Source organism: Carboxylicivirga agarovorans (genome assembly GCF_050589845.1).
In the GTDB taxonomy this organism is placed as follows: Bacteria; Bacteroidota; Bacteroidia; order Bacteroidales; family Marinilabiliaceae; genus Carboxylicivirga; species Carboxylicivirga agarovorans.
This window is the reverse complement of the sequence record NZ_JBNGPA010000034.1, coordinates 1-57,671: the sequence shown is the minus strand read 5'-3', so window position 1 is coordinate 57,671 and position 57,671 is coordinate 1. Positions and strand designations below refer to the sequence as shown.

40 protein-coding genes are annotated in these 57,671 nt (G+C 39.6%); 25 read left to right on the top strand and 15 right to left on the bottom strand.

From position 1 onward, the window contains the following. Window positions 1-46 precede the first annotated feature (46 nt). The 6 genes from ACRD69_RS21330 to ACRD69_RS21305 form a co-directional block, all read right to left on the bottom strand. Window positions 47-679: a GNAT family N-acetyltransferase gene (locus ACRD69_RS21330; protein WP_430817174.1), complete on the bottom strand. Its 633-nt coding sequence runs from the start codon at window positions 677-679 to the stop codon at window positions 47-49. A 453-nt stretch (window positions 680-1,132) separates the two neighbouring features. Next, on the bottom strand, window positions 1,133-3,307 hold the full coding sequence (locus ACRD69_RS21325) for a hypothetical protein (protein ID WP_430817173.1): 2,175 nt from the start codon (window positions 3,305-3,307) through the stop codon (window positions 1,133-1,135). A 378-nt stretch (window positions 3,308-3,685) separates the two neighbouring features. Next, a complete protein-coding gene (locus ACRD69_RS21320) occupies window positions 3,686-4,858 on the bottom strand; it encodes an MFS transporter (RefSeq protein ID WP_430817172.1) in 1,173 nt (390 codons plus the stop codon). 93 nt (window positions 4,859-4,951) lie between these two features. Next, on the bottom strand, window positions 4,952-6,253 hold the full coding sequence (locus ACRD69_RS21315; RefSeq protein ID WP_430817171.1) for an MFS transporter: 1,302 nt from the start codon (window positions 6,251-6,253) through the stop codon (window positions 4,952-4,954). 300 nt (window positions 6,254-6,553) lie between these two features. After that, on the bottom strand, window positions 6,554-8,254 hold the full coding sequence (locus ACRD69_RS21310) for an alpha-amylase family protein (protein ID WP_430817170.1): 1,701 nt from the start codon (window positions 8,252-8,254) through the stop codon (window positions 6,554-6,556). A gap of 1 nt (window position 8,255) precedes the next feature. Further along, window positions 8,256-10,262 (bottom strand): alpha amylase C-terminal domain-containing protein, encoded by a 2,007-nt coding sequence (locus ACRD69_RS21305; RefSeq protein WP_430817169.1) that lies wholly within the window; start codon window positions 10,260-10,262, stop codon window positions 8,256-8,258. 182 nt (window positions 10,263-10,444) lie between these two features. Here ACRD69_RS21305 and ACRD69_RS21300 point away from each other — a divergent pair, with 182 nt between their 5' ends. Continuing rightward, window positions 10,445-16,330, top strand: a complete 5,886-nt coding sequence (locus ACRD69_RS21300; RefSeq protein ID WP_430817168.1) for a carboxypeptidase-like regulatory domain-containing protein — start codon at window positions 10,445-10,447, stop codon at window positions 16,328-16,330. A 238-nt stretch (window positions 16,331-16,568) separates the two neighbouring features. Here the strand turns inward: ACRD69_RS21300 and ACRD69_RS21295 are convergent, their stop codons facing one another. From ACRD69_RS21295 to arcC, 3 genes are all read right to left on the bottom strand, one after another. Next, on the bottom strand, window positions 16,569-19,424 hold the full coding sequence (locus ACRD69_RS21295) for a S9 family peptidase (protein ID WP_430817167.1): 2,856 nt from the start codon (window positions 19,422-19,424) through the stop codon (window positions 16,569-16,571). 148 nt (window positions 19,425-19,572) lie between these two features. Continuing rightward, window positions 19,573-20,574, bottom strand: coding sequence for an ornithine carbamoyltransferase (locus tag ACRD69_RS21290; RefSeq protein WP_430817166.1), 1,002 nt, complete (start codon window positions 20,572-20,574; stop codon window positions 19,573-19,575). Window positions 20,575-20,633: 59 nt separating this feature from the next. Further along, window positions 20,634-21,614, bottom strand: coding sequence for a carbamate kinase (gene arcC, locus ACRD69_RS21285; RefSeq protein WP_430817165.1), 981 nt, complete (start codon window positions 21,612-21,614; stop codon window positions 20,634-20,636). Window positions 21,615-21,932: 318 nt separating this feature from the next. Here arcC and ACRD69_RS21280 point away from each other — a divergent pair, with 318 nt between their 5' ends. The 12 genes from ACRD69_RS21280 to ACRD69_RS21225 all read left to right on the top strand — a co-directional run bounded on the left by ACRD69_RS21280 (window position 21,933) and on the right by ACRD69_RS21225 (window position 37,341). After that, window positions 21,933-22,613, top strand: coding sequence for a hypothetical protein (locus tag ACRD69_RS21280; protein ID WP_430817164.1), 681 nt, complete (start codon window positions 21,933-21,935; stop codon window positions 22,611-22,613). Between the two features lie 255 nt (window positions 22,614-22,868). Then, window positions 22,869-25,316 carry an FtsK/SpoIIIE family DNA translocase gene (locus tag ACRD69_RS21275; protein ID WP_430817163.1) on the top strand — a complete coding sequence of 816 codons (2,448 nt, stop codon included), beginning with the start codon at window positions 22,869-22,871 and terminating at the stop codon, window positions 25,314-25,316. Window positions 25,317-25,390: 74 nt separating this feature from the next. Beyond that, window positions 25,391-26,032 carry an outer membrane lipoprotein periplasmic chaperone LolA1 gene (gene lolA1 / locus ACRD69_RS21270; protein ID WP_430817162.1) on the top strand — a complete coding sequence of 214 codons (642 nt, stop codon included), beginning with the start codon at window positions 25,391-25,393 and terminating at the stop codon, window positions 26,030-26,032. Between the two features lie 505 nt (window positions 26,033-26,537). After that, window positions 26,538-28,136 carry a carboxyl transferase domain-containing protein gene (locus tag ACRD69_RS21265; protein ID WP_430817161.1) on the top strand — a complete coding sequence of 533 codons (1,599 nt, stop codon included), beginning with the start codon at window positions 26,538-26,540 and terminating at the stop codon, window positions 28,134-28,136. Then, entirely contained in the window at window positions 28,096-28,920 is an 825-nt protein-coding gene (locus ACRD69_RS21260) for an enoyl-CoA hydratase-related protein (protein ID WP_430817160.1), read from the top strand. The genes ACRD69_RS21265 and ACRD69_RS21260 overlap by 41 nt, the downstream gene beginning before the upstream one ends. 18 nt (window positions 28,921-28,938) lie before the next feature. Continuing rightward, a complete protein-coding gene (locus tag ACRD69_RS21255; protein ID WP_430817159.1) occupies window positions 28,939-30,876 on the top strand; it encodes an acetyl/propionyl/methylcrotonyl-CoA carboxylase subunit alpha in 1,938 nt (645 codons plus the stop codon). A 23-nt stretch (window positions 30,877-30,899) separates the two neighbouring features. Further along, on the top strand, window positions 30,900-32,048 hold the full coding sequence (locus tag ACRD69_RS21250) for an acyl-CoA dehydrogenase family protein (protein WP_430817158.1): 1,149 nt from the start codon (window positions 30,900-30,902) through the stop codon (window positions 32,046-32,048). Between the two features lie 40 nt (window positions 32,049-32,088). Further along, window positions 32,089-33,090, top strand: a complete 1,002-nt coding sequence (locus tag ACRD69_RS21245) for a beta/alpha barrel domain-containing protein (protein ID WP_430817157.1) — start codon at window positions 32,089-32,091, stop codon at window positions 33,088-33,090. Between the two features lies 1 nt (window position 33,091). Beyond that, window positions 33,092-34,396, top strand: coding sequence for a hydroxymethylglutaryl-CoA reductase (locus ACRD69_RS21240; RefSeq protein WP_430817156.1), 1,305 nt, complete (start codon window positions 33,092-33,094; stop codon window positions 34,394-34,396). Further along, window positions 34,393-35,319, top strand: a complete 927-nt coding sequence (locus ACRD69_RS21235) for a GYDIA family GHMP kinase (RefSeq protein ID WP_430817155.1) — start codon at window positions 34,393-34,395, stop codon at window positions 35,317-35,319. The genes ACRD69_RS21240 and ACRD69_RS21235 overlap by 4 nt, the downstream gene beginning before the upstream one ends. Beyond that, a complete protein-coding gene (locus ACRD69_RS21230; protein ID WP_430817154.1) occupies window positions 35,319-36,353 on the top strand; it encodes a diphosphomevalonate decarboxylase in 1,035 nt (344 codons plus the stop codon). Before ACRD69_RS21235 ends, ACRD69_RS21230 begins: the two co-directional genes overlap by 1 nt. Before the next feature lie 22 nt (window positions 36,354-36,375). Then, complete coding sequence (locus ACRD69_RS21225) at window positions 36,376-37,341, top strand: GHMP family kinase ATP-binding protein (protein ID WP_430817153.1); 966 nt, start codon at window positions 36,376-36,378, stop codon at window positions 37,339-37,341. A 47-nt stretch (window positions 37,342-37,388) separates the two neighbouring features. On the opposite strand, the gene ACRD69_RS21220 is transcribed toward ACRD69_RS21225, so the two are convergent. Both ACRD69_RS21220 and ACRD69_RS21215 read right to left on the bottom strand, forming a co-directional pair. Continuing rightward, complete coding sequence (locus ACRD69_RS21220) at window positions 37,389-38,480, bottom strand: nucleotidyltransferase family protein (RefSeq protein WP_430817152.1); 1,092 nt, start codon at window positions 38,478-38,480, stop codon at window positions 37,389-37,391. After that, window positions 38,477-39,931 (bottom strand): carbon starvation CstA family protein, encoded by a 1,455-nt coding sequence (locus ACRD69_RS21215; RefSeq protein WP_430817151.1) that lies wholly within the window; start codon window positions 39,929-39,931, stop codon window positions 38,477-38,479. The genes ACRD69_RS21220 and ACRD69_RS21215 overlap by 4 nt, the downstream gene beginning before the upstream one ends. A gap of 140 nt (window positions 39,932-40,071) precedes the next feature. On the opposite strand from ACRD69_RS21215, the gene ACRD69_RS21210 reads away from it, so the two are divergent. Continuing rightward, entirely contained in the window at window positions 40,072-41,985 is a 1,914-nt protein-coding gene (locus ACRD69_RS21210; protein ID WP_430817150.1) for a beta-N-acetylhexosaminidase, read from the top strand. 453 nt (window positions 41,986-42,438) lie between these two features. On the opposite strand, the gene ACRD69_RS21205 is transcribed toward ACRD69_RS21210, so the two are convergent. Both ACRD69_RS21205 and ACRD69_RS21200 read right to left on the bottom strand, forming a co-directional pair. Then, entirely contained in the window at window positions 42,439-44,151 is a 1,713-nt protein-coding gene (locus tag ACRD69_RS21205) for a PNGase F N-terminal domain-containing protein (RefSeq protein ID WP_430817149.1), read from the bottom strand. 101 nt (window positions 44,152-44,252) lie between these two features. Next, window positions 44,253-45,056, bottom strand: a complete 804-nt coding sequence (locus ACRD69_RS21200; RefSeq protein WP_430817148.1) for an HAD family hydrolase — start codon at window positions 45,054-45,056, stop codon at window positions 44,253-44,255. 214 nt (window positions 45,057-45,270) lie between these two features. Between ACRD69_RS21200 and ACRD69_RS21195 the strand changes: the two genes are divergently transcribed. The 7 genes from ACRD69_RS21195 to ACRD69_RS21165 all read left to right on the top strand — a co-directional run bounded on the left by ACRD69_RS21195 (window position 45,271) and on the right by ACRD69_RS21165 (window position 51,346). Next, on the top strand, window positions 45,271-45,435 hold the full coding sequence (locus tag ACRD69_RS21195) for a hypothetical protein (RefSeq protein WP_430817147.1): 165 nt from the start codon (window positions 45,271-45,273) through the stop codon (window positions 45,433-45,435). Between the two features lie 13 nt (window positions 45,436-45,448). Next, complete coding sequence (locus ACRD69_RS21190; protein ID WP_430817175.1) at window positions 45,449-47,140, top strand: helix-turn-helix domain-containing protein; 1,692 nt, start codon at window positions 45,449-45,451, stop codon at window positions 47,138-47,140. Window positions 47,141-47,325: 185 nt separating this feature from the next. Continuing rightward, the gene (locus ACRD69_RS21185) at window positions 47,326-48,132 is read left to right on the top strand and encodes an energy transducer TonB family protein (protein ID WP_430817146.1); all 807 of its coding nucleotides are present in this window, start codon (window positions 47,326-47,328) and stop codon (window positions 48,130-48,132) included. Between the two features lie 461 nt (window positions 48,133-48,593). Beyond that, window positions 48,594-49,241, top strand: coding sequence for a hypothetical protein (locus tag ACRD69_RS21180; protein WP_430817145.1), 648 nt, complete (start codon window positions 48,594-48,596; stop codon window positions 49,239-49,241). A gap of 128 nt (window positions 49,242-49,369) precedes the next feature. Beyond that, a complete protein-coding gene (locus ACRD69_RS21175) occupies window positions 49,370-50,029 on the top strand; it encodes a hypothetical protein (protein ID WP_430817144.1) in 660 nt (219 codons plus the stop codon). A 59-nt stretch (window positions 50,030-50,088) separates the two neighbouring features. Continuing rightward, entirely contained in the window at window positions 50,089-50,685 is a 597-nt protein-coding gene (locus ACRD69_RS21170) for an autotransporter domain-containing protein (protein ID WP_430817143.1), read from the top strand. A 73-nt stretch (window positions 50,686-50,758) separates the two neighbouring features. Further along, window positions 50,759-51,346, top strand: a complete 588-nt coding sequence (locus tag ACRD69_RS21165) for a hypothetical protein (RefSeq protein WP_430817142.1) — start codon at window positions 50,759-50,761, stop codon at window positions 51,344-51,346. 941 nt (window positions 51,347-52,287) lie between these two features. On the opposite strand, the gene ACRD69_RS21160 is transcribed toward ACRD69_RS21165, so the two are convergent. Next, a complete protein-coding gene (locus ACRD69_RS21160; RefSeq protein WP_430817141.1) occupies window positions 52,288-52,455 on the bottom strand; it encodes a hypothetical protein in 168 nt (55 codons plus the stop codon). A gap of 749 nt (window positions 52,456-53,204) precedes the next feature. Continuing rightward, window positions 53,205-53,663: a protein-disulfide reductase DsbD domain-containing protein gene (locus ACRD69_RS21155; protein ID WP_430817140.1), complete on the bottom strand. Its 459-nt coding sequence runs from the start codon at window positions 53,661-53,663 to the stop codon at window positions 53,205-53,207. Between the two features lie 412 nt (window positions 53,664-54,075). Here ACRD69_RS21155 and ACRD69_RS21150 point away from each other — a divergent pair, with 412 nt between their 5' ends. The 4 genes from ACRD69_RS21150 to ACRD69_RS21135 all read left to right on the top strand — a co-directional run bounded on the left by ACRD69_RS21150 (window position 54,076) and on the right by ACRD69_RS21135 (window position 57,151). After that, window positions 54,076-54,600, top strand: coding sequence for a hypothetical protein (locus tag ACRD69_RS21150; protein ID WP_430817139.1), 525 nt, complete (start codon window positions 54,076-54,078; stop codon window positions 54,598-54,600). Then, the gene (locus ACRD69_RS21145; RefSeq protein ID WP_430817138.1) at window positions 54,584-55,132 is read left to right on the top strand and encodes a PepSY-associated TM helix domain-containing protein; all 549 of its coding nucleotides are present in this window, start codon (window positions 54,584-54,586) and stop codon (window positions 55,130-55,132) included. The genes ACRD69_RS21150 and ACRD69_RS21145 overlap by 17 nt, the downstream gene beginning before the upstream one ends. Window positions 55,133-55,198: 66 nt before the next feature. Continuing rightward, window positions 55,199-55,786, top strand: a complete 588-nt coding sequence (locus ACRD69_RS21140; RefSeq protein WP_430817137.1) for a DJ-1/PfpI family protein — start codon at window positions 55,199-55,201, stop codon at window positions 55,784-55,786. A gap of 102 nt (window positions 55,787-55,888) precedes the next feature. Beyond that, window positions 55,889-57,151, top strand: coding sequence for an Lcl C-terminal domain-containing protein (locus ACRD69_RS21135; RefSeq protein ID WP_430817136.1), 1,263 nt, complete (start codon window positions 55,889-55,891; stop codon window positions 57,149-57,151). The last annotated feature ends 520 nt before the right edge of the window (window positions 57,152-57,671 follow it).

Below are 57,671 nucleotides of genomic sequence, written 5' to 3'. Positions count from 1 at the left end.
TATGACAGTTGAATAGTTGAGAACTTTAACATCCAAACATCCGAGACTAAATTTTCAACACAAAGGTCTCACCCGTCTGAACAAAACCAACTTTTTGCAAATATTTAATGTGCATATCGTTTTGCGACGTGGCATTGAGCTGTTTGATTCCCTTATCGATCATCATTCGTCTGAACTTTTTAAGCAGGTATTTACCCGTTTTGTAATCACGGTACTGGGGCGTGACATAGTCCAGTACGACATCGGCTGATCCATTACCACGGTCGGATAGTAACATCACTCCTGCAACATTCATGTCACGGACAGCTACAAGCATCTGAGATGTCTTTGCCTGTTCAGCACTGAATCCTGGAAAAAAGCGCTGTATATCCTTCATATGATAGTTTAAAAACAGTCGCAAATACTCATCCGGCTTATCGGACCATATCCCTTCAAAAACTTCTTTTTTAAACAGTAAAGAGCGTAAATAATACACATTGAAGAAGCAAATAACCAGGTTCATTATACCTACCGGCAAGGCATCAATATAAAAGCCATAAAAGGAGAATATGGCGGCGCCAATAAGGTTATAAATACGCAGTTTAACAATGGAAGAAAGACTTAATGATATCAGTACAATGGTTGATGCCAAATAACCTATCCATTCAATTAAAGGTAGCTCAAAATAGATTGTATCCATAAAAAGGGTATTGGTACACCATGTAATACATAGTGTTTTGTTAAAATGGGCAACGAAAATAATAAAATTATTTAGTTCTGAAAGCTAAGTCCCTAAGTGGTGTTTAAGGGAAACATACAGGATACCTTTTTACCCCTTAAGAGTGACTATGAACACAATACTGGTTCACAACAAGTAAAAAGCAGTTTGCTGATCAGGCAAAAAAAAGGCTACACCTTTAAAAGTACACCTTACTTTAAGGAAATAAATGAATACGTAAGCAATCCATGATGGTTTATGGATACCGGCCTTTAATTCTGAGGTATAGGAACACGCGTCTAAATGCCATGTAAAAGCTATACATAACAATAGAATACAATGAGTCAATAAACATTTCCACACCACTTTGGTAGCTGGACTGCTTGCTAACTTGAGCCTATTTACTTTTGGATACATCCGCTGGCTGACCAGGATCTATCCTTTACCATGCCGGACTTTGACATTTTTCAAATAGCTCTGACAATAAATTCCTCTGCTTCGATCAGGTATGTCAGGTGGACCTTCATACGCATTCTGCAAAATGCCCGCAAAGCTTGAGGACGATTTTTGGGATATCTCACCAAACAAGATCCAATCCTTGCGATCTTGTTTATTTAACTGTGCTAATGAACGATCTGACAATTTAATAAAGTCCCGATCGGGTGCAGGAATTCTATTTAACTTAACTGACCCGCGGTAACTTCTTCTATTGTTATCAAATATTTCATTGGCACTTCCTGATATGTCACTATCCTGCTGACTGAAAGCTACTCTATTATGATAAGTATGTTTCGAATCATTTAAATCTGAAGACACCCCTAATAACAGAGTCGAATATCTTTTATTAGAATATACAACACCATTATTGAAACTACAGATGTGAGCATATTCACTTAAGTTACCGGAGTAAAAAGTGTCATCACACCCTATATTGTAGTTAACATATTTAAATCGATTTGTATCGCATATTTTCACACCATCTGAACAATTACCGGAAACATGAAAACAACTCAATAACGCTTCAGACTTAAAAATACATTTCTCGCCAACCAAGCCAGACTGCTTAATATAGAAATTCTGACCAACGACCGCATTGTTCAGGTTTGTAATACGATCCTTTTTAGAAACAAGACCTGAATTTTGAGAAGCATAAAACTTATTTTGATTTTCTATACTTTTCAACTCTGATAAATAATTCAGGAATGATTTTTTAGGAATGAAGTTTTCATTCTCCATTTCCCGATTATTACTTGACAGTGATTGCTGCTCCTCTTTTACAAAAACTGAGTTTGAAAGGGAAGCAAGCTCAGAATATTCAACTAAATTCTGCTTAACATATTTAACTCCCTTAAAATACTTTGCTTTTTTAAAACCAGGGTGTATGTAAGATTTAGTTTCTTCTTCAGTTCTTAAAAAATAGTTTTCAAGAGATCCATTTCTTAAAACATGTTCGTACACAGATACTTTATCGGCATAGCTACCAAATATCGACTGAGTGTTTAAAGAAACTGTTGCGGCTTGTTCTGATGTTATTAAGCCATCAGCTAGTATATTGGAAAATTGATTAGTTGAGAGACACTTGAGAAAATTAGATTCTGATGCAGCAGTTTTAAAATTATTACCGGCATAATAATCAGAAGGTTCTGCACTTTCATTCAGACTTGCAGTGATTGTAAGTTCTGCCGGATCAGTATTTTTCACAACAACACTTCTGTTTACACGGCTTATGTCAACAGGTTTATGACATTTAGCTACAAGCATTTTCAGCTCAATCACTTTTGTTTCTTCGGTGACTAACTCTATTTTATTGCCACCCGACAGCAGGCGGGCCGGTTGCCACACTCGTATTTGTTCAACAGATACTGCCTTGGCTTTACCGACATGTAATGTTGAATTGCTGATTGAAAAGTTATCTGCGATATAGATGTGATCTAATTCTGTTTCTTCCAAAGCAAGACTTACAATCTCATCTTTATACTTTTTATAGTTTTTTCTGCCTAAGGTTTTTCTGAGTGTTTTTCTAAAAACAGACAAATTATTAAACTCCTTATTGGTTAATGAACTTAACTGCATTAACTCATCCGAATCACTATTTGCATTGAACAGTTTGGCGAACTTATTATCCCCGATGCGATAAACAGAATTGATCGGTTTTTTACCATTTACTTTAATTCCCAAATATCCATCATTGCAATAGGCACTCACAAAAATTTGCTGGCCTTTATCTAACACATTGGTGGCAACGGAGCGATGAGTGAAGCCACTCACATTCATCTCAAACACAATGTTTCGACCATCCTGAAGTAAACGATACCCGTTTATACCATCGGTTTGTTCTGCAATAACACATTGCTTTTTAATGGAGCGCGGCTTAATAATAAGATCTAAGGACATATTACGTCCATCGATTGCTTGTATTTCTTCGAACGCGGTTTTACCAGATCCGTTACTACAGTACACCGCCTTTTTAAAGCTTTCCTGTAAGGTGAGTTTGTTATCAGAAGTGACATTGGCAAACAAAGATGCATTACAAGCAGCCAACAATACAAGCATAAGCAATAAATTGCATACACGCCTTTGAGTTGTATATATTGTCGACTTTACTGACATCTTTTATTTTTCTTTCCCTGCCCTTTATTAAAATAATTATCAACCTTATTTAATTCTTAATCGCCTGGTAATTAATGCGCAATATCATGACCCCATAACATATCTTATGCATTGACCATTGCAAATCAACAACTTAACGAAACGCAGTATTATAAAGGGATACAACACTGCAAACACAAATGTTGCAAAAAAACATAATCATTCCAATATCTCAACAAAAAAACATTGGACTCTTCAAACCATGGTCTATATTACACATTGAAAAACATGCTTTTAGGAAGATGAAAAAGTTATCAACAACCCGACTAATATTTATGAAAGTCACTACTGCAAAGCAATGCCGGCTGTTAGCTCTCTTTCACATTTGGGTATGAAATGCTAATTATTCTTCTCCAGCGAACGCAGGAATAAAAAGATACTGGAGCCGGTTAGTACCATAAATATGATACCGATGATAATAAATGCCTGGGCAAGTGACAGACGGTCGGTCATATAACCAAACAAAGGCGCTAATATGGAGAAATTGGCGCGTATGATCAGACTGCGCAAAGAAAGAACAGTAGCCCTGATATCAGAAGATGTTATACGGTTGATGTAATCTTTGAGAACAGGTGTGGCGATCCCCCTTGAAAAATAGAAGAAAATCAGCACCGGTAATACATATAAGGAATGAAATAATCCGGCGGCAATAAAGGCCCCGGTAATAACGAGGGTTGTTCCCCATACCGTTGACTTTGGCCGTAGCTTTTGTTCTATCTTATAGGCAAACAATGTGGTCATGCCAACCACCAGGTTCAGTACCGTACTGGCCGAACCGATCTGAATCTCACGAAAGCCGATCTCTTTAAGGTATAGTGGATACACCCAGGCCATCGTTAGCGTAGCCGATCCAATAATAGATGAGTAGATTATATTATAACGCAGACTCTTGTTTTGAATCATTGCATATTTTACCACATTCCAGATATCTTTCCAGGTGGCTTTTTGTGTACGGGTGTACAGTTGCGGCTCAACCAGCATAAAAGCGGCCGGTACAGCAATAAAGGCGATGCCTGTTTGGAAAAAGAATGGTGTGCGCAAGCTTATTTCAGCCAGTGCCCCTCCTGCAAAACCAGCGATGGCCTCACTAAAGTTACCAACTGAGAAATTACGTCCTTCATATTTCAGGTAGTCATTTTCACGTCCGTCGGCCTTTAAACTATCGTACAACATGGCTGAATCAGCACCACTTATAAAGCTTTGCCCTACCCCAAGAATTAACTCCGCTGCTAAAAAAGCATAGAATCCGGAAGTAAAAGAATAAATAGCAAATCCAAGGGTCCCCAAAATACTTCCAATGATCAAAGTGCGCCTGCGTCCCAACACATCAGCCGCATAACCTGAGGGTATTTCAAATACAACAATGGCAATACTGTAAATAGCCTTCAGCTGAAATGACTCTTCAACTGTAAAGCCCAGATCCTGGAAGAACAACATCAGGATAGGCATGGTCAGCATAAACCATTTGGCTATTTTAATCAGATAAAGCTTTGTAATATTGCCAGCGTACATCCTTAATAATTTTAGCCCGCGAAATTAAGAAATAAAGTTTACAGAACGAAGAAGTTTAATCAGCATTCAAGCCTTCAAACCGAATATGCGCGCTTATTCCTGATTGTTATGTTCCGCCACAACTTTGATCTTTTTCTCAGAATAGATCATCAGAAATATTGCTATAGCAAGTAATACAATGCCAACGGCATAGGTAATACTGAAGCCATACCATTCATATAGTTTAATACCGATAATTGGGGCGAACAAAGCCCTGAATCCGGTCAAAAACAAGTGGACTGACTGATAATCGGCAGCCTCATGCGATTTACAAAAATAGCTACTCCCGATACCCCATAATATTGGCATACTTCCCATAAAAACACCGTTAAAGAACAGTGCCACCAAAAACAGGTAGTAGATCTTATAATTCCACACCTCAAAGTAATAGGGAAAATACTCTGTTAAAGCAGTAAATAAGATAAAGAGCATTAACGAGCCGAAGGTTAATATGCCAAAGCGACGCGGATCGCGACTACCGATCAGCTTGCCAAATAAGGGCAACAGCCCTATGGCCACCAGGTTAAACAGTATATTGTAGAACGCCACCGTGGGATAGTTGACATCCAGGGCTTCTTTATAAAAGATAGTCACCACAGCATGTGTACTCATCCAGGCAAAGCCATAGAGCATAAAGCCTATCTCTAAATGGCGAAACGCCTTGTTATTCCTGAGGATTTCAAGAATACGCTGAAAAGAATCACCAACTGCGTGCCATATGGGCTTAGTAATGGTTTCTGCCTTTTGAATAAAATCAATCTTGGTGAGTTGATAAACTGAGATGACCCCTAACACACCAACTACCGGATAAAACACCTTGTATGAATTGGGGTTAAAATGCAGCAATTCACCCACTAAAAAGGTGGATAACAGCACGCACACTTTATTGATGGTAGTAGCATAACCAAAGAGTTTACCAAACAACTCGTGCCGGTAATTACCTTTTAAATATTGATTGATGGAAGGCACCACCGCTATTTTAGAGGTATGGAACAGCAAAAAGACGGTTAAGAATATTAAATGATAAACGGGTTCTAAGCCGGTTTCTCCGGTCACATTGGGAAATAAGGCAAAACCCACTAATGGAAGACGGGTTATGATGCCTGTTATACGCAAAAAGCGCTTGCGGTTTGAAAAGCGTCGCATGACCTCATTGGCCAGCATGGCAAACAGAAACACCACCATACTGAATTGAAACAAAAAGGCCAGCTGCACATTCGATCCCTTTAACGATTTAATAAAGATAAATTCATTAAGGATCAACGCCCCACTCGCAATACCATCAATACTACTATAGAATAAATGCAAACGCAAAGTGCGCGCTTCATTATCTGTGAGTCCCTTGAAAATATTCATCGCGCGCAAAGATACAACGGAATTTTGGCGATTGGCTTATTTGTTATTTGTTTATTCATTAATCTGTTGAGAAATTGATGAACTGTTGAACTGATGAACTGTCGAATTGTCGAACTGATGAACTGTCAAATTGTTTAAGGGTTTAAGAGTTTATAAGTTGAACGATTAAACTACTAAACTATTAAACTTCTCAACTATTAAACCACTAAACTTCTCAACCACTAAACGATATAACTGTAAATAGCTATCGAGGAGCTGATTTATTGAACTGTCGTCTTGTTAATTCACCTATGAGCCTAATCAATACTCCATCTCCAATACGACATAACCCAATGCCTCCACCACCAGGGGCAAACCTTCACTGATTAGTTCTTCACTACCGGCAGCAAAACCAAGCTTGGTATTTAAACCCTTGAAGTCGATTTTTATAGGTCGTGGAATATCCAGTGTTTCAAAAGCATGGGAAGGCAATTGCACCGATGCACTATGATCTGCCGTATCGAAATTGACCACAATCAACAACTTTTGTTTCTGACTATAACGCAAAAAAGCATATAGTTTATCTGAATTAAAAGCTTCGTTTTGAGAATTTTGCCACATGATATCATAAAACAATCCATCGCCAATGGCGACTTCTGCACACAACTTATTGATGGTGATATATGCATCTCTCAATAATCGCTGGCCGGCTGACAACAAAGCACCATCAAACAAACCATCATTCATCCACTTCTGATGCTCGGGCATATTCCAGTAGTCAAAAATCGTGGTTCTGCCATCATCACCACTAAAACCTGTAGGTCCTTCTCCTTTTTCCCCCACTTCCTGCCCATTGTATATCATCAATGGTCCTTGATGCATAAAGGCTGAGACCGCCATGGCCGGTATGGCTCGCCCGGGATCTCCCACAACAAATCGCGAAGCAAGTCGCTGCTCATCATGGTTCTCCATAAAGCGCAGCATGTTTTTATCTAATCCATCCAATTGCTGCCAGCATTCTGAAATATCCAATGCAGAACGATCACCTTTGATCACATCGATCAGAGTGTCGTATAAGCCTACTTTATCATACAGGTAATCGAATTTTCCTTGCCGGATGTAAGCACTATACAGTTTTGGATTATACACTTCTGCCACAAATATTAACCATGGAAAAGCTTGCTTAAGCTGTGGAATCACCCAATTCCAAAATTCAACAGGAACCATTTCCACCATATCACACCTGAACCCATCAACACCAAGGGCGGCCCAATAGTGCAAAACATGCTTCATCTTAGTCCAGGTATCAGGTATTGGCTCAAAGTGTTTCTTTCCTCCATTGGAATAATCAATCCCATAGTTGAGCTTAGTGGTCTCATACCAGTCGTTAATATCAGGCGTGGCAGTAAACTGGTCGTTACCGGTAGCTTTAGCCACCTCCTCTTCATATGTTCTATCAGGGAAGCGTTTTTTTATTGCGTCTGACAACATCAGCTTCTTACCCGGCAGGTAGTAAAAGTTATTATTGGCATCAAACGACTGTGATGTATCATCATCCACACCGAAGTCATGCAGCTCTTCGGGTTTTGAATCCGAACCATACTCTCTTGCCAGGTGATTAGGCACAAAATCGATCAATACCTTTAAACCTGATTTATGCGTTCTGTCAATAAGGCTTTCAAACTCCCCCATCCGCTGACTAACATCCTCTGCCAGATCGGGATTAACATCGTAATAATCCTTTATAGCATAGGGTGAACCTGCCTTACCTTTTATCACCAGCGGATTACCATCAGAAATATTATTATCGGGATATCCCTCAACAACAGCATGTTCAATAACACCGGTATACCAAACATGGGTAATACCCATTTTCTTCAGCTCCCTGAGGCATGTATTGTTAATATCGTTAAACTTACCGCTTCCATTCTCACTTCTGCTTCCATCAACCTTCATTTGGGTTGTTGTATTCCCAAACAATCGCGGAAAAAGTTGATATAGTATCACTTTTTGACTAACCATATTAAAATAATCTTTTGGGTGGTGTATGTTTTAAAACTAAGGCAGTACGATTGGGCAGGTACAAATGTACGCGATGCCTGCTCGACATCTGCGCTTCAGGTCTTGTATAATAATCAATACTTTCATCAACGCGGTTAAATCCTCCAAAGGCTGAATCATCGGAATTAAGAATAATATTGTATTTACCAGCGGCAGCCGGTATACCGTAAAAGGTAAATGATTCTGATGGATTCAGGTTAAACACAAACAGTAAGTCCTTTCGACGAATAGCCAGCACCTGATCTCCCTCATTAGCTTCAAGACAATCAATCTGAGCTTCATTGATAAAGTGCTCATTATTCTGTAAGGCAACCATGGCTTTGTCAAAGGCATCAAGCAATACAAAGCGTAATTCAGGATTATCAACCAAGCTCCATTGACGACGGGCATACTTGTAGGACCAGTCATTACCCTCACGTGGAAAGTCAATCCACTCAGGGTGGCCAAACTCATTGCCCATAAAATTCAGGTATCCATTACCGGCACAGCAAAAAGTTAACAAACGAATAATCTTATGCAGTGCTATACCACGGTCAATGGATAAACTAGTATCCTTTTTACTCATTGCCCAATACATATCAGCTCCTACCAAACGGAATATGATTGTTTGATCTCCCACCAAAGCCTGATCATGCGATTCGGCATAACTGATCGTTTTTTCCTCATCGCGCTTATTGGATAACTCATAGAATATATTACCTACATTCCATTCTTCATCTTTTTGTTCTTTGATCAGCTTGATCCAGAAATCGGGCGTCCCCATAGCCAGGCGGTAATCAAAACCTATACCTCCCTGTTCAATTGGAGAGGCCAGCCCCGGGTAACCGCTCATTTCCTCAGCAATACTGATACTATTAGCATTACACTGCTTCATCAGTTTATTGGCCAGCAGCAAATAGGTCAGTGCATCTTCATCCTGCCCTCCATCAAAGTACATATGGTAATCGGTAAAGCTACGTTCCAATCCGTGATCAAGAAACAACATACTGGTAACACCATCAAAACGATAACCGTCAAAATGAAACTCTTCGAGCCAGTATTTGACATTGGATAACAAGAGGTGCAAAACTTCATGTTTTGCATAGTTATAACAAAGGGAGTCCCATGCCTCATGCTCCCTTCTTTCATTATCATGAAAAAACTGGTACGGCGAGCCATCAAACAGTCCTATGCCTTCCAGCTCATTTTTAACAGCATGTGAATGGACAATATCCATTATCACAGCTATTCCCATGCCATGGGCAGTATCGATTAGTTCCTTCAGCTCATCGGGTGTGCCAAAGCGCGACGTTGGAGCGAATAAGCTGGACACATGATAACCGAAAGAACCATAATACGGATGCTCCTGAATAGCCATTAGCTGTATGGTATTATAACCGGCTGCCTTCACACGGGGTAATAGCTCTGTGGTAAACTCCCTGTATGTGCCAACCCCTTCTTTTTCGGTGGCCATACCAATATGAGCTTCATAAATTAATGGTACCTCAACCTTTGTTCGCTTATTATCGTTTTTCCATTGGTAGGCTTGATCAGGACTCCATAGTTGTGCCGAAAACAACTTGGTACTTTCATCCTGCACTAGGCGCATAGCCCATACAGGAATACGCTCTCCACTGCCTTCGGGCCAAACAACCTTTAACTTATATAATGATCGATGTGAGATAACATCACTCCCAACATACAACTCAAACACATCATTATCAATGCGCTTAAATAAATATGAGTCGTTCTCGACCCAATCGGAGAATTCACCAGTCAGGTAAATAGCCGTAGCATGAGGCGCCCATTCACGAATGACCCATCCGTCATCATGTTGGTGAAGTCCAAAATACTGGTAACCATTAGCAAAGTCGAACAGCGAGGTGTCTGTTAATTTTCTCTCTTTCTCCAGAGCGGCTCTTAACCGACTATCTATTGTTGCTTTATAGGGCTCTAAAAATGCATCAATTTTAGAAATATGATTTGGCATACGCATATTAATTCAAAGGATTTGAATTGCTGAAAGGGAATTATAAATATACGACTATTCTTTTTAGGGTTCTGTTAATTTGAGGTAAAGAATTTTCATAAAAAAAACATTCTCGTTTATGGAATCTGTGTTTGGCCTGCATCCCTAATACAAATCGTTGCATAACCTAAACACATAAATATATGCCAAGTCTTAAAAATTTTATCTTAACCCTTATCCTGTTGATCCCTGTTATTAGTTTAAAAGCTCAGCAATTGCCAGAAAGCAGGCGCAGCAGTTACTACAAGTTTATTTATGAGATAAAGCCCGAACAGGCGAGGAAAATTCACAAAAAAGGTCTCAGTGAAGTTGATGAATCATGGTTTACCAACCTTAGAGACAGCATCCCCAACGACTCCACTCTTTCAAAGAATTTACCACAGGGTGATTATCTTATCGTATCTGTTGAAGACAACCAACTTCAATACACCTACAGATCGTTTAGCGACATACAACTGGTTTTGCACAATAATTACTCTGACCTGGCCTTTACATTACACGATAAAGATGGAAATACTCTAACAGACGCCACTGCACGCATAAACAGCAGAAAACTGGTATTCAATAAGAAAACCAACAATTACCACTGGAACAACAAACATTATAAGGGTATGATCGAGGTCAGGCACAAAGGCTTCACATCTTATTTTTATATTGACAATCTGGTAAAAAAAGGAAGTGTAACACGCCAGATACTCTTCTCATTTCCTTTAAAATATATAAGCATACCTGTAAAACTAATAGTGTACCTGCCCTATGATATATACAGAAGCATTCGCTTTAACGGAACCTATGGATTGCCCTATTACATCATCAAACCGTTTAAAGATATTTATTACTCTATTCATCATGGGAATCCACATGGTTTTGTTTACAAATGGAGCAAATGCTTTAACAGGGAAGAAAAGTGGGATGACGCCTACAGCGTGTTCAGCAAGCCCAAATATAAACCTGGTGATACCGTAAAAGTCAAAACATACGTTTGCAAGGACAATGGTAAGCCCTACAATGGCGCAATAAACGTATACTACTATGACAATGGATATAAGCAACTTGGCATAGCCAAACACAGTCATAAGGGGAGTTATCATTTTAGCTTTGCCATTCACGACTCCTTGAACTTCAAGTTGGACAATTACATCTCTCTATATTTTGGTCCTAAAAAATGGACCCACCTGGCATCATGCTCATTTAAATATGAAGATTATGAGTTAAACGGTATTCGCTACACATTTAAAACAAACCAAAGCGACTATACCAGGGGTGATCGAGTAAAGATCACAGCTAAAGGTGAAGACATGAATGGTTATCAAATACCCGATGGCTCTGTTGAACTGTATTTACTCGATGATAAGTGGCATCAGGAATTTACCGATCGACTGGTACACATACCCGACACACTATGGCGTCATCAGCAAGCACTCGACAGCAATGCGGAAACCACTATCCTTATTCCTGACAGTACCTTTCCAAACATCAATGCGCGCTATAAGCTGATTGCCCATTTTACCAACGCTGACAACGAACTGATAACCAAGTATAAATCCTTTAGATACTGGCACCGGAAAGAAGAAATAGTAGCATCGAAAGAAGGTAATACCTTGCGCTTTGTTTACATGAAGGAGCAAGATACCATAAGGAAAAATGCGCGCCTTTTCACGCTTGACAATAACAAACTGCTTATCGAAGAAAAAAACATACAATTACCTGCCCAAATAGCAATAGACAACCATGTTGCCACCTATCGTGTAGTGGCTGATAAAGTGGAGCATAGCTATCATTTATCTGATCATCAGCCCGTGCTTGGTTTCTCGTTTACGCGCGACCATCAGCACATTGACATTCGCTCCAACAATACTGAGAACCTACCCTTTTACTACACCATTTACAAAAAGAATAAAGCGATAAGCAGAGGCTACTCGTCTGCTCTTGACACTACGCTAAGCGCCCGGAATACGCATAATTACTACCTGTCAGTTCAATACCAATGGGGTGGTGTTTCCCAATCGCAGGATTATACGATACCAATGAGGGAAAAGCAACTGCAACTAACAGTTGATAATCCTGAAAGCATTAATCCCGGACAATCAGAGGAGATAACTATCAGAGTAAGTGATTACAAAAACAGACCTGTATCAAATGTTGATGTGACAGCATTGGGACTGACTAAAAAGTTTAAATACAGTGCTCCGCCATTACCTTATTATGGAAAGCACAGGCCCGACAGAACCATGCGTAACAACTACACAAACAATGCCGATATACTTGATGGTAAAGCAGCCAGCTTCAATTTAGATTATGAGCTTTGGAATCTGCGCATGCAACTGGACTCCATCTCCTATTATCAGTTTATCTACCCTGAGGATGGCTATTATCAGACCCGCATTCCAACCAAAGAACACGAAACACAAGTGGCGCCTTTCGTGTTTATAGATGGCGAATTGCAACAGGCACACATCATCTGGATTAACAACCGCATTGTATACTCCTCGGTCGATAATACCAATCCTCCCTACAGCTTTTTATGTCAGAATGGCCTTACAGACATAAGCATTCGTACAGCTAAATTTGACATATCGATAAAAAATGTACTGATTACGCTTCACAAGAAGAACATCATTTCTATTGACCCTACCAAACACAAAGACGCAACAGTGCGCGAAAGAAAAGATTATTTTACCGCAAGTGAAAAAAGACAATTAAAACAATTATACGCCCCCTTTACTGTCAATGAATGGAACAGGCCGGTATTTGTCAGGCAGCTCGATAACATAAAACTGCTAAAATCGACCGGTCATAACCAATACCAGCGGCAGTTTGTCGCAGGCCCGTTCAACACCCAGGCCCTCATTAATTACTCGGGCTTATCAAGCATGAGTTTTATGCACGAACCAGGCTATAATTATGAGGTAAGTGGCGATAAGATAAAAATGAAATCCACTTATCACACCATGTTTTTTGTCAATAAAACCTTGACAAACGATCCTACGCTGCCTGGTTTAAAAGATATGGCATGGACCAGGAAACAGATGTATGAGTTGATGGAAAACACAAAGAACATTAGTATCTCCCATCGTCCGGTTTTTTATAATCCTACACAAACGGCACGCGGCAATACGCTTTTACACATTCGCTACACCAATGATAAAGAGAAAAACAATGCCCTTTTATACACCTTATTATTTAAGAATGATAATCCCAATTTCATCCGCATTAACAATGGTGCTGATAAAACATTTCATGATTTGGAGAAGGGCAATTACCGCTTGCTGTTCGTCCTTAACAACAAACGCTATTTTGAAGAGGACAGCCTGCAATTGCAAGGAGGAGGAACACATTACATTAATGTGACTGAAGCCGATTCTTTAAAATCTGATGATACCATAAAACAGGTTATAGCATTAATAGAAAGCAATAAGATCAGCAGTTCCACAACAAGGCAGGCTGCTGTTAAAAGCAGGATATTAGAAAGCTTTAACTGGGAAACAGCCGGAGATGGCCTATTGATCAGTGGTATTGTTAAGGACGACACAGGCGATCCAATCCCCGGGGCAACCATTATGGTTGAAAACACCAGGTTTGGTACTGTCACAAATATGGATGGAGAATATGAGTTAATGGTTCCGGACGCATCATCGAACGTCATTTGCAGCTTTATTGGCTTTAAGCAACAAACCATACCTGTCAACAGCGGGCAATTTGGTCATATCATTCTTGAGTCTGAAGAAATGGCGCTTGACGAAGTAGTGGTGGTAGCTTATGGCACAACAAGAAAAGAATCACTTACTGCAGCCGTGTCAACTGTCAACGCCCTGCAAGGCCGTGTAGCCGGTGTAAATATGATCCCGGGCAGTAGTGCGCAGGTTCGAATCAGAGGTATTGGCAGTACAACCAGCTCAACACCACTTATAATAATTGATGGTGTGCCATACGAAGGTAATTTGGCAGATATAAACAGCGACAACATAGAGAACATTGAAACCATTAAGGATGAAAGCTTAACAGCGATATATGGATCAAGAGCTGCCAATGGCGTAATCATGCTTACACTCAAAGGCAATACTGTAATTCCATTTGTAAAGGCCAATTTGAGTGAAACAGCCCACTTAACATTACCAACAAACAACAAAGGCTTAAGAAGTAATTTTAAAGACGAGGCATTTTGGCAACCAGCTTTGCAAACCGACAAAAATGGCGAGGTGACATTTAGCGTCACCTATCCGGATGACATCACCAACTGGCAGTCACACATTCTGGCCATTTCACCTAAGGGACATACCGGCTCATGGAGCGGACAAACAATGGCATTCCTTCCACTTTCAGCTAACCTTATTACTCCTCTCTTCCTGACCGAAGGAGATTCTGTTATGGTCAAAGGCAAAACACTTAACTACCTACCCGACAGCGCACTGGTAAAGCGAGCATTACGTGCTAATAACTCTGTAACAGAACATGCAAGTGTAATAGATAAGTTTGAGCTGGATAGCATGCTTGTTCATGCATCATCACGGGATACCATTTCAGTACAATACACCATTCAGAAAGACGATTATAAAGATGGTGAGAAGCGTAATATTCCCGTTCAGCCATTAGGCTCAATTGATAACATTGGTCAATTTATGGCCCTTGCCAATGATACCATTATAACCTGGAAGCTTAATAAAGATCATTATACACAGATATCACTACTTTCCAACCCAACAGACATATTGCTTAATGAAAGCATATACCTGCGCAACTATAGCTACCTGTGTAATGAACAAGCCGCTTCTAAACTGATTGGTTTACTCACTGAACAGAAAATAATACAAGCTAAAGGAGAAGTATTTGAGCACAAGCATGCTGTTAAAAAGCTGATCAAACGCTTGGAAAAATCAAGAAACACAGACGGTATGTGGGGATGGTGGTCCGGCAATCAAAGTAACGAATGGGTAAGCACACATGTGATGAAAGCATTGCTTCTAGCCCAAAATAATGGTTATGAAATCAGGATTAACACTGATTTTCTGGGCCGGCAAATTCTGTCAAATCTCCAGGCATGCAACAATGACCATCAAGGTCTGGACATCTTACACATGCTATCGGCCCTCAATTATAAAGCCGATTACAGATCGCTGTCTGAACTCATTAATCGAAAGAACTTCAGCTTCAGCGATACAGTGAAGTGGTATTTAGTCAGAAAACAGGCAGGGATAAATGAAAACATCAGTCACCTTGTTCAACAATGCGATTCCACTTTATACGGAAGTATCTATTGGGGTGAGAAGTCATTTCACATCAGTAACAATCAAATCAATACTACCCTGTTAATGTATCAGTTACTAAAAGATAAACCGGAGTACCAGCATCTCATTCCGGCGATCAGAAACTACTTTTTCGAAGAGCGGAAAAACGGTTACTGGCGAAATACATATTACTCTTCTTCCCTGCTTTATAGTCTTGTTGATGACTTTATTCAACTAACAGAGACAAACAGCGAAAGCTCCAATAGTATAACCATCAAATACAATAATGAAGAAACAGACATCAGTCAATTTCCTTATACTGAAACCATAAAGACGGATGCCATAAGCATAATCAAAACAGGCCACCAAACCGTTTTCGCCGGGATAGCGCAAGGTATTTTCAATCCTGCACCCCAAGCCAAAGATGACTTGTTTAAGATCACCAGTAACTGGAAAGACAACGGACTAGAAACAAGCATTCTTACTACAGGGAAAGCATATACCCTGAAAGTAGATATTGATGTTAAAAAAGATGCGGAATACATCATGCTTGAAATTCCAATTCCTGCCGGATGCTCTTATGCAGCGAAGCCTGGAGCTGGTTGGGGCGAAGCACATCGCGAATATTATAAAGAAAAGCTTAATATCTATTATCAGAATTTGAAGCCAGGACAACGAAGTATTGAAATTCAATTAGTACCACGATTTAGCGGATCATTTACCATAAACCCTGCTAAGATGGAATCAATGTACTTTCCTGTTTTATATGGCAGAAACAAGACAAAAAGAGTCTTAGTGAAATAAAACTGAATGTATTGGTCCATCACAATTTAAAGTCAGGAGTACCCAACTCGTTAAGGAAAGGGTATACGACCATATAATGACAACGTGTATGGCTCTGTAAAGGCACGCTAAATGCCTTGTAAGAACAGATGCCTTGCATGATAAGCCTAAAGGAATAGGTTCGTACTTGAAAGCCATAAAAAAGAGGGTGTCTCAATAGTGGACACCCTCTTTTTTATAATATCATCTGATTGATTAGTTATTCCACTAAATCATAGCCCAGGTCTTTTCCCTTTTTAACAGCAGGAACACCATCATGCATCCATACAGGCATTGGCTCACCTTTCAGGTAGTGGTTAAAGAACTGCATCATACGAATACTTAAATCCTTAGAATTGGCCCTGCGGGTAAGGTTATGTTCTTCATTGTTATAAACCAGCATCCATACGGGTTTTTCAAGGCGACGAAGTGCCATGTAGTACTCAATTCCCTGGTACCATGGTACAGCACCATCATTATCGTTATGCATCATTAACAATGGAGTTTCAACTTGCGGGGCAAAAAACACAGGCGAATTCTCAATGTATTTGCTTGTTTTATCCCATAAAGTTCCTCCTATACGACTTTGGGTTCTCTCATACTGGAACTGTCTACTCATACCTGATCCCCAGCGGATACCACCATAGGCACTGGTCATGTTGCTTACAGGTGCTCCTGCCATACCTGCTTTAAAAAGGTTGGTTCGCGTTACCAGATATGCCACCTGGTAGCCTCCCCAGCTTTGCCCCTGTATTCCCATATTCTCACGGTCGATAAACGAGTAGCGATCAGCCATTGCCAAACATCCGCTGACTATTGCCTCATAGGCACATAAACCAGGATCACCATCACGATAGAAAATATCCGGTACAAAAATCACGTATCCGTTAGAAGCATAAAAGTTCCAGTTAACGGTCGAGCGACTTGGAGCCGGAGAACGGTAGCCGTGTAAGTTATCAGAATAGCGTTCATAAAAATATGATACCATTGGATATTTTTTATTTGGATCAAGGTTTTCAGGTGTAATCAATAAACCCTGATGCTTTAATCCATCTGAAGCAATCCAGTCAACTAATTCAATATTACCCCATACATACTCCTTTTGCTGTGGATTTGTATTACTAATGATTTTAGAGTCATTTAAGTCACCATTACAAACCCTTAGTTCTGGATAATTCACATAATCACCTTTACGCCAGGCCATCACATTAGCATGTTTGGCTTTTTTAGGAGCATAAACACGATAGTCGCCCATCATAATTTCAGAAATGGCATTACCAGATAAGTATGAGAAACCAGCCTGTTTATTGACATCATTAAAAGTCTCAAGTAACAATTGTCCTTTCAGATCAATGTACTTTTCTTCATTATCTAATTTCACATAGCGATATTCGGTTGTGTTCTTACGCCCTTGTCCGTTTGTCAGGCAAACTGCATTTGTTTTACCTGTCAGATCAAGTTTCCAAAGGTCGTATCGGTCACGCACGATCACAAACTTACCATCAGCAGTAAAGCCCTCAATACCATAAGCCCTTGCTTCATTAGGCGTATCATTTAATTCATCTGCGAAAGAAACATTCGCTCCTTTTGAGATCAGGCGTTTTGTATTTGAGACAATATCAATAGAATAATATTCGTCATCAGATGGGTTATAGTAAACACCCCATTTGCCATTTTCCGACACCTTGGCATCGCCAGATTGATCTTTTAACAACAAGGTTCTTTCGCCACTTTCAACATCAACTTTATACACATCCGATGACCAGCGTCCTGAATATGTGCGTGCCCAACGGTATGGCTGACTGTCATAAGCAATGCCAATATTCGAGTTGCCTTTATCCAGCACATTAACGGACTTCAATTGTTCATCAGCCAACTGAACAACGTTTTGTTTCTTTACATGATATACGAAACCATATGTAGGGTCTTTTTCACGATTCAGATTCTTTTTCTGCATCGGCTGAATATCCATATCCTTCCAGTTCCAGATATCGACATGTGTCTTTTCATCAGACGTCAATGTATCTTCAGGCTCTTCGGCAGGACGCTTTCCTGCTTCGAAAAACAAACGTTCACCATTTCTGGAAAAGCTCAATCTTCCTTTTGTTCGTGCCGACCACTCCTTAGGCATTGCTGCATGCATGGTATCAATAACCATGGAAGGACTTTTCATTTTATATCCGAAAAGGTACAAGCGATACACTTTGGCATCGGCAGTATCAGGAGAAAAATAGAAAGCACATTGCTGACCATCGTAGGCACTTGTAATCTTCTGAATCTTACCTGTTTCTTTGAATAGGGTATCAACGGTAAAAGTCTCAGGATTAAACTTCAACACTTTTGACACTTCAGCTGTATCACCCACACTTTGCACCACATAGGCCGCAGAACCGTCTCCTGCCAATACGTAATGATTCACTTTCTCAAGGTACAGACTGTCTTTGGTCGAAGGACGGAAAAATACAAGAGGCTTACCTTTTGATTTAAATGACTTTTTCTTTTTGTCTTTTTTATCCTTTTCTTTCTTCTCTTCCTTCTTCTCTTTTTTGGCTTCTTCTACCTTTGAAGTGTCTTTTGGTTCTTCCTTCTTCTTAACTTCTTTCTCAAGCATATAAGCCAGCCAGTCACCACCGTCCTTAGGTGCGCTCCATTTATTTAAACCGGCAACTGTGGTCATTTCACCAGTGGCCAGGTTACGAATAAACAAGCTGTCTTTTGGCATTTTATCTTTTTTGGTCTTCTTCAGTTTTAAAGCCCTTACTGAATCGGCCTGGGCCGAAACATTGAACGCCAGAAACTGATTACTTTGAGAGAACAGTGGTGATTTTCCACGAGGCACTGAATCGAGCTCACCAGTCTTTACATTGTATAAATAAAGGTAGCTATCCCCTTTTTGAGGTTGGATAACATAGGAAACAAAGGCACCATCATTGGAGATTACATAGCCCCTGTTAATGGATTTCCATCCATCATAAACGGATGCATCCAGTTTCTTTTTTTCATCGGCAACCGACGGGCTTAGTATTAACCAGACCATCATCACCATTAAGGTTATTTTCACTAAAAAATTATGCATGATAAATAAGTTTAAAGCATTGAAGATAAAAAAAACATTGTACCTGATTGCTTGATATTCACTATAATTAAGTGCAAAAACACATAATTGTTCATTAAAAAAGGCACCTCAACAATGAGATGCCTTACTAATATTTTGCAGCGTTTAATTAAGCGCCCAAAGTTGCTACCATAACAGCTTTAATAGTGTGCATGCGGTTTTCAGCCTGATCAAAAACGATTGATGCAGGAGACTCAAACACATCTTCGGTTACTTCCATACCGTCTAAACCAAACTTCTGGAAAATTTCCTCTCCTACTTTTGTTTCACGGTTGTGGAATGCAGGAAGACAGTGTAAGAATTTACAAGCCGGGTTACCAGTCGCTTCCATTGTTTCTTTATTGATCTGGTATGGCTTCAATATGTCAATACGCTCTTTCCATACCTCATCAGCTTCACCCATTGATACCCAAACATCGGTATAAAGGAAGTCACATCCTGCAACACCTTCTTTGACATCATCAGTGATAGTGATAGTAGCACCTGATTTTTCAGCAATTTCCTGACACTGCTTAACCAGGTCAGCATCCGGTTGTAAAGAAGAAGGACCAACAATGCGAACATCCATTCCCATAATAGCACCACCAACTAACAATGAGTTAGCCATGTTGTTACGGGCATCACCAAGGTAAGCGTATGATACCTGGTTCAATGGTACACTTGTGTGCTCCATCATGGTCAGGAAGTCAGCTAAGATTTGTGTTGGATGGAACTCATCAGTTAAACCGTTCCAAACAGGTACGCCTGCATACTCTGCCAACTCTTCCACAATAGCCTGACCATAACCACGGTATTCAATACCATCGTACATACGACCTAATACACGAGCCGTATCTTTCATTGACTCTTTATGTCCAATCTGTGAACCTGAAGGTCCAAGGTAAGTAACATGAGCTCCCTGATCGTGAGCCGCTACTTCAAAAGCACATCTTGTACGTGTAGATGACTTTTCAAAAATCAGAGCAATGTTTTTACCTGTCATACGAGGCTGCTCAATACCAGCATATTTAGCTGCTTTTAAGTCCTGCGACAATTTCAATAAAAACTTAATCTCTTCCTGTGAAAAATCCAATAACTTCAGGAAGTTCCGATTTTTAAGATTGAATGCCATAATTCTTTATTTTATTTATTGTTACTAATTTGTTTCTACTAATTAACTTTCAATGCTGATTACTTATCGTACTTTTTCAAGTCAGCCTCATCGTAATCTGCTGTAATTTTAGTTCCGTAAGCCTTATCCTCCAGTTTGGTTGCTTCAGTAATAACACTCATATCACCACCACCTTCAACAAACTGAAGTGCCGCATTAATTTTAGGCGCCATACTTCCTTCTCCGAAAGTACCGGCTTCCATGTACTTTTTTGTATCCTCAACGTTTAAGAACTCCAGTACTTTTTGATCCGGTTCGCCAAAGTTAGTATAAACAAATGGTACATCCGTTAAAATATAGAAACGATCTGCATTAATTTGGCGTGCCAGTAATGAGTTGGCCAGATCTTTATCAATTACTGCCTCAATAGGACGAATATCACCTTTTTCATCGGTGTAAACAGGCACTCCACCTCCACCAACTGCAATAATAATGGTTCCCTGACGGGCATTTTTCTCAATTACCTCCCAGTTACCAACTGTTTTTGGTTGTGGTGATGGCACAACGCGGCGGTAACCACTCGTTGTTTTCTTCTCTTCTTTAAAAGTCCAGCCCTTTTCTGCAGCCAGTTTATCGGCCTCTTCTTTGCTAACAATTTTACCAATTCGTTTGGTCGGATTTTTAAATGCCTGATCGTTAGGATCTACTTCAACAGTTGTCATCAAGGTTAAAACATTACGATCAATACCATGCTTGCGCATGACATTTTTCAATGAACGCTCGATCATATATCCAATACCGCCTTGAGAATCGGCTACACAAACATCCAATGGCATTTGCGGGATATTATACATTTGCTCACCTGCGTCATTACGCATCACAATATTACCAACCTGTGGTCCGTTACCATGTGAGATAACAATATTGTATCCTTCCTTTAGAAGAAAAACAATATTCTCTAATGTATCGGTTGTATTTTGCTCCTGCTCTTCAATGGTTCCTACCTGGTTGTCACGCAACAAAGCATTTCCGCCAAGTGCAATAACTGCTAATTTGCCCATGGTTTTTTAGATTTTAGTTACTTGGTTTATAAATAATAGGTCTTCGTTTTGCGATATAACAAACTTTAATTGATTTAATACATGATTATTATCATTACCGCGGTATAACCTGTTATTAAGCATATTTCGAGACTTACAATTTGAAACCTGCTATCATTCAGTATGCCAATTTTATAATTGTATCATTTTTATCACAAAGAACAATTTTCATTTTTTTGACCAACCACCATTTTTAAGCAACCAACTGCTCTTGTCGCTCATCATTTAATTAGTACTTTTGAGACATTGCTTTCGGGGGCAAAAACAAACTAAATAATCATGCGATATTTAATTTTTAGCCTACTCTTTGTATCGGTAATGAGCGCCTGTCGTTTAGAGGATTCCTCCAAAAATGACGAAGGGGTCATTACTTATAAAATTGTATATCCTGAAGAAGTCACACAAAGGGGGTTTGCGGCTTTTTTACCTACAAAAATGATCAGCACTTTTAAAGGTAAGGACTATAAAATATCAATCAAGGGTGACCTAAGTTTGTACCAGCTTGATTATATCTCAAGATCAAATGGAGATAGTACCTCTACTCTTTTCCGAATATTCGATAAACGCATGTATCACCAACACGAAGAAGATGAATACTTGTTCTTATTTGAGCGTGTGGATGAAACAAGGCTGGAATTTATAGAAGACCAAACTAAAGTAATTGCGGGTATAGAATGTAAAAAAGCAATTGTCCATTTCAGTAATCCCGACCTAAGGAATATAACAGTTTATTATACTGAAGAAATTGCCATAGTGCGCCCCAAGGAAAACAGTCCGTTTGACAACATACCAGGAGCTTTGATGGAGTTCGACCTCAACTTCAAGGGGCTTGAATTAAAGTGTATTGCTGAAGAAGTGGACATGAAGAAGATCAATTCCAAATCATTTATAATACCCGAAAACTACACTCCGAGTGAACAAGGAGAGATTGACGAACTGGTTACGTCACTTTTACAGTAGTTGATAGTTGACAACAGCTTTGATTACATATCATCAGTTTATACCTGAGAAAGGTCTATGTTTTTTATCAACTGTTCCAAATGTTGATTGAAAAAGCTTTATTGCCACACAATCATCAACATTACCTTAAGGCATCTGCGAAACCAGTTCATCCGAATCAATACACAAAAACAAAAATTAAACGGTTTCTATCTTATTTGGCAGTGGTTTTATTATTTTTGTCAGTAAATAAGACCTCTGACAATCATACGTTCTATGGCTAAGAAAAAAACCAAAACCAAATCAAAAAAACCAACATTTACAGAGAAATACAACAACTGGATTGCTAACCTGAAAGACTTCAAATTCAGATTCATATCAGGGATCGCAACCATTGGTATTGCCTTTTACTTTCTACTGGCATTCTTTTCTTTTCTATTCACTGGTTTTGCCGATAAAAGCAAGTTTGACATTAGTTTTTGGGAACTTTTCAAAAACCCGGATATAACTGTTGAAAACTGGACTGGAAAACATGGTGCCTACCTGGCCGATCTGTTCATTAACCAGGGCATTGGAATTGCTGCTTTTGCCATTGTATTATTATTGTTTGTTATAGGTTTCCGCTTGTTAGGCGCCCGCATCGTTTCTTTACGCAAAGCTTTTGCTCACTGTATTATTATCAGCCTATGGCTTTCTGCTACCCTGGGCTTTTTATTTATCAGTTCGGTTGATGATCGCTATTTATTACTAGGCGGAGCACATGGCTTTTTTATAAGTAAATGGCTAACGGCATCCATTGGGGGTGTTGGCACGGTTATCTTACTTATAGTTAGTTTAGTCACCTACCTTTCTGTCACTTTTGAATCGTTTTACAGATTGGTTAGCAGCCCCCTCGACAGAAAGAATACTGAAGAAATTCAAACAACGGCAGAACCCCCTGCTGAAGGGCAGCCTGTTATCAGGGAACCTGAAACAGAAATGCCTGAAGAAGCAGAAAATGAAGAACAAACTTTCGACAAAGAAATTGAGCTGGAGACAGAGCAGATAGAACCAATAGAAGAACCTGTTTCAATACCTGAGGCTGAGAAAGGATCTACCCTTGAATTTTCACCTACAGTGGATGCTCCCGTAGATGATGAACCAGATCTGAGTTTAACCATTGAAAAGAGTGAGGAAGAAGAAATTCTTGATGCACTTGACAACGAACCGTTGGGCGATTATGACCCCACATTAGACCTTTCATCATACAAACTGCCGGATATTGAATTACTGGACGATCATAGCGCCAATAATGCGGAAGTGTCGATGGAAGAACTGGAGACCAACAAAAATCGCATTGTTAAGACGCTGGAGGATTATAAAATCCAGATTAAAAACATTAAGGCAACCGTTGGTCCAACAGTTACCTTGTACGAAATTGTACCTGCCCCAGGAGTGCGCATCTCCAAGATTAAAAACCTGGAAGATGACATTGCTTTGTCATTGGCAGCACTTGGTATTCGTATTATCGCTCCAATTCCTGGACGTGGTACCATTGGTATTGAGGTGCCAAACTCAGAACCTGAGGTGGTGGCAATGCGCTCTATCATCAATGCTAAGAAGTTCCAGAATTCAAAATATGAATTACCAATAGCATTAGGTAAAACCATTTCCAATGAAACATTTGTTCTTGACCTGGCAAAAGCGCCACACATGCTGGTAGCCGGGGCAACAGGACAAGGTAAATCTGTTGGTCTTAATGCCATTATTTCATCTTTGCTATACAAAAAGCACCCATCGCAATTAAAATTTGTAATGGTTGACCCCAAAAAGGTAGAGCTCAACATCTATTCGAAGATCGAGAAGCACTTCCTGGCCAAAATGCCGGATGAAGAAGATCCGATCATCACTGATGTACAAAAGGTAGTTAACACGCTTAACTCACTGGCCATAGAAATGGATAATCGTTACGAGTTACTGAAGACTGCGCATGCCCGTAATATTAAGGAGTACAACCATAAGTTTGTTAAACGTCAGCTTAATCCTGAAAAAGGTCACCGTTTCCTTCCTTATATTGTGGTTATCATTGATGAGTTTGCCGATTTGATCATGACAGCAGGTAAAGAGGTGGAGCTTCCTATTGCACGAATTGCACAGTTGGCCCGTGCTGTTGGTATTCATATGATCGTTGCAACCCAGCGACCATCTACCAATATTATTACAGGTGTGATAAAAGCAAACTTCCCTACTCGTGTGGCTTTTAAAGTGGCTTCGATGATTGACTCACGCACGATCCTGGATTCTCCGGGGGCTAACCAGCTAATTGGACGAGGTGATATGTTAATATCTCAGGGTAGTGACCTTGTGCGTGTGCAGTGTGCTTTTGTCGACACGCCTGAAGTGGAACGCATTAATGATTTTATTGGCTCGCAACGCGGATATACTTCCGCATTCCTGCTGCCTGAGTATGTTGGAGAAAGTAGTTCTGATCAGGCTGCCGGTGAAGTTGACCTGAGCAAACGTGATTCTATGTTCGAAGAAGCTGCCCGTGTGGTGGTGGCCAATCAGTCAGGTTCCACATCTTTGATCCAGCGACGCTTTTCAATAGGTTACAACCGTGCAGGACGAATTATTGACCAACTGGAAGCAGCTGGCATTGTAGGTCCGTTTGAAGGCAGTAAAGCACGCCAGGTTCTGATTCCGGACGAACTGGAATTAGAAAAGCATTTAAGTCAATTTAACTAGTTCTGCTTTTTTGGAACAGTTATTGAGTGATGATTAACATCTAACAAATTAAAAAAATGAAAAAAATACATTATATGAAATACGCACTAACATTGGTTTTGGCTTCTATCAGCCTGTTTAGCTTTGCTCAATCACAAGAGAAAGCCAAAGAAATATTAGATCAGGTATCTGCTAAAACAAAGGCCTACCCTTCCATTGTAGCTGACTTCTCGTTCTCATTGGAGAATCTGCAGGAAGACATTAAGGAAATTTACGAGGGTAACATTATCCTTAAAGGCAACAAATACAAAGTCAATTTAATGGATGTGGACAGCTATTTTGATGGAGAAGTTCTTTACATGCATAATATTGATGCAGGCGAAGTAAACATTACCATACCGGATCCAGAGGACGAAGAAACCTTGAATCCGGCTACTATATTTACCATTTATGAAGACGGTTATACTTATAATTATATAGCAGAGGGAACTATTAACGGTAAAGCTTGCCACGAAATAGATCTGTATCCGGTCAATCGTGACAAACCTTTTTCACGTATTAAACTGCTTGTTTTAAAAGATAACCTTCAGCTGTATTCTATTCGCCAGGTGGGCAAAGACGGGAATAACTACACCGTTATCGTTAAAAACATGACAACAAACAAACAAATTGATGATAAGACATTTGTTTTTGACAAAGCAGCCAATCCTGATGTGGATGTAATTGATATGCGATAATACATTATAACAATAATGAGAAAGCCCGGTTCATAGCCGGGCTTTTTATTGGCTTACCTCAATTGCAATTCAACGTTGGCGCAATTCATGGAAGATTCGTTACTCCACAATTTCTTTAAATCTATAACAGATAGCTTCCGGACTTTCCCGCTGCATTTTTCCTTATCCCTGGTATAGAGATTCTAAGATTTGATCAGGCCAGAAATAGAGCATAATAGTCCATCCTTCGATCTGGCATTTCCCATGTAGCTATTTTATCGAAGCTCTCTTACAGTTCATTAATTCTGGGAATAGAAAAAAATGACGGGATCGTTATTTCCTTAAATAGATAAATGCACCTTTAAGATCACAATCTGACAACAAACCAACTTCCTTAGCATCTTGAAGATAGCATGATCCTATAAAACCACAATCCAACAAAAGCTCAAATTCGTTCAAATCAGACATGTTTTTGCTGAACATTTGCTTTGCCAAAAGGTTATTATTTGCAAGTAGCGAATAAAAGATGTTTAAGTATTATAGCAATATTAGCAATGTTTCCGATGAATTTATCAGCAATCAAAAGTTAAACAAAACTTTGGCTGATAATTACTTTGAAAAACTCCGTGAAGTTTTAAGAGGTGGTGGTGAAAAAGCCGTTCACAAACATATTAAAAAGGGGAAGTTAACAGCTCGTCAACGAATAGACTACCTTATAGATAAAGATTCTTTTTTTCTGGAGCTTTCAGCATTGGCTGCCATTGGCCAATATGACGATGCATTCCCATCTGCAGGTATTATTACCGGGATAGGTCAGGTGCATGGACGACATGTGATGTTAATAGCTAATGATGCGACGGTAAAAGGCGGCACCTACGTATCCATAACCATTAAAAAGCATCTAAGAGCACAGGAAATTGCCCTTCAAAACAATCTGCCTTGCGTGTATTTGGTTGATAGTGGTGGCGTGTTTTTGCCACATCAATCCGAGGTATTTCCCGACAAAGATGATTTCGGACGAATATTTTTTAATCAGTCCCGCATGTCGGCTCAAGGCATTGCACAAATAGCCATTGTTATGGGTTCCTGTACTGCCGGAGGAGCTTACGTTCCGGCCATGAGCGACGAAACAATAATAGTAAAAGATCAGGGCACAATTTTTTTAGCGGGCCCTCCATTGGTTAAAGCTGCTACCGGCGAAGATGTCAGTGCCGAAGAGTTGGGTGGCGGAGCTGTTCACACCCAAATATCGGGCGTAGCCGATCATTTGGCAGATAGTGACGAGCATGCTATACATATCTGTAGAAATATTATTGAGACTTTACCAACAGAGAACGATAACACCATAGCTGCAGCTGAACCGGAATACAGCACAAACGAAATTACCGGATTAATCCCTGAAAGCGGCAAGCCATTTCCTGATGTCAGAGAAATTATTGCCCGCCTGGTTGACAAGAGTGCCTTTCACGAATTCAAGAAGGATTATGGAACTACCCTTGTTACAGTTTTTGCCAAAATTGAAGGTCGGCAGGTAGGAATACTGGCCAATAATGGCATATTGTTTTCTGAATCTGCTTTAAAAGGAACGCACTTTATCCAGCTTTGCAATGAACGGAATGTACCCATGTTGTTTTTACAAAACATTACTGGTTTTATGGTTGGTAAAGACTACGAACACAAAGGCATTGCCAAAGATGGAGCTAAAATGGTAAATGCCCTGGCTAATTCAACGGTGCCATACTTCACGGTTCTTATGGGTGGCTCATATGGAGCCGGAAACTACGCCATGGCAGGCCGGGCATATGATCCGCGCTTTTTATTTATGTGGCCCAATGCACGTATTTCTGTCATGGGCGCTAAACAAGCCGCACAGGTACTGACAACCATCAAGCGTGACCAGGCGGCAGCTTTAAACCAGGAGGTTGATGAAGAACAGTTGAAACAAATTGAGACTTCCATACTTAAGAAATACGAAAGAGAAGGTTCCCCATATTTCAGTACCAGCCACCTTTGGGACGATGGTATTATCACCCCCGAATCGACACGACAAATAGCCGGATTGGTACTCAGAATCATTGATAAACATGAAAAGAAGGATACAAAATATGGCATCTATAGAATGTAACAACAAGGACCTGGTGCAATTAAACCAATCCAATGGGATCAGCCGTATTCTTCTCAACGATACGAGCCGAAAAAATGCGCTTTCTAAAAACATGCTGCAATGCCTGATAGCGACATTAGAAAAGCTAAAAGATGATGACAAACAGAAAGTAATTGTTATTCGTGGGGCTGGAAATGTTTTCTGTTCAGGTGCCGACCTGCAATGGATGAAGCAGGGGCTTCTTCAAACCGATGAAGAAAACAGGCAGGATGCCGCTTTATTTTACATGCTGTTTGATCTACTAAACAGCTTTCCAAAACCTGTCATTGTCTGGGTTGAAAAATTTGCTATAGGAGGAGCCCTGGGGCTGCTGGCATGCGCCGATCATGTCATTGCTGATTCCACTGTCAAACTCACTTTTTCAGAAGTTAAGCTAGGTTTGATACCTGCAACAATAGCACCATTCGTAGTCAATAAAATTGGCATATCACAAGCCAGATCGCTTATGCTGAGTGCCGAAACGTTTAGTGCCAAAAAAGCCAGAAGATTAGGGCTTGTCCATGAGGTATTGCCTGCCAGAGCCATTCCCGAGAGAGTTGATGAACTATGTCGTCTGTTTAAGGCAAACAGTTCACAGGCTATGGCCTCAACCAAACACTTGCTTAATAAATTAGAAGCAAAAACTAACGATACTGATATAAAAGAGTTGTGCCTGTCAAAGATTGCAGAATCACGAAAATCGGATGAGGGTCAGGAAGGGGTTAAAGCTTTCTTTGAAAAACGTCGACCCCAATGGTATAAATAAGAAGGAAACGAGACGGAGATGAGAAAAGTATTCATACCAAACAGAGGAGAGATTGCCGTTCGCATAATCAGGGCCGCACACCAAATGGGGCTGAAAACTGTGGTCCTGCTGTCTGAACTTGAAAAAGATACACTGCCAGCCAGACTGAGTGATGAAGTGCATTATTTTGAGCACGGACCTTTCAAGGACAATTATCTGAACATTTCATTTGTCATTGATATAGCTAAACATTATGAGGCAGATTGCATTCACCCCGGTTATGGTTTTATATCTGAGAACAGTGAACTGGCTGAAGCCTGCGAAAAAAACAATATCCTTTTTGTAGGTCCGACTGCCGACAACCTATTGCGCATGGGGGATAAACAAATGGCACGTTCCATTGCCCGATCAGCCGGCGTTGCTCTAACACGATCCTGGGAAGGCAATCTTCAAAACATCCTTTCCGAGGCCGAAACTTTGCCGTACCCTGTCCTGGTAAAAGCAGCCATGGGCGGCGGAGGAAAAGGTATGCAAATTTGTTACACCAAAGATGAATTGCTTCATCAATTGCCCATCTTAAGCACACAAGCCAAACGTTATTTTGGTGATGAACGGATATACGTTGAGCAATACATCGAAGAAGCACGCCACATTGAAGTTCAGGTCCTGGCCGATAATGATGGTAACACAGTTCATTTATTTGAACGTGAATGTTCTGTGCAACGCCGTTTTCAAAAAATAATTGAAGAAGCGCCGGCACATAATCTAGCCGATTCCATTAAAGAGAAACTCTATAAAGATGCTGTAATGCTTTGCCGGGCTATTGGCTATAGAAGCGCCGGAACTGTTGAATTTTTGGTTGATAAAAATGGGCAGCATTACTTCCTTGAGATGAACACACGCATTCAGGTTGAGCATTGTGTAACAGAAGAAATAACAAACCTTGATTTGGTGCAATGGCAATTTAAAATAGCAAATGGTGAAAAACTGTCTTTTAAGCAGGATGACATCATTCAACGAGGTCATGCCATTGAGCTGCGAATTTGTGCCGAAGATCCTTTAAACAACTTTCAACCAAACCCTGGACAGATAAAATCCATACATCTGCCTCCTCAAGATAATGTACGCCTTGAAATTGGTTTCGACAAAGCCCTTGAGATTCACCCTCAGTTTGATCCTATGATCGCCAAGCTGATCGTTCATGCTGATATCAGGGAGCAAGCCATCAGGAAAGCCATTGATGCCAACAGGCATTTGATTGTTCGTGGTATAAAAACAAACGCTGCATTTCATGATACGATCCTTCAGACTGAGGCGTTTAAGAAGGCAGTAATTCATACTCGTTTTTGTGAAGATAATCATGCTGAACTTATCCTAAATAAAGAGACGGACACCAATATTATAAGGTTGGCCTACGTTGTTTTCAGGTATCTGCACATTAAAGATCATTTCTGGCGTCAATTACCTCTTTTTGATTTTTCAATTGACGGACAAAGCTGCTCAGCGCAATACACTATAAGCTCCAATGGAATAGATATCAAACTGGAGAAGGATATGTATCGCGTAAGCAATATTAAAATTGATGTACACAAGCTTCAGTTCGAACTTAACAACCAACTGATTAACTGTTATTGCTTCCAAGAGAGCGATAAAGTGGAAATCATTCATCAGTTAAAGAGCCACACGATCAAAGCGCATGACTGGCTGCCCGAATACAAGCCGGAAAACAATGGAGAACAGGTATCAAACAGTAATAATTATTCTGCTCCTATCCCATCGCAGGTAATGAAAGTACATGTTAAGGATGGTCAGAAAGTAAAAAAAGGTGATCCGTTATTAGTACTGGAAGCCATGAAAACTGAAAATCACATTAAGGCCTGGAAAGATGGCATAATTGAAAAAGTATACATCACAGCGGGAGAACAAGTAAAACTAAATCAAGCCTTATTGGCTTATCAAACGAATATTAACACATAGCTCATAGCAAGAAGCATTAAGAAATGTCAATACTAAACACAGAACAACACGAAACATTCCGACAAAAAGTAAGAGCTTTTGCCGAGAAAGAAATTAAACCTTTGGCTTCACAGCTTGATGAGAATGAAACATTCTCAGTTGAACTGGCAAAAAAAATGGGGCAAGAAGGTCTTTTTGGAATTGATATCCCCAAAGAATATGGAGGACAAGGGATGGATACTCTCTCTTATATCATAGCCGTTGAAGAGCTTGCGCGTGTAGACAGTTCCCAGGCTGCAACCATGTGCGCTCACAATAGTCTTGGACTTGCTCCTCTTTATAATTTCGGAACTGAGGAACAAAGACAGAAATATGTCCCGATGTTAACCTCCGGTGAAGGATTATGGGCCTTTGGATTAACTGAAGTTAATGCCGGTTCAGATGCACAAGGCGTTGAAACCATAGCCGAAGAAAATGGCGACCATTGGTTGATAAACGGTAGCAAGCGATACATTACCAATGGCAGTAACGAGCTAATGAAAGGCGTAACCGTACTTGCCGTTACCAACGGTGAAAATGGTAAAAAGCGTTTCTCAACCATACTGGTTGACAGGGATAGCGAAGGCTTTCAAACCAAACGCATGCTTGGTAAAATGATGTGGCGTGCATCAGACACTGCCGAATTGAAATTCACCAATATTAAAGCTCCAAAAGAGCAGCTACTCGGTAAAAAAGACAAAGGTTTGGGGCAAATGCTGAAAACACTTGATTCTGGCCGACTATCAATCGCGGCAATGGGTCTTGGTCTGGCACAGGGAGCCTTTGAAATGGCCATGGAATATTCTAAGAAAAGGGTACAATTTGGTAAAGCTATCGCCGAATACCAGGCAACGTCATTTAAACTGGCCGATATGGCTCTAAAACTTGAACTTGGTCGAAATACACTGTATAATGCCTGCAAACTGAAGGATGCCGGAAAACCATTTGGCAAAGAAGCAGCCATGGCAAAATTATATTGCAGTGATATTGCCAAAGAAATTTCAGATGAAGCTATACAAATATTTTCTGGTCAGGGCTTATTAAAATCATCAGCCATTGAGCGGTTTTACCGTGATCAGCGTATCTTACAAATAGGTGAAGGAACATCTGAAATTTTACGAATTGTTATAAGCAAGCATTTGGGATTAGTGTAAGTTCAGCTTATTTTTATCCTGATTAAACAAAATTCATCTGATGGAAGACAGGAAACGCGATCACATTGATCTGGCATTTAGCTCAAGATTAGAAGGTAAGCATGTTGATAACCGCTTTGATTATGAACCTTTGTTTGGTACACACGCCAAACAAAAAAAGGAATACCAGTTTGCCGGTAAAAAAATGACCTTGCCACTTTGGGTATCCAGCATGACAGGTGGCACCCAACGTGCAGGCACCATCAATAAAAATTTAGCACAAGCTTGCGCTGAGTTTGGTTTGGGAATGGGGCTGGGCTCCTGTCGCATCCTGCTCGATTCGCCTCAGCATTTTAATGATTTTAATGTACGCCCGATAATGGGCGATGCCGCTCCTTTATTTGCCAACATTGGTATTTGCCAATTAGAAACGATGCTTGAAGAAGGTAGCACTGACAAGCTGGGGGAATTAGTTGAAAAGCTGTCTGCTGATGGATTGATCATTCACATCAATCCGTTGCAAGAAGCTTTTCAGCCTGAAGGTGACCAACAGAAAAGACCAGCCATAGAGTTGATTCAGGATTTTCTTCAACAGGCGAAACTCAGAATAATAGTAAAAGAAGTAGGCCAGGGCTTTGGCAAAGAAAGCCTGAGGCATTTACTTCAATTACCGATAGAAGCCATTGAGTTTGCCGCTATGGGTGGTACTAATTTTTCACTCGTCGAGCTAAACCGTTCCAATGCAGTTGCAGCCGAGGTTTTTAATCCGTTTATTCACGTAGGTCACACAGCTGAAGATATGACCCTTATGGTGAATCAACTGGTTAGTGAAATGCCTGCTGATGACATTAAAGTGAAACAACTGATCATCTCAGGTGGTATTTCAAGCCTGCTAGATGGCTATTACCTAACTTCCATTGCCAAACTTCCTGCATTATATGGAATGGGATCGGCCTTTTTACGTCATGCGATGGGTGATTACAGCAAACTCAAAACATATGTAGAACAAATAGACCATGGCTGGAGCCTGGCTAATAATTTCCTCAAAGTAAAACAAGTATAAAATGCACTCATTAATTAAAGGATTTTCCAGGTTAAGTCGTGAAGATAAAGTAGCACTCTTGCTTGAACAGCAAGAGTTAGCGCCTCAGCTGGCTGAATCATTTCAGGAGTTTTTACATCCTGTAAAACAGCATTTATTTAATGATATTTCAGAGAACATCATCTCTAATTACTATTTACCTTTTAGCATAGCCCCTAATTTTCTGATAAACGACCATCTCTATATGATCCCCATGGTTATCGAGGAAAGTTCAGTTGTGGCTGCAGCATCTAAAGCTGCAGGTTTTTGGGCAAAAAACGGAGGCTTCAGTACAAGGGTAATTGATACGCTTAAAAACGGTCAGATTCATTTTACCTGGAATGGCAATATTCAAAGCCTTGCGTCTGTCAAACATGAAATTCTTGAATTAATAACCACAACAACGGACCATATCACTCAAAAAATGCGGGAAAGGGGCGGAGGCATTGTTGACATTGAATTTAAAACAATTGCCAACATGCTGAATACCCATCAGGCATTGATTAAATTTAAAACTGCCGATTCAATGGGTGCTAACTTTATTAACACCTGTCTTGAAACCATTGCTCCCCATTTAATGGATTTCATCAACAAGCACCCACAACTGAAAAGTGAAGACAAGGCAACAACCATCATGTGTATTCTAAGCAACTACACACCCCAATGTCTTATTGAATGTAGTGTAAGGTGTGATGTTGAACAACTAAAACCCTATGCTGGCAACTATTCTGCTATTGAATTTGCTGATCGTTTCAAAACCGCAGTTGAAATTGCAGTTAATGATCCTTACCGGGCTGTTACCCACAATAAAGGCATATTCAACGGTATTGATGCTGTGGTATTGGCCACAGGTAACGATTTCAGGGCCATTGAGGCCGGAGCACAAGCCTATGCTGCGCAATCAGGTACTTACTCAAGCTTAACCACGATTGAGATCAACGATAAGCAATTTACATACACTTTAAAAGTGCCACTGGCACTTGGCACAGTTGGTGGATTAACCAATACACATCCAATGGCAAAGGCTGCCATGCAGATTCTTCAACAACCCACAGCTGAGCAATTGATGCAAATAGTTGCAGCGGCCGGCCTGGCCAATAACTTTGGAGCAGTGGCGTCACTGGTTACAAGCGGTATACAAAAAGGTCATATGAAGCTGCATCTAAGTAATGTTCTAAATGCCCTGGAGGCAACTGAAACTGAAAAAACATTGGCACTCAAACATTTTAAAGACACTGTGGTTAGTTACTCAGTAGTTGAACAGTTTTTAAACCAATTGAGAAAGTGATACAAGAGGAAAGTACACAGTCATATTATGCCCATGGAAAGTTACTGCTTAGTGGTGAATACCTTGTTTTATCGGGTGCCAGAGCTTTGGCTTTACCTTTAAAGTTTGGTCAGTCATTAGTTATCCAACCTGCTCAGTCAGGTTTTTTCAGGTGGAAAGCCCACAACACATCAGGTCATTGGTTTGAAACGGAATTTGATGACCAGCTTAATATCGTTCATTCGAACAACACCAGGCTAGCTCAAAGCCTGTCGTCCATAATCAAAGCATGCATCAGCTACCGTGATGACATTAAAGATCTAATTTCCAACACCGAAGCCATTACAAATCTGGAGTTCAATCCCGACTGGGGATGGGGCAGCAGTTCAACACTTATTTCATTACTATCGCAATGGCTGGGAGTTAATCCTTATTTATTGCTTAGTGAAACCTTCGGCGGCTCGGGCTATGACATTGCCTGCGCTACTTCCAACTCTGCCATTACCTACCAGTTAATAAACAATGCCCCTAAAATTGAAAGCGTTAATTTCAATCCGGAGTTTTCTGATAACATGTACTTTGTATACTCTGGCAGCAAACAAAGCAGTAAAAATGAAATTGCCCGGTTCTCCAAACTCAATGTCTCCGAATCAGCTATTGAACAAATAAACTGTTTAACCAATGATATGCTAAACAGTAAAGAGTTAAAGGATTTTGGAAAGTTAATGGAGCAACACGAAAGCATTATCAGTAAGATTGTTCAATTAAAACCCATTAAAAATGAACATTTTGAAGATTTCAAAGGTTATATTAAAACATTGGGAGCATGGGGAGGTGACTTTATAATGGTTATTTCAGAGGAACCGGCAAACTATGTTAAGACTTATTTTGAAGAAAAAGGACTGAAACACCTTTTCAACTTTAACGATATTAAAATAAACTAATGACCGCACCTAATTTCAATAATTATATAGCTGCAACCAGTGCTCCTTCCAACATTGCCATAGTAAAGTATTGGGGTAAAAAAGGCATACAGGAACCTGTTAATCCAAGCATAAGCTTTACACTTTCAAAATCAATTACAAAAACAAGTATATCCTATTCACAAAGTGACCGTGATCTGTCCATTGATTTTTTGTTTGAAGGAAAATCCAAAGAGGCTTTTATCCCAAAACTCAAGACGTTAAGAGAGCGCCTAATAAATCATTTACCATTTCTTAAATCCGGTTCGCTGAAGATTGAAAGTTCAAACACTTTCCCGCATTCAAGCGGCATAGCTTCATCAGCCAGTTCAATGGCATCAATTGCCAGGGCTTTATACAATATTCAAATCCAAATTGATCCTGATGTAACAGCCAATGATAAACAAGCATTTATATCAGAAATGGCACGTTTAGGTTCAGGTAGTGCCTGTCGGTCTACAATGCCAGGTTGGGTATTATGGGGCGAAACTCAGGTCTTATCAAAGTCCCATAACAAATATGGAATCTCGATCAATACGTACATACATCCTATGTTTAATGATTTACAGGATACAATTCTGGTAATTCGTAAAGGTGCTAAATCTGTTAGCAGTAGCATAGGTCACCAGTTAATGGAAAATCATCCTTATCGCGATGGCAGAATCAAACAGGCCAACAAAAACACAGAACTTTTGCTGGAGGCACTTAAAAATGGTGACTTTGAAGCCTTTGCAAAGGTATCTGAAGAAGAAGCATTAAGTCTTCATGGTCTGATGATGAGTTCGTCTCCTGCCTACACCTTACTGGCCCCGGAATCACTTAGGGCAATCAAGCGAATTATTAAATTCAGAGAACATCATCATATACCCCTGACATTCACACTGGATGCCGGGCCGAACATACACCTGATATACCCGAAATCACAGAGCAAAATTGTGCTTCCTTTTATTGAGGAGCACCTGCGTGTATTATGTGATAATGAAGAGGTTATTTTTGATGAAATATCGTTACAGTAACAGAAAACAACAGAGCACTTTGATGCAAGACAAGAAAGACATATACTATTCAAAGGTGATGCTGTTCGGAGAATACAGTATTATTATGGGATCAATGGGATTAACTATCCCTTACTCACATTTTAATGGTGAACTGCGCTATATTAATAACGATAGCTACACTAACCTGAATTTTGCCAGACACTCTAACCAGCAGTTAAAAGATTTAGCTGACTACATATGCACGCTTAAGAAAAAAAATAAACTAAAAGTTCAACTGGATACAGATAGCTTATTAAGCGATCTGGATAAGGGACTTTATTTTGAATCATCAATACCTGAAGGCTATGGACTGGGCAGCAGTGGGGCCCTGGTTGCTTCTCTATACAATAAATATGGCATTAATAAAAAAGAAGCTCATGCCGCTATCAGTGATGATGAATTGATAGAATTAAAAGCAATTTTTGCTCAAATAGAATCATTTTATCATGGTACCAGCTCAGGCATTGATCCTTTGATCTGTTACCTGAAGCACCCGATCGTTCTTGAGAACGCCCAACATATTTCATCAGTTGGCATACCTCGACGGGATATCCTCAATGAAGATGCCATTTTCCTGGTCGATGCTGAAACCACTGGTAAAACAGCCCCTCTCGTGAAGCTGTTTATGGATAAAACCAAAGACAGCTCCTTTAAAGAAAAAATTGATAATGAGCTAACACCAACGACCAATAAATGCATTCACCACCTTCTAAAAGGGGAATTGAATAGCATGTTTGACCACCTGCTGAAACTCTCCGATTTTCAGTTTAAGTATTTCAAGGAGATGATTCCTGAGAATATCCAGACATTTTGGAAGGAAGGATTGGATAAGCAACTATTCACCCTTAAGCTATGTGGATCCGGAGGCGGGGGATTCTTCCTGGGATTTACACGTAATTATTCACAGACGAAAACGTATTTTTCAAAACATGGTAAGGATATCATCCCTGTTTATCAGGAGGTGTAAGAGGCCCAATAAAGTTGAAAGTTATGCTATGCGCTGATGAAGGATGCTTAATGCCGGATTATTCGTTTGAGGTACAAACGCCATAAGGATTCATTGGCCCTGACGTGATACCTGTATCGCATGTATTGTTTACTCGGAAAAAACTCATAGAACAAAAGCATCAGCTTATTGGATAAGCCCGGCACCCGGCTTAACTGCCTTAGATTTATAAATCGATAGAGTTTTGCATGATCATTACTATCAAGCAAATACGAAATATCCTTGTACAGCTTCGAGTGATTTAGCAAACCGTACTGATCCTTATCAGGTAAAAGCAACATTGCCATATCCACCACGCTCTGCATTGCATCTTTCTTCTTTGGCATGATATGCATTACCTGGTCCACAAAACCTCCATGATCCTTTTGCTGATCAATTAGCAAGGCAATATCCAGCAACCATCCTATTCGCAAACCGCCCATCTCAATTCCCTTCACTGCATGTGCTATCAAGTGATACGCCATCCATAAAGGATTTAGCTGACGCATGCTAACACCTTGTTTTTCTATTTCTATAGTGTAGTTAAAGAAATCTATCCCGGGCGTATGAAAACTACTGCCTAATGAAAACAGCCGTTGATGAATCTCAAGCATTATGCCATCAATATTCACGGCTCGCACATGTGCATCTGCCTGTTCATGATATGGTGACCTGGGAACTACCAATTGTACGGCACCCGCTTTCATTAATACATCCAGTGCCTCCATACCTTTCCCTTCGGGCACCAGTATGTCAATATCACCCATTGGTCGCAGGCCATCATCACCATAAAGGTGACTGGCCAGTGCTATTCCTTTTAAGGCCATTACAGGAATACCGGCTCCTGTCAAATGCTGTTTCACCTTATTATAAACGGCTAAATAACGTTGGTATTTTATGGTATTCTGAAAGTAGATGGCTTTCCAGTTGCTTAGAGAAACCTTATCTAATCCGCTGATAGAATTCTTCTGATGTTGAGCATAACACCAGGCTCCCAAGCCATTGTCGTTACAGAAGTTTATAAATTCACTATCGATTGCCTCTTCAACTTTATACGTTTCCTGTCGAAGTGCAACCAGTTTTATCAGTTGTTCAACCTGTTTGGCAATGTGTTTACTCATGCAATTTTAGCTTTAATAGCAATTCGCCTGGCACTAACAATAAATAAAAGTAAGGCAATTAAACCACATACAACACCAATCATAATTCCCGATTGCGCATCAAGAGCCAATCCTCCATTTTTAAAGGGTGCGACCAACAAATAACTTGAACACACAACGGTCATAAATACAGCTGGTAAGGATAAATACCAATGTAGTTTATTTTGTTTTACCAGGTACATGGCACCGGTCCAAAGAACTACAACGGCTAATATCTGGTTAGATAAACCAAGGTATTTCCATATAGTTGCAAACTCCAATTGAGACAGCACAAAGCCCACAGCAAAAAGCGGGATACTGATGATCAGTCGTCGCTTTATATTCGATTGGTCAAACTTAAACACATCAGCAATGGTCAGGCGCGCACTTCTAAAAGCCGTATCTCCTGTTGTAATCGGACAAGCTATAACACCAACAATCGCAAATATGGCCCCTACGCTGCCCAACCAGGCAACACTTATCTCATTGACCACCCAGGCCGGATTATGACCATCGAGTTGCATGGTCGCATTCAGACCTTCTGCACCTCCGAAAAAAGTCATTGCTGCAGTTGCCCAAATAATTGCCACAACACCTTCAGCGATCATGGCTCCATAAAATACATATCGCCCATAGCTCTCTTTTTTGATCGTACGGGCCATCATAGGTGCCTGGGTACTATGGAAACCACTTAACGCACCACATGAGATAACAATAAACATCATTGGGAACAGGATATTTTCTGTCGGATGGTGATGCCAGTTGGTAAAACTGGCTGCAGATAGTTCCGGCATTTGTAATGAACCGGAAATTCCCCCTAACAACATGGCTCCGGCAATGGCAATGGCCATGATTATCAGGGCAGCGCCAAATAACGGATATATCTTTCCTATTATCTTATTGATAGGCAAAAGCGTAGCGATCAGGTAATAGGCGAAAATCACATACAACCAAATCGTTAAGCCCCCACCGGTCAGATTGGCCAGTAAGCCTGCCGGACCGGAAACAAATGCTACTCCAACAAAAATCAGGAGCAACAGGGTAAAAACCCTTAAGAAATTTTGAAATCCTTTACCCAGGTATTTCCCGACAATCTCCGGAATACTGGCTCCCCCATGCCTGACCGATAGCATGCCCGAGAAATAATCGTGCGTAGCCCCCATAAATATGCAGCCAAATACGATCCACAGATATGCCATGGGGCCATACATAGCACCTAAAATGGCACCGAATATAGGTCCAAGTCCCGCAATATTTAAAAACTGAATGGTAAAGACTTTCCAGGTCGGCATAGGTGAAAAATCCACACCATCAGGTTTTTCGACTGCCGGCGTAGGCCTGGTATCATCCGCTCCAAAAAATCGCTCAATAAACTTACCGTAAAACACAAAGCCCAGAATCAGGGCCAGCACCGCCCCCAGAAATGTCCACATAATTTGAGATTGATTTATTTACACTAACAAAACTAGCTCTTTATGACAGGCTGACAAGTTTATTGAGAAATAATTACCATTCACACTTGAATAAAAATCCTGATTTAGTAAATTCGATTATCAATAGATAAATCCTTAAAATGAAACAGCTACTAATTTGCCTGGCATTATTTGTCAATCAGTTAAGTATGGCATCTGAACTTGACAGCTACCTGCTCCCGGCCCCCAGGCATACAGAACTAACAGGTGGTCACTTACAAGTCAGTCATGGCTACGCCTATCTGCAATCCAATGTTATCCAATTAAGCAAACCTCTTCTCACTATCTTAAATGCCTTTGAACAAAGCGGCATCAAATGCCAGCTATCTCCTGTTATATCAAACCCATACAATACGTTTTTCCAGGCGACGATAGACAAAGATCTAAAACCACAAGCCTATCAGTTGCTCATCAATACGACTCATATCAAACTAAGAGCAGGCAGTGAAACCGGTCTTTATTATGGACTCTTAACCTTGCAGCAAATTGGACAGTTTGCAAGTGAAAAAGGGTACTGGCCATGTCTTGATATTTCCGATGAACCTGATTTTGAGCGTCGGGGTGTTATGCTGGATATCAGCCGCGATAAAGTACCAACGATGACATCTCTGTACAGCATTGTTGATAAACTGGCTGAATGGAAAATAAACGAACTGCAGCTCTATACAGAGCATACCTTTGCATACGAAAACCATGAGACAGTATGGAAAAATGCCAGTCCAATGACAGCCGCTCAAATAAAAGACCTGGATGAATATTGCAGACGCCACTTCATTGACCTGGTGCCCAATCAAAACTCTTTCGGTCACATGAAACGCTGGCTGAAACATGAAGAATACGAACACCTGGCCGAATTACCCCAGCCCGGAAGAACCATTTGGGGCATGATGTCACGAACCAGCCTGAGTCCTGTCGAAGCGGGTTCACTGGAGTTAATGAAAGAATTATATGCAGAACTGCTTCCTAATTTCACAAGTCGGTATTTTAATATCGGTTGTGATGAAACAGTGGAACTTGGTGTTGGCAAATCAAAAGCTTTATGCAAAAAACGTGGCAAAGGAAGAGTATACCTCGATTTTGTTTTAGAGCTCAAAAATGAAGTTGACAAATACGATCGTATAACGCAATTCTGGGGCGATATTATATTACATTACCCTGAGTTGATACCAGAACTGCCAAAAGATATGGTGGCTCTGATATGGGGCTACGAAGGCGACTACCCGTTCAATAAGAACTGTCCTCAATTTCAAAATGCCGGTCTTCCTTATTATGTATGCCCGGGTACATCCACCTGGAACTCCATAATTGGTCGCAACCAAAATGGCTTTGCCAACCTAAAAAACGCTGCTGTTAACGGAAAAAAATACGGAGCAAAAGGTTACCTCAACACTAACTGGGGCGACCAGGGACACTGGCAACCCTTATCGGTCTGTTATCCAACCCTGCTATACGGCGCTGCCTTAAGCTGGAACGTGGAAGAAAATACCGGCATTGATATAGCCATGCACGTATCACGCCAGGTTTTTAAAGACATATCAGGACAAAGTGGTGAAGCAATTGTGATGCTGGGAAATGCCTACCTTAAAATGAATGCTCAAACCAGCAACAGTAATATTTTCCACCAACTGCTTAAACGCAACAGCAAATCCATACATACCGATCGCTGGCTTAAAAACGTTTCAAAACAAGACACTGAGGCTAGCATCCAGTTTATTAAGGAGCAGGTGGAACTTTTTAATTCTGCAAAGCTCAATTGTAATGATGCTGAAATTGTTATAAAGGAGTTCAGCCAGGCTGCCAAGCTGGCTTTACACGCCTGCCATTTAGCTTTGGCTAAACTGGAAACATCAGACGGCTACTTTTCAAGTATCCCCAAAACCCAAAGAGATGAATTAAGATCAGAGCTAAGTGCTTTAATTGAATCCCATCAATCCATCTGGCGCTTGCGAAATCGAGAAGGTGGCTTATCTGATTCAGCTGGCAAAATGAAAGCTGTGCTTAAAACCTACCAATAAATCCTCAAATGTGATAACTTAAAAGCAATAAATATTAAAAAGTGTCAAATATCAATTACCCCCATTATATTCATCAAAAATCATTACTAAATAACTAAAATCATTATCAACCCCCTTTATTTTGAATTAAAAACAATCATTTTTAGCATTTACAACACATCACCCCCTATTTTTTGATACTTAAAAAGCATTTTAATTGTACTTTTTCAAGGTACACCCCCTTAATTATTATCTATTTTACAATTTTTAACACTTTTACTCTTGCAACCCCCAAAATAATCCCCATCTTTGTAATGGATTTTTTCATAAAACTTGGATTTAGTTAGCTGATTTAAGGGTAAGGACAGATAAACGTATCTGTCCTCTCTTTTTTTTATACCCCCTTGTTAATTTAATCCATAAAAAAGACCAACACAAAACTGCATTGGTCTTTCTCCACCTTTCAATTATATTTTATTCATATTCTCCAATTAATATACCTGATATACTCCAGGCACTAAAACTATTACCGGCGGGTTCACCCAAAGGGATTGCCACCTTCATTTGATGTTGCCCTGCTTTTAAGTCCGGCAGCTCTACATACTCGGGGTTAGTGGCTGTACCCGGACACCATCCGCTTCGGCTTAGATCAGAAGATGAAATACCATTCCAGAAATTACCAGACACCGGATTATGCTTTCGATAGGCGGCGCAATCTGTTCTCCATGGGGTAAAGACAAAAACACGGTCGCCATCAATAAAAATCTCATTTTGCTTAGGATTAAACTCATCTCCTCCACCCCAACCTCCGTGGCCGGTTGTGATATAGCGTAGTTTTAAGTTTTTAACACCTTCAGGAATTGAGAAATTTAGTGTGAGGCTATCGTTTTTAAACATAGTACCATAACGCTGACCACCCATTTCCATGACATTACAGGTATTGAAAAGCGGCTGCACAAACATTTTCTTCTTATCCTCTTCCAACCAATCGTAACTGCCGGGATAGGCCTTAATATCAAGAGTCAGCTTATGCCCTCCTCTGTCATAATTGCCAATAAACGCACCTACCAGCACCTCTCCTTCCAGCTGTGATTTCAGATCGCTGACATCTTGTTTATATATCGTATGATCCTCCCATTCGATATCCTTGATTTTTACCCGGTCGTTGAAATGGCGTACCCCAAAAGTTGTAAAAAAGCGCACCAGCTCAACAACCGGCTCATAATTCTCATTTATCACAACACCCTGGTAATCGAGACTATCAGCATCGTAATAAATGGGCAGGGTATTCATCCCGTTTTTCAAGCCATCCCAGAAACTCTGCTCCCTATTGGTTGGTATGACAAAAACGGAACCTGTACGATCATAGGCATCACCATTGCTGTATTGTTTGATCTCTGCAAATACAGAATAGTGATCAGGCGTGGCAGGTAACTTTACTTTTTTAACAATTAAGGTACCTCCTGCAAAATGATATAAGGAGTCCGGTTCTGGCTCATTCACTTTTGAATTCTCTTTGCCCCAGCATATTTGCTCATCGTCAAACACACGTGTACTAATGATCATTTTATCGCGCTTGATATCGCCCAGCTCATTCTTATCAACCTTTTGACCAAGTTCTGCAGGTATTAAGCCAGCTTTAGCTTTTTTACGTAGGATATCAATTTCAGAAGCCAGTGTTTCATAATTGCCGTTGCGAACAATGCTCAACACCAAACCAGGCACATAGCCAACTCTGGGCTGAGGAGTTCCCTGGATACCTGCCTCTGTTGTATACCATACATCAATGTGATTAGAGTTTATAACTGTTTTGGCGTGTCTGCATGAGTATCCAAGTATCTCACGCCTTTCTTCTGTTAATTCGAGCTCGGGCAGATCATCCATCGACGCCACAGAATGAAATACATCACCATCATCAAAACTGGCGATCTGGAATAGTTGCTTATGGGCATAGTCAAGGTAAGCGGCTTCATGCGCATAACCGGGAATTAACTGCCTGACATCAGGTGCATCCCGCCAAACCTTGGCGGTATTGTTGGCAAATTGTACATGCAGTAATGGCATATCGTCACGTTCATTGCCATTATACAAAATCTTATAGCTCACTGAGCCCTGCTTTTTAAACTCCTGGGCAATACTGCTGCTTACTAGGCCTAGTGCAAGCAACAGGAAATAAAATGTCTTCATGTGTATTGAGTTAATTTAAGATGAAGAGCAAAGTTAACTCCACCCCATAAGGGATGCCACCAACACATGTTCAAGAAAGGGCGTAAATGATTATTTCATCTTTACTTTTCGCTACACATCATTAATTGCTTGCGTATTGCTGATGTAACACCATTATTATCATTACTGCCGGTTATATGGCGGGCAATATTTTTTACTTCAGGGTGAGCATTATCCATTGCATAACTGTGTTCAACCACCTGCAGCATTTCATAATCGTTCAGGTAATCACCAAACGCCATGGTTTCACGGGCTGAAATACCCATTTCGCGCTGTAACATTTGAACAGCATTACCTTTATTAACACCGAGCGACATAACATCCAACCATATAGGACTGGATGTACTTATCTGAAAATCATTTTCAAACGCTGCTTTTACTTTAGGATAAACAACTGTCTCGAGCTCATGAAAGTTATTAACAGCAATCTTCAGAATATCATCTTCCACATCAAGCAGGTCTTCAACCACACTGTGCTTGGCATAATACTTTTTTAACTCAACCATAAACTCATCAGAGGGAGAACCTTCAACATAAGCTCCTTTTCTACCGCACAATACCACATTAGTGCCCTCAATTAAACGAAGCATTTCTATCATGGCTTTAGCCTCCTGTGCTTTCATGGGCTTAATAACCCGGGTTTGATCGTCCCAGTTGATATAGCTGCCATTTTCGGCTATAAAAGCAATATCATGATCAAAATGTGCAAACTCATCAACCAAAGTATAAAACTGACGTCCGCTTGCTACAACAAAGCGAATTCCTGCTGTTTTCATCAACTGATACACCTCAACAAAATCTGCTGGTAACTGCTTGTTTGAATTAAGCAATGTCCCATCCATATCAGACACAATCATTTTAATCATATTCGCTCTTTTTAAAGGCACAAATATAAGCTGATTAATACTTAATGATTTGAGCCAAATGTTAATAATTATAAATATTCTAACACCAACTTCCAGTCATTCAGCAACTATCAAAATCATATTATTTATATCCATCAATACCTATTGTCAACCCCCTTTATGAGGTTGTAAATTTGATAATTGTAATGAACAATCACTAATTAAAGTCACAGCCATGGAAACCTATAAATCTATGGATGAGCAATTTTTATCAAAAGTTCATTCAACTATCGAACAGAACATTGGCAATGAAAACTATACTGTTGAACAACTGGCAAGTGACATTGGCCTGAGCCGTTCAATGCTCCACCGAAAACTCATTAAACTATCCGGTAAATAATGCCACTGAAACAATTACGGATATTCGCCTGGCCAGAGCCAGGGAAATGCTTGAAAACAATACAACAACCGTTTCTGAAACTGCTTACAAAGTAGGCTATAAAACACCCAGTTATTTTAACAAGGTATTTAAGCAGCATTTTAATGTATCTCCCGGTGATTTAAAGAAACATGCTCAAACAGATCCTGAACAAACAAGCAGCTTACACAAGCTTCGAACAAGGTCTGTTAAACCCAAACCAAAATGGATGTTATACTTCACCACCGCACTTTTTGCCATTGCCGCTATTTTTCTTTTACAACATTATGTCTGGAATCCTGTTTCCAAGCAAAAATCATTGGCCGTACTGCCCCTTGATAACCTCACAGGCGACCCCGACAATGAGTACATTGTGAGTGGGGTTCACGATGCATTAATAGGTGAACTGGGTCAAATTTCTTCCCTGAGAGTCATCTCGCGACAATCAACGCTTCGTTATAAAGAAAACAATATGCAATTAAAAGATATTGCATCTGAACTGAACGTCGAAAATATCATTGAAGGATCAATTGTTTCAAGCGGCGACAGCATTCATTTAATTATACAGGTCATTGAAGTATTTCCGGATGAAAAGCACCTGATGGCAGCCAATTACCAGGATAAATTGAGCAACATTTTAAAAATACAGGCCTCCGTAGCAAAAGACATCGCCAGTAAAATAAAAGTAAGAGTCACAAAAAAAGAGCTACAGCGAATAACGGAAAAACGACAGGTTAATCCTGAAGTCTACCGCTGGTATTTACGTGGTATGTTTGCGATTCACCAGGGTAATAAGGAGTGGCTTGAAAAAGGTATTGATTACTTACAAAACGCCATAAAAACCGATCCGGGCGACCCCTTTGCCTATTCAGCCCTGGCACTTGGATATGCAACTATGGGACATGGGCAACTGGATGCCGAGGCATCTTTTACTCGAGCTGTATCTGCTGCCAATAAGGCCATAAATCTGGATCCAACCATTGATGAAGCATACACAGCCCTATCATTATTGTATTTATACAATGACTGGAACTGGTCATTAGCCCAAAAGTCATTCGAGAACGCCCTGGAGGTTAACCCCAACAATGCAATAGCACACGCTCATTTTGCCTGGTACCATTTTCTTTTTAATGATATGGAGCAATCAATCGAGCATGCCTACCAGGCCACCTTAATTGAACCACACCTTCCGGCCTATCATGCATGGCTGGGTTTATTGTATGCTCACAATGAACAATACTATATGGCAGAGCAAGCTGCCAGAAAAGCATTGGATTTAAATGACAAAGCAGCCTATGCTCATACAGTACTGGCCTGGTGTTTTATTTATAATAAACAATTCCTGAAAGCCATTGAGACACTTGACCGCTTACCAGAACGAATGCAATGGGACACCCATAAAGTATATTGCTACATGCAATTGGGTCAAAAAGAAAAAGCAATGGAAATATGGAATAAATACAAGAAAAAAGCAGAAACTGAAAATCTCAATGCCTGTTACAGGGGAATGATGGCAGCATGCTTAGGATTTGACAATGCTGCATTTCAATATTTAAACGAAGCTATTGACCAAAGAACGTATCCTATCACCTACATCAATTTTAACCCATGTACTAAGCCTGTCAGAGATGATATCAGATATAAGCACCTTCTAAAAAGAATGAATCTTCCCCTTGTTAAAAATTAGGTTTTCTACATTTATTTCATATCTACCTCATAGTCATAAACATTTCTTTTTGACATGCAACAATACTGTCGGAACGAAACAATTCTTCAACGAACCATATAACTAAATGCAACTTGAGTGCTATGTTGTTCCACTCCCACGGTCGTAAATTAGCTTTTGTGTTTTCTAAGTAAAACGATCTTATTATGAACTACTTATTAAATGCAAACCAGTACTCATTTAATCTACGAGCCATGAAAAAGATGTTATTAACAATTGGAATGTGTTTTTTTGTTCTTGGCTTAATTGCCCAGGAAGAAAAGAGTATTTATTTAAGTGACCAACAGGTTGTGCCGCCTCAGTTTAACGAAATTGAAGTTGAAGAAGTAAAAGAACGATCACCCATTTGCTGTTTTTTAGAGAATAACCTGGAAATTGATATGCCGGCTACCAGCAACTATACTCCTGAAGGAACTGTAGCCATCGAATTTACAGTTAATAAAGATGGTACTTTAAGCAACTTCGTAGTGGTTAACCATGTCGACGACTATCTGAACCAGGCTGTTATTGACTGCATCAAAGAAACAGAAGGAAAATGGAGACCCGGTGAGGTTAACGGAACCCCATCTGCCATGGAAAAACGTGTATACGTTAGGTTTGATATCCCAGACAATCCTCCATTTGAAGAATTGGCAAGACAAAACTACCAATATGCCTTGAAACGTTACCACAAAGGAGAAAACATACAGAGCAACAAAATGCTTAGCTCAAAAAAACAAACGCGTAAATCGCACCGTATGTTTAACAGGTCACTTAACCAGTTAGATGCAGCAACTGTTTACATGCCAAACGATGCAACACTTGCATTCTGGAAAGCTAAAAATTACGAAAAGCTTGGCATGCACAAGGAAATGATAGATATGCTTGAATTACGTCAAACTTTATTAAGCATGGATCTCTCAGAGCAAGAGCTTGATAAGTTCTACGACTTGGCAGTAATTACCTTAGATTAAGATTAAATTATTCGTATTAAAAGAAAGGCTATCGTACTAATAAGCAAGTAAAAGAGGATGTCCAAAATGAAGGATATTTCTCGCAAAGAACGCAAACGAAAAAAAACGCAGAGCTCGCAAAGTGTTGAAAAATAAAATCATATACTTTGTTGTCTTGGCGTAATTCTTAGCGGCCTTAGCGTGAAACTATAAATTGGGACATCCTCTTACTTTTATACTAGTAAATCCCCAGCCAAAGAGGTCATTCACGTATCTTTTATTAACTCTGATGATATAGATCTTTTTTAAGTTCCTTCCTGTTCAAATAATGAAATGCATTTATCAAAAGAATTAACTTTTGGAATAAATATATATTAAATATAGATTTGATATGCTTTATAAAAAACCAATATGGGGAGATATAAAGATTAATGTTTTATAGTGCTTGCCTGCAAAGCATTAAATAAGAAGCATACATAACAATGAAAAAGAAGAATATACTAATCGTTGTAATCCTGACAATAATAATCCTGGAACTGATTCTAATAAAACCTATCTCATATAGTTATTACAATTTCAATATCTGGGGAAAGACAATTTATTTGATCGGAGTATATGGATTCCCCATTTATTTACTCATACCTATTTTTTTGATTTCTGCATTTTTATTAGTTTTTAGTATAAAAAAGAAAAACTACCGGACACAGCTTATCAAACTTTCTGGAAACCTATATTTAGGATTAAGCTTTTTAATAGTTTTTATTACATCGTCTCTTGTTGTAAACAAATTCGTATTTAATAAAGAGCTTTTTCCTCTTATTGAGTATTCTTCAATTAAAGGCACAGACGCCGACTTATCCGATATAAGAGAAGGTACCTTTATGATGGATAACTATATTGTTACAAGAGACAATATGACAGAAACTACAATAATAAAAAGTACGAATGATACAATTACATCTGACCTTAAATGGATTTCAAATAATGAATATGAAGTAACCAGCAGAACTAAGAACAATTGGCTTATTGAGAACAAAACCAGAGTAAAGATTACCAACAACACTCCTGACTTTTATGAGTGTTATTATAAGTATGGACATTATGGAGTTCTAGTTACAATCAATAAATAGACAATTGCCAGTCAGATAAGTTTAAAGTAGTAGCCTGCTTAAATCAAATCACTTTGAAAATTATAATTTACCAACTCTTATTTTGTCTCACACTATCTGCATGTACAGACACAAACGAAAAAACTGAAATGAATATACTTAAGAAGCTATTTGGAAAAAAAGAAACTCCAAAAGAATTTACGGATGAAGAATATGAAAACGATTATGAACTAAAAATGTCAGGGCTTGAAGCTGTTCTGGGAAAATCTCATACATTAGTTGGTCATGCAATAATTCCATTTGATATTGGTGGTGCTGTTGACATGTATTATTTCCCCAATGGAATAGAGGGAACTGGATTTGCAACGATGGAGCTTCTCAAACCTGACGGGAAAGGACCGATTCCTAATGAACTTGGCACTTATGAACTTGTAGCATTCACTAAACAAGACTATGTTCAAGACACTATAGAAACACATCCATTTAATCAAATAGAAAGACGTATGTGTGGAATTTTGACAGGTATAGGTTTTTATTCATTTGATGCCAAACTTGAACCCCTTGACACCTGCGAAATGCCACAAGGTGAAGGTGAACCGAACCTTTGTCTGATATTTGATGAATATAATCCAAACGGACAAGAATTTAAAATTGGTGATAGAAAGCATGGACTCCTTTTAATTATGGAAGTTCATAGAGATGAAATGGAGTTTGCCAGGTCAAATGGAACAAAAGAGTTAATTAAAAAACTTAAAGAGAAAGGGGCTTATCCCTATTCTGATCTGGATAGAGCATCTGTAATACAATAATTCCCTCACAGCACCATGCAGCAAGGCTGTTGTGGCAAATACAAACCAAACATGTAATTATGACCAAACAATTATCACTAACCATCTTACTAACCCTTATCCACCTGGTAGTAGCGGGCCAGGATTATAAATTTCTGCTCGGAGGTACGCTAGGTACATCGATTGACAATGAAGAAGCAATTGAAAGTGATATAATTGATTCTAAACAATCTAATTTTAATTTTTCAGGCTTATTTGGCTATTATCTTACTAACAGGATAATACTGGGAACGGAGATAAGTCATGAAATAACCAAAACGAACAAAAAAGGAGTAAATCCATCTGAAACAAAAAGTTTAGATTATATAGTTTCACCATTTCTAAGATATTACTTTAATCAAGCCTTTGTGCAAGCCCAGGGAAACGTTGGTAAATCAAAATACACCCACAATGGAGACTTATATTTCTTAGATGATTACTATGATATGGATATTGAAAATAATCATAACATTTTCGGCTGGGGTATCGGAATTGGTTACGATTTCAAGTTAAGCACCAGACTACTGCTTGAACCTATAGTGAAATATAATTCCAACAAGCATACAGATAAAGTTAGTGACTTTGACCTGAAAAGAAATGGGCTATCGTTGCACATTGGCCTGGCTTTTAAACTGTAAAACCCACTATTAAAACTTGTCTGGAACCCATAGAGGCAACAGTTCCTTCTACTCATACAGAAAAACCATGCTTATGAAGAAATTGGCATTTATATTACTGGCATTTATTGCTATTAGTTCTGCATTATACCTGGTCAGTTTTCAAGTAAATCATTGTATAGATGTATACAGATTACAATCAGAAACAAATGAAATCGATAAAGTTAGCCAATCATTGAGCGCACTCAACAGGTCAATGGGAAAACTAGAAGAAAAGCCTCAGAAAGAAAACTTTATCAAAGTAAAATCAAATCTTGATAAATTTATGATTTCTGATTTAAGCCAATATGAGCCGTGGTTTCCAGAAAAGAAAAATACACTACTAGACTCAATTAAATTGTTATTCAAACCCCTTGAAACATCTGATGATCTGGATAAGGCTATTTCTACGATAGAATTCATTAAACTAAGAGCAAAACTATTGGAAACGGAAGTTTATTATAGCAAATTACTTCAATTCAATATTGATAAATCAATAACCAATCTTAAATATGAAATTCTAGTGCAAAAAGGTCGCAAAAGACTAAATCTGCTATCAGGAATACTATTTTCTTTAGGAATCTTGGCTTTATACCTCGGAATAAGGATTAGTAAAACCACGAGGACAAAAAAATTGCCATAACACCTGGCAACACTTGAAACAATTCAGATTGTAAGAGCAGTAGAGAATACTGAAACATCAATTTGCACAATGAAGAAAATGGATGGATTTAAGAAAAAAAGGGAAATTTGTAGAAGACTCACAGTTGTTCTACCCTGGATCTGCAGATCAAAAAAACACTTTCAATTCTGATAAAAAAATAAATTAATCAACTGATTATTTTAAAGATAAAAACCAATGATTTGAGAAAGCAAAAGATTGTTTTAATACCAGTATAAACGAAGAATTTAGTACAGTTGATCCACATGTAAGTTTAACGTCATTTTCGTAATGGCTGCAGAATTTGATAAGACCAAAGAAACACTTTTGTAAGCTAATCAAATGGAACCATCAGATAAAGAATTTGATAGTATGCAGTAGAAAATCGAAATAATAAAATTGCAAAATGATACTTTATATCAACTCAAAAAAGAACTATGGGAGTCAACAATAAAAGCACCCTGACCTAGCTTTCAGGGTGCTTAACTCAAATTTACTATGAAATAATACTTCATTAATTACCCTCTTCGTTAAGAAGTTAATTAATAGAAAACGCCAGCAATGTAATCATGATATTTTAGTTTTATATGGGAATAATTAGTAATTCATATGGGGAAAATTAGTAATTTTCACTTATGATAAGTTAAGCATGCGAACACCACACCCTACATCACTATATAACTATCTAACAACACTTTGGAGCTATGTAAAACGATCATTTCCACCTAAACAAATGAAGTAACAGTTATCAGCAAAAGAATAATTTAAAAATACAATGGGGATAATTAGTAAATCGTATGGGGAAAATTAGCATTTTCGTTCAATGGTAATTAAGAGCTGAATGCAATTAATCAATCCTGATTAGTTGTAGTATGCTTTAAAACAATTCAAAGCTTGTACTGAATGAATATCAACCACCACCCCTAAAGTCGCTTTATCACATCCATACAAGGTCCAACCACCCCTATAGTCACAACACTCCAACAAGCTCCCTGGCAGGTAACCGTCAATTTCATCCGATCCAGGCCATTCAACACCTTAAACTGATGGCACCTATGCCAATTTCCTGCTACTGTCTCATTAATTTTCATGATCATTGCGTTTTAACTGATTTGCTCTTTTTCTTTGCACAAACATACAAACCAAGATAGCCCGGGTCAATGACAATGCATGCACTGTAATTTGAAAATAACACTATATACTTCATAATTTGGTGTTTATGTATTTTTAAAGCCCTTTTACCACCAGAACACTAACTAACAAACGTTAGAGAATTTGGCATTTTTGCTCGAAAACACCCAAAAAAGTGTGTTTTTATACCGTTTTAGCATGTTTTTGGACCTCATTCGGGTCATTTTCGGTCCATAAACGGGACTTCTTCGGTATTTGTTCGGTAATTGTTCGGCTACGCGCGTAACCGAACGATTACCGAAGAACTATCGAACAATTACCGAAGCGGGATCGAATGTGTTCCGAAGGAAGTAGCAGGAAATACCAATCAATGCTCTTGAATAAATGGTATAATTTGGGAAGAAAGAATGAAGAATAAGTGCAATTTTGCTTCCTGAAATGTACTAACAAGATCAATAGCTACCCTTTTGCAAAAACAGAACCTTGCTTAATAACAACGTTCACCCCTGTCAAGGATGATTGATAGTCTTATATTTCACAACCGTCTTTTCCTGTTCATAGTCTCCTTATGTCCCTTCAGGTCAATCGTGTAGGAAAAGTATGAAATAATTGAGCTATCTGATCATCCAAACAGCCACATACAGCTATAAAAAAAACTGCCTCAAAATCACTTTTGAGGCAGTTTCTTTATTCTTATAAATCTGAATTTTTACTTCACCTGGAATTCAAACTCTACATCTGTTGGAGGTAAGCATGTTTCATTATCACAACACATAAAAGTCAAGTATCCTTTTACTGTTGCAGGGCGCTTTGTAATTCTCACATTCTGCGAAATAGTAGCTTCATGCTTGAAATATGGCACTTCCATATCAAACACCTCATCGTGTTTTACTGTAGATTTTGTCACCTCAACAGGTTTCTTCAATTCCTTGGCATTCACCATATCTTCAAAGGTAAACTCAGTGGCAACAGGTCCGCCTTCAGGCACGTTAAGTCCATAAGTTTTCCAGCCATCTTCAATAGTAGCATGAGCAATAACCTGAACTTCAAACTGGTTAATCTCTTTAATTTCAAACTTCCACTTTACAGGCTCTTGCATCTGAGCACTTACTCCTATCGCTCCAAAAATAAGAAGCATCATCAGGGCAAAAATGTTTTTCTTCATCATCTGCTTTAGTTTTTATTTATTCTGAGGCCACAATTGTAACCTCAACCTTATTACTCGCAATGAAACAAATATACGACCAAAAATGCCTTTCGTTATCTCAAAAGTCAAATTTGGTAAAATATCATGTTTTAGTTTAAGACACTCATAATCGCCATTAGGGTGACATTACGTAGTAAGAAGTTGCGATTTAATGTCATGTACTTGTGGTATATCAATGATTTGCCCTATTGCTTTCCTGCTGAATAACAAACCGGAAAACGGAACCAGCTCAATTTGTTAATAGCTTGTTAAACCTTTGCCTCTAAAGCTAAATAATTAGGTAAACACAATTCTCATTTCAGGCAATTATGTAGTTTTGCTTCTAAATTACCAGCAAATAAACAAAGACAACAACAAACTAAATTATTTAAAAATGAAGAAGATCCTTAGCCTGGCAATTGTAGCTATTTCTCTGGTAGCCTGCAATTCAACTGCAAAGAAATCGAACACTGACACGAAGGAAGCAGTGACTATCCAAACTGTTTCGGTTGACAACCTGCTTGCTCAGGCAGATGACTTAGTTGAAAAGAACATCAAAGTAAAGGGGCATGTTACCCACACATGCAAACACTCCGGCAAACGCTGCTTTTTAGTTGGCGACAACGAACAATTTACCATTCGTATTGAAGCGGGCGGTAAAATAACAGGATTTAACCGTGACCTGGTTGGTAACACTATTTTGGTTGATGGCATATTAAAAGAGCGTCGCCTGTCAAAAGAATACATTGACCAGATGGAGCATGAAGTGCAGGAAAAAGCCCAGGAAGATGGTACTGCTGAAACTTGTGCTACCGAGATGAACAACATTAAGGACATGCGCGCCTGGATGAAGTCAAACAACAAAGACCACTATTCAATTTATTTTGTAGAAGGATTATCATATGAAGTGGTCGAGTAAGACGGCAAGAAAATGGATACGCCTTATCCACCGCGATTTAGGATATGTTATGGTGGGTATAACTATTATTTACGGAATTTCGGGTTACCTGCTGAATCATATGGATGGAACCGATCCTTCATATGAAACCATTGAAGGAAGCATTCAAATGGCTAAAGGCTTGGATAAAAGCGGCCTCACAGAAGCCTGGGCATTGCAAAGTGATGTTCCTGATCTGAAACGCATATTACCCATTGATGAAGAGCATTACCGCTTAATGCTGGATGGTGGCATTGGAGTTTATCAAAGCACCAATGGTGAGCTTGTTTACGAACAACACCGCAAAAAACCATTTATCTATTTCATCAACAAACTGCATTACAATAAAGTGGGTGGATGGACCATTATGGGAGATATATTCGCCTTTGCGCTTATCTTTTTTGCCATATCGGGCTTGTTTATGGTTAAAGGTAAAAAAGGTCTGGCCGGACGTGGCAAATGGTATTTAATACTGGGTTTAGCCATCCCGATTATTTATTTGTTTTTAATGTAAACAACATAGAGCCTCATCATCAGATGGGGCTTTTTTTATACCTTTAATGCAAACTCAATTGCTATTATGAAACGCGTATTACTTTTTTTATGCCAGGGCTTTGAAGAATTGGAAGCCGCCGTTTTTACCGATGTTTTAGGGTGGACCAGAATGGAGGGTGATCAACCTGTTGAGCTTATCACAGCTGGTTTACGACCAAAGCTGAAATGCACATGGAACATGATCGTTGAACCGGAAATGAAATTTGATGACATTAAAGCAGATGACTATGACGCCTTGGCTATTCCGGGTGGTTTTGATGGCGCTGGTTTTTATGAAGATGCCTATGACGAACGGTTTTTGGACCTCATACGTCAGTTTGATAAAAAAGGGAAGTTAATTGCATCGGTTTGTGTTGGAGCCATGCCCGTAGGTAAAAGCGGTGTACTTAAAAACCGTACTGCAACTACCTATGACCTTTCAGGTGGTCACCGCCGTTCACAACTGACTGAGATGGGCGTTAAAGTGCTTGATCAGCGTATTGTTGTTGACAATAATATCATTACCTCAACAGGTCCTGCAACCGGTTTGGATGTCGCTTTTACGCTGCTCGAAAGACTCACATCGCACGAGCATATGATGGAGATGAAACGCCACATGCGATTTATTGATTAAATCATCCTTTCCATAGATAAGCCTGCCGGTTCTATTGATTGAATTTAGTATGAAATAACAGTGTGAATACATTTGTTTCAGAAATCCTTTAAACAACACATCATGAAACACTTTGTAATAACCTCAGTCATACTATCATTATCGTTCAGCTCATTTAGCTGCAGTAACGACAATGGTGAAATTGATAGTCCGGATAAGGACAATGATCCCGGCAATAACACCATTGAGCTTTCAAGCAGCTACCCCATTGTCGATACGAGGCAAACCGCTTTTTACGATAACAATTCACAATTGACTTCAACACCTGGTAAAAGCAGCCAGTTCTATGGGCAGGATGCTCAGTTTACAGGCCATACACCATCATACACTGCCAACAGTGATGAAACTGTTACTGATAATGTAAGCGGTCTAATCTGGGAAAAAGGTTATCAGCGTATGACCCACTCTGAAGCATTGGCTTACCTGGAAGAGAAGAACAAAGGCGATTATAATGACTGGCGAATACCCAGTATTAAAGAACTCTATTCCTTGATGCAATTTAATGGCACCGATGTAAGCAGTGTCGACATGGAATCGGAACCGGTGGCGGCCATTCCCTTTATAGATGACACCTATTTTGACTTTGACTACTTTGCCAATGGCAGCAGAGCGATTGACGTTCAGTATTACAGCAGCACCAAGTACACAGGACTGACCATGGGAGGCAATGAAACCGTTTTTGGTCTTAACGTAGCCGACGGACGCATTAAAGGCTACCTCTACAGCGTGCATGGCGCAGAAAAGGATTATTGCGTCAAACTGGTAAGGGGCAATACACAATATGGCATCAATAAATTTGTTGATAACAATGACAAGACCATTACCGATGAGGCCACCAGCCTGATGTGGGATAAGGAAGACAGCGGGGCTGCCATGGAGTGGTCTGAAGCTTTGCAGTGGGCGCAAACCATGAATGCACAAAACCACCGTGGCTACAGCGATTGGCGAGTACCTAATGCCAAAGAGCTCCAGAGTATTGTGGATTATACCCGCTCACCACAGGCAACAAACAGCGCTGCCATTGATCCTGTATTTGATATTTCCCAAATAACTGTTGAGGGTGGTTTAGATGATTATCCATTCTTTTGGACGGGCACAACACACCTTAATCAGCGTTCAGCAAGTGCGGCCGTTTATATTTGTTTTGGGGAGGCTTTGGGTTTTTTCCCCATGGGATCAACAACGCCTATAGATGTGCACGGCGCTGGCGCACAACGAAGCGATCCCAAATACGACAATGGCGTTGATTACAGCTCCGGTCATGGTCCGCAGGGTGATGTGGTACGATTTGAGCATTACGTGCGCCTAGTGAGGGATGTTGAGTAATTGACTGTTAGATGGTTCGCTGGTTTAATAGTTGAGAAGTTTAGTAGTTTAATTTTTCAACTTATAAACGCATAAACTCTTAAACAATTTGACAGTTAATCAGTTCGACCAATAAACTCATCGCATATAATTTATACACAATCGAGCATTTGCTATACCGGTGCATGGAACTGAAGTGCACGAAGAACAATTGCTGTTGCACCGGTTTTTTATTTGCATTACAAACCCTGGGCGTCGCTACGCTTTGCCTTTTAGTGTTCGAAAAGAAGTTTTATAAACGTATAGATCTATGCATCATGTAAATCAGCTCTCCTCCTTACAAAAAGGAGGAGTCCGGTGAGGTATGAACCGGGAGGTGGTTTTAGAAACTTTTGTAACAATTTTCATAAAACTCTTTGATTTCTGCAATTATAACATTGGGGTGTTCAAATACCATAAGATTTTCGTATCGTAATGTTGTAATAGCCATATTACTAAGATTCCTATCCCTAAGTCTGTCATATTCCTCATTATAAACATG

Coding starts and splice junctions, on each gene's coding strand:
- ACRD69_RS21330 (WP_430817174.1), bottom strand. CDS start 679: ATGGATACAATCTATTTTGAGCTACCTTTAATTGAATGGATAGGTTAT.
- ACRD69_RS21325 (WP_430817173.1), bottom strand. CDS start 3,307: ATGTCAGTAAAGTCGACAATATATACAACTCAAAGGCGTGTATGCAAT.
- ACRD69_RS21320 (WP_430817172.1), bottom strand. CDS start 4,858: ATGTACGCTGGCAATATTACAAAGCTTTATCTGATTAAAATAGCCAAA.
- ACRD69_RS21315 (WP_430817171.1), bottom strand. CDS start 6,253: ATGAATATTTTCAAGGGACTCACAGATAATGAAGCGCGCACTTTGCGT.
- ACRD69_RS21310 (WP_430817170.1), bottom strand. CDS start 8,254: ATGGTTAGTCAAAAAGTGATACTATATCAACTTTTTCCGCGATTGTTT.
- ACRD69_RS21305 (WP_430817169.1), bottom strand. CDS start 10,262: ATGCCAAATCATATTTCTAAAATTGATGCATTTTTAGAGCCCTATAAA.
- ACRD69_RS21300 (WP_430817168.1), top strand. CDS start 10,445: ATGCCAAGTCTTAAAAATTTTATCTTAACCCTTATCCTGTTGATCCCT.
- ACRD69_RS21295 (WP_430817167.1), bottom strand. CDS start 19,424: ATGCATAATTTTTTAGTGAAAATAACCTTAATGGTGATGATGGTCTGG.
- ACRD69_RS21290 (WP_430817166.1), bottom strand. CDS start 20,574: ATGGCATTCAATCTTAAAAATCGGAACTTCCTGAAGTTATTGGATTTT.
- arcC (WP_430817165.1), bottom strand. CDS start 21,614: ATGGGCAAATTAGCAGTTATTGCACTTGGCGGAAATGCTTTGTTGCGT.
- ACRD69_RS21280 (WP_430817164.1), top strand. CDS start 21,933: ATGCGATATTTAATTTTTAGCCTACTCTTTGTATCGGTAATGAGCGCC.
- ACRD69_RS21275 (WP_430817163.1), top strand. CDS start 22,869: ATGGCTAAGAAAAAAACCAAAACCAAATCAAAAAAACCAACATTTACA.
- lolA1 (WP_430817162.1), top strand. CDS start 25,391: ATGAAATACGCACTAACATTGGTTTTGGCTTCTATCAGCCTGTTTAGC.
- ACRD69_RS21265 (WP_430817161.1), top strand. CDS start 26,538: ATGTTTAAGTATTATAGCAATATTAGCAATGTTTCCGATGAATTTATC.
- ACRD69_RS21260 (WP_430817160.1), top strand. CDS start 28,096: ATGAAAAGAAGGATACAAAATATGGCATCTATAGAATGTAACAACAAG.
- ACRD69_RS21255 (WP_430817159.1), top strand. CDS start 28,939: ATGAGAAAAGTATTCATACCAAACAGAGGAGAGATTGCCGTTCGCATA.
- ACRD69_RS21250 (WP_430817158.1), top strand. CDS start 30,900: ATGTCAATACTAAACACAGAACAACACGAAACATTCCGACAAAAAGTA.
- ACRD69_RS21245 (WP_430817157.1), top strand. CDS start 32,089: ATGGAAGACAGGAAACGCGATCACATTGATCTGGCATTTAGCTCAAGA.
- ACRD69_RS21240 (WP_430817156.1), top strand. CDS start 33,092: ATGCACTCATTAATTAAAGGATTTTCCAGGTTAAGTCGTGAAGATAAA.
- ACRD69_RS21230 (WP_430817154.1), top strand. CDS start 35,319: ATGACCGCACCTAATTTCAATAATTATATAGCTGCAACCAGTGCTCCT.
- ACRD69_RS21225 (WP_430817153.1), top strand. CDS start 36,376: ATGCAAGACAAGAAAGACATATACTATTCAAAGGTGATGCTGTTCGGA.
- ACRD69_RS21220 (WP_430817152.1), bottom strand. CDS start 38,480: ATGAGTAAACACATTGCCAAACAGGTTGAACAACTGATAAAACTGGTT.
- ACRD69_RS21215 (WP_430817151.1), bottom strand. CDS start 39,931: ATGTGGACATTTCTGGGGGCGGTGCTGGCCCTGATTCTGGGCTTTGTG.
- ACRD69_RS21210 (WP_430817150.1), top strand. CDS start 40,072: ATGAAACAGCTACTAATTTGCCTGGCATTATTTGTCAATCAGTTAAGT.
- ACRD69_RS21205 (WP_430817149.1), bottom strand. CDS start 44,151: ATGAAGACATTTTATTTCCTGTTGCTTGCACTAGGCCTAGTAAGCAGC.
- ACRD69_RS21200 (WP_430817148.1), bottom strand. CDS start 45,056: ATGATTAAAATGATTGTGTCTGATATGGATGGGACATTGCTTAATTCA.
- ACRD69_RS21195 (WP_430817147.1), top strand. CDS start 45,271: ATGGAAACCTATAAATCTATGGATGAGCAATTTTTATCAAAAGTTCAT.
- ACRD69_RS21185 (WP_430817146.1), top strand. CDS start 47,326: ATGAACTACTTATTAAATGCAAACCAGTACTCATTTAATCTACGAGCC.
- ACRD69_RS21180 (WP_430817145.1), top strand. CDS start 48,594: ATGAAAAAGAAGAATATACTAATCGTTGTAATCCTGACAATAATAATC.
- ACRD69_RS21175 (WP_430817144.1), top strand. CDS start 49,370: ATGAATATACTTAAGAAGCTATTTGGAAAAAAAGAAACTCCAAAAGAA.
- ACRD69_RS21170 (WP_430817143.1), top strand. CDS start 50,089: ATGACCAAACAATTATCACTAACCATCTTACTAACCCTTATCCACCTG.
- ACRD69_RS21165 (WP_430817142.1), top strand. CDS start 50,759: ATGAAGAAATTGGCATTTATATTACTGGCATTTATTGCTATTAGTTCT.
- ACRD69_RS21160 (WP_430817141.1), bottom strand. CDS start 52,455: ATGAAAATTAATGAGACAGTAGCAGGAAATTGGCATAGGTGCCATCAG.
- ACRD69_RS21155 (WP_430817140.1), bottom strand. CDS start 53,663: ATGATGAAGAAAAACATTTTTGCCCTGATGATGCTTCTTATTTTTGGA.
- ACRD69_RS21150 (WP_430817139.1), top strand. CDS start 54,076: ATGAAGAAGATCCTTAGCCTGGCAATTGTAGCTATTTCTCTGGTAGCC.
- ACRD69_RS21145 (WP_430817138.1), top strand. CDS start 54,584: ATGAAGTGGTCGAGTAAGACGGCAAGAAAATGGATACGCCTTATCCAC.
- ACRD69_RS21140 (WP_430817137.1), top strand. CDS start 55,199: ATGAAACGCGTATTACTTTTTTTATGCCAGGGCTTTGAAGAATTGGAA.
- ACRD69_RS21135 (WP_430817136.1), top strand. CDS start 55,889: ATGAAACACTTTGTAATAACCTCAGTCATACTATCATTATCGTTCAGC.